The 57,339-nt window shown below is 59.0% G+C and carries 48 protein-coding genes and 1 riboswitch (1 of these 49 only partly in view); of the genes, 21 read left to right on the top strand and 27 right to left on the bottom strand.

Annotated elements, in window-relative coordinates; genetic code table 11:
* Positions 1 to 789 carry the 3' portion of a porphobilinogen synthase gene (gene hemB, locus G5171_RS18995; RefSeq protein ID WP_033112882.1) on the top strand. Its footprint begins 228 nt before the window's first position, so only the last 789 of its 1,017 coding nucleotides appear in the window; the start codon falls outside the window, past its left edge; it ends in the stop codon at positions 787 to 789.
* 65 nt (positions 790 to 854) lie between these two features.
* Here hemB and G5171_RS18990 read toward each other — a convergent pair whose 3' ends face one another.
* Positions 855 to 3,044 (bottom strand): immunoglobulin-like domain-containing protein, encoded by a 2,190-nt coding sequence (locus G5171_RS18990; RefSeq protein WP_421260595.1) that lies wholly within the window; start codon positions 3,042 to 3,044, stop codon positions 855 to 857.
* A gap of 55 nt (positions 3,045 to 3,099) precedes the next feature.
* Positions 3,100 to 3,185: riboswitch (cyclic di-GMP riboswitch) on the bottom strand.
* A gap of 437 nt (positions 3,186 to 3,622) precedes the next feature.
* On the opposite strand from G5171_RS18990, the gene prlC reads away from it, so the two are divergent.
* A complete protein-coding gene (gene prlC / locus G5171_RS18985; RefSeq protein ID WP_236348675.1) occupies positions 3,623 to 5,665 on the top strand; it encodes an oligopeptidase A in 2,043 nt (680 codons plus the stop codon).
* 204 nt (positions 5,666 to 5,869) lie between these two features.
* Positions 5,870 to 8,416, top strand: coding sequence for a putative bifunctional diguanylate cyclase/phosphodiesterase (locus tag G5171_RS18980; protein WP_421260594.1), 2,547 nt, complete (start codon positions 5,870 to 5,872; stop codon positions 8,414 to 8,416).
* 6 nt (positions 8,417 to 8,422) lie between these two features.
* Here G5171_RS18980 and G5171_RS18975 read toward each other — a convergent pair whose 3' ends face one another.
* On the bottom strand, positions 8,423 to 9,163 hold the full coding sequence (locus G5171_RS18975; protein WP_216979822.1) for a substrate-binding periplasmic protein: 741 nt from the start codon (positions 9,161 to 9,163) through the stop codon (positions 8,423 to 8,425).
* A 69-nt stretch (positions 9,164 to 9,232) separates the two neighbouring features.
* Between G5171_RS18975 and G5171_RS18970 the strand changes: the two genes are divergently transcribed.
* A complete protein-coding gene (locus G5171_RS18970; protein WP_337073712.1) occupies positions 9,233 to 9,982 on the top strand; it encodes a class I SAM-dependent methyltransferase in 750 nt (249 codons plus the stop codon).
* A gap of 71 nt (positions 9,983 to 10,053) precedes the next feature.
* On the opposite strand, the gene G5171_RS18965 is transcribed toward G5171_RS18970, so the two are convergent.
* Genes G5171_RS18965 through rhlB form a run of 3 tightly spaced genes read right to left on the bottom strand, consistent with a single transcriptional unit; the run spans position 10,054 to position 13,130 of the window.
* Positions 10,054 to 10,308, bottom strand: a complete 255-nt coding sequence (locus tag G5171_RS18965; protein WP_042054704.1) for a Rho-binding antiterminator — start codon at positions 10,306 to 10,308, stop codon at positions 10,054 to 10,056.
* 30 nt (positions 10,309 to 10,338) lie between these two features.
* Positions 10,339 to 11,829, bottom strand: coding sequence for a guanosine-5'-triphosphate,3'-diphosphate diphosphatase (gppA, locus tag G5171_RS18960; RefSeq protein WP_005355894.1), 1,491 nt, complete (start codon positions 11,827 to 11,829; stop codon positions 10,339 to 10,341).
* Positions 11,830 to 11,840: 11 nt separating this feature from the next.
* Positions 11,841 to 13,130 carry an ATP-dependent RNA helicase RhlB gene (gene rhlB, locus G5171_RS18955; protein ID WP_005339414.1) on the bottom strand — a complete coding sequence of 430 codons (1,290 nt, stop codon included), beginning with the start codon at positions 13,128 to 13,130 and terminating at the stop codon, positions 11,841 to 11,843.
* Positions 13,131 to 13,243: 113 nt separating this feature from the next.
* Between rhlB and trxA the strand changes: the two genes are divergently transcribed.
* The 6 genes from trxA (at position 13,244) to G5171_RS18925 (ending at position 19,734) form a co-directional block, all read left to right on the top strand.
* Positions 13,244 to 13,570 (top strand): thioredoxin TrxA, encoded by a 327-nt coding sequence (gene trxA / locus G5171_RS18950; protein ID WP_005339416.1) that lies wholly within the window; start codon positions 13,244 to 13,246, stop codon positions 13,568 to 13,570.
* Positions 13,571 to 13,777: 207 nt separating this feature from the next.
* Complete coding sequence (rho, locus tag G5171_RS18945) at positions 13,778 to 15,043, top strand: transcription termination factor Rho (RefSeq protein WP_005339417.1); 1,266 nt, start codon at positions 13,778 to 13,780, stop codon at positions 15,041 to 15,043.
* 108 nt (positions 15,044 to 15,151) lie between these two features.
* Positions 15,152 to 16,144, top strand: a complete 993-nt coding sequence (locus tag G5171_RS18940) for a hypothetical protein (RefSeq protein WP_421251520.1) — start codon at positions 15,152 to 15,154, stop codon at positions 16,142 to 16,144.
* Between the two features lie 33 nt (positions 16,145 to 16,177).
* On the top strand, positions 16,178 to 17,647 hold the full coding sequence (ubiD, locus tag G5171_RS18935) for a 4-hydroxy-3-polyprenylbenzoate decarboxylase (protein WP_158114355.1): 1,470 nt from the start codon (positions 16,178 to 16,180) through the stop codon (positions 17,645 to 17,647).
* Between the two features lie 146 nt (positions 17,648 to 17,793).
* Positions 17,794 to 18,492: an NAD(P)H-flavin reductase gene (fre, locus tag G5171_RS18930; protein ID WP_421251521.1), complete on the top strand. Its 699-nt coding sequence runs from the start codon at positions 17,794 to 17,796 to the stop codon at positions 18,490 to 18,492.
* Positions 18,493 to 18,762: 270 nt separating this feature from the next.
* On the top strand, positions 18,763 to 19,734 hold the full coding sequence (locus G5171_RS18925) for a GGDEF domain-containing protein (RefSeq protein WP_421251522.1): 972 nt from the start codon (positions 18,763 to 18,765) through the stop codon (positions 19,732 to 19,734).
* A 54-nt stretch (positions 19,735 to 19,788) separates the two neighbouring features.
* Here G5171_RS18925 and ubiK read toward each other — a convergent pair whose 3' ends face one another.
* Positions 19,789 to 20,046, bottom strand: a complete 258-nt coding sequence (gene ubiK / locus G5171_RS18920) for a ubiquinone biosynthesis accessory factor UbiK (RefSeq protein WP_005339429.1) — start codon at positions 20,044 to 20,046, stop codon at positions 19,789 to 19,791.
* A gap of 297 nt (positions 20,047 to 20,343) precedes the next feature.
* Here ubiK and G5171_RS18915 point away from each other — a divergent pair, with 297 nt between their 5' ends.
* Entirely contained in the window at positions 20,344 to 22,782 is a 2,439-nt protein-coding gene (locus tag G5171_RS18915; protein ID WP_421213374.1) for a VolA/Pla-1 family phospholipase, read from the top strand.
* A 66-nt stretch (positions 22,783 to 22,848) separates the two neighbouring features.
* Here the strand turns inward: G5171_RS18915 and glpG are convergent, their stop codons facing one another.
* The 7 genes from glpG to G5171_RS18880 all read right to left on the bottom strand — a co-directional run bounded on the left by glpG (position 22,849) and on the right by G5171_RS18880 (position 28,989).
* Complete coding sequence (gene glpG / locus G5171_RS18910; protein ID WP_421213372.1) at positions 22,849 to 23,682, bottom strand: rhomboid family intramembrane serine protease GlpG; 834 nt, start codon at positions 23,680 to 23,682, stop codon at positions 22,849 to 22,851.
* The gene (gene glpE, locus G5171_RS18905; RefSeq protein WP_335813133.1) at positions 23,679 to 24,002 is read right to left on the bottom strand and encodes a thiosulfate sulfurtransferase GlpE; all 324 of its coding nucleotides are present in this window, start codon (positions 24,000 to 24,002) and stop codon (positions 23,679 to 23,681) included. Before glpE ends, glpG begins: the two co-directional genes overlap by 4 nt.
* A 122-nt stretch (positions 24,003 to 24,124) precedes the next feature.
* The gene (locus G5171_RS18900; RefSeq protein ID WP_236297787.1) at positions 24,125 to 24,826 is read right to left on the bottom strand and encodes an ABC transporter ATP-binding protein; all 702 of its coding nucleotides are present in this window, start codon (positions 24,824 to 24,826) and stop codon (positions 24,125 to 24,127) included.
* A 10-nt stretch (positions 24,827 to 24,836) separates the two neighbouring features.
* Positions 24,837 to 25,610: a high-affinity branched-chain amino acid ABC transporter ATP-binding protein LivG gene (gene livG, locus G5171_RS18895; RefSeq protein ID WP_421260593.1), complete on the bottom strand. Its 774-nt coding sequence runs from the start codon at positions 25,608 to 25,610 to the stop codon at positions 24,837 to 24,839.
* On the bottom strand, positions 25,607 to 26,875 hold the full coding sequence (locus G5171_RS18890; protein ID WP_216952426.1) for a high-affinity branched-chain amino acid ABC transporter permease LivM: 1,269 nt from the start codon (positions 26,873 to 26,875) through the stop codon (positions 25,607 to 25,609). Before G5171_RS18890 ends, livG begins: the two co-directional genes overlap by 4 nt.
* On the bottom strand, positions 26,875 to 27,801 hold the full coding sequence (gene livH, locus G5171_RS18885) for a high-affinity branched-chain amino acid ABC transporter permease LivH (protein ID WP_005339439.1): 927 nt from the start codon (positions 27,799 to 27,801) through the stop codon (positions 26,875 to 26,877). Before livH ends, G5171_RS18890 begins: the two co-directional genes overlap by 1 nt.
* A 66-nt stretch (positions 27,802 to 27,867) precedes the next feature.
* Positions 27,868 to 28,989, bottom strand: a complete 1,122-nt coding sequence (locus tag G5171_RS18880) for a branched-chain amino acid ABC transporter substrate-binding protein (protein ID WP_005342436.1) — start codon at positions 28,987 to 28,989, stop codon at positions 27,868 to 27,870.
* A gap of 434 nt (positions 28,990 to 29,423) precedes the next feature.
* On the opposite strand from G5171_RS18880, the gene G5171_RS18875 reads away from it, so the two are divergent.
* Entirely contained in the window at positions 29,424 to 30,428 is a 1,005-nt protein-coding gene (locus G5171_RS18875) for a substrate-binding domain-containing protein (protein ID WP_005355925.1), read from the top strand.
* A 64-nt stretch (positions 30,429 to 30,492) separates the two neighbouring features.
* Here G5171_RS18875 and G5171_RS18870 read toward each other — a convergent pair whose 3' ends face one another.
* Both G5171_RS18870 and G5171_RS18865 read right to left on the bottom strand, forming a co-directional pair.
* Positions 30,493 to 31,818: a 6-phospho-alpha-glucosidase gene (locus G5171_RS18870; RefSeq protein ID WP_421260592.1), complete on the bottom strand. Its 1,326-nt coding sequence runs from the start codon at positions 31,816 to 31,818 to the stop codon at positions 30,493 to 30,495.
* Positions 31,815 to 33,404, bottom strand: coding sequence for an alpha-glucoside-specific PTS transporter subunit IIBC (locus tag G5171_RS18865; RefSeq protein ID WP_421260598.1), 1,590 nt, complete (start codon positions 33,402 to 33,404; stop codon positions 31,815 to 31,817). Before G5171_RS18865 ends, G5171_RS18870 begins: the two co-directional genes overlap by 4 nt.
* A 282-nt stretch (positions 33,405 to 33,686) precedes the next feature.
* On the opposite strand from G5171_RS18865, the gene G5171_RS18860 reads away from it, so the two are divergent.
* Positions 33,687 to 34,394, top strand: a complete 708-nt coding sequence (locus tag G5171_RS18860; protein WP_216979828.1) for a GntR family transcriptional regulator — start codon at positions 33,687 to 33,689, stop codon at positions 34,392 to 34,394.
* A gap of 155 nt (positions 34,395 to 34,549) precedes the next feature.
* A complete protein-coding gene (locus tag G5171_RS18855) occupies positions 34,550 to 35,767 on the top strand; it encodes a 4Fe-4S binding protein (protein ID WP_337073719.1) in 1,218 nt (405 codons plus the stop codon).
* A gap of 118 nt (positions 35,768 to 35,885) precedes the next feature.
* Here G5171_RS18855 and G5171_RS18850 read toward each other — a convergent pair whose 3' ends face one another.
* From G5171_RS18850 to glyQ, 4 genes are all read right to left on the bottom strand, one after another.
* On the bottom strand, positions 35,886 to 36,650 hold the full coding sequence (locus G5171_RS18850) for an EAL domain-containing protein (RefSeq protein WP_421251524.1): 765 nt from the start codon (positions 36,648 to 36,650) through the stop codon (positions 35,886 to 35,888).
* Between the two features lie 289 nt (positions 36,651 to 36,939).
* A complete protein-coding gene (locus G5171_RS18845; protein ID WP_421260591.1) occupies positions 36,940 to 37,788 on the bottom strand; it encodes a hypothetical protein in 849 nt (282 codons plus the stop codon).
* 85 nt (positions 37,789 to 37,873) lie between these two features.
* Positions 37,874 to 39,943: a glycine--tRNA ligase subunit beta gene (glyS, locus tag G5171_RS18840; RefSeq protein WP_421260590.1), complete on the bottom strand. Its 2,070-nt coding sequence runs from the start codon at positions 39,941 to 39,943 to the stop codon at positions 37,874 to 37,876.
* A gap of 9 nt (positions 39,944 to 39,952) precedes the next feature.
* Positions 39,953 to 40,876: a glycine--tRNA ligase subunit alpha gene (gene glyQ, locus G5171_RS18835; protein ID WP_005339464.1), complete on the bottom strand. Its 924-nt coding sequence runs from the start codon at positions 40,874 to 40,876 to the stop codon at positions 39,953 to 39,955.
* A 222-nt stretch (positions 40,877 to 41,098) separates the two neighbouring features.
* Between glyQ and G5171_RS18830 the strand changes: the two genes are divergently transcribed.
* On the top strand, positions 41,099 to 41,671 hold the full coding sequence (locus G5171_RS18830) for a DNA-3-methyladenine glycosylase I (protein ID WP_421260589.1): 573 nt from the start codon (positions 41,099 to 41,101) through the stop codon (positions 41,669 to 41,671).
* Positions 41,672 to 41,800: 129 nt separating this feature from the next.
* On the top strand, positions 41,801 to 42,457 hold the full coding sequence (locus tag G5171_RS18825) for an OmpA family lipoprotein (protein WP_005339468.1): 657 nt from the start codon (positions 41,801 to 41,803) through the stop codon (positions 42,455 to 42,457).
* Positions 42,458 to 42,601: 144 nt separating this feature from the next.
* Here G5171_RS18825 and G5171_RS18820 read toward each other — a convergent pair whose 3' ends face one another.
* Both G5171_RS18820 and tusA read right to left on the bottom strand, forming a co-directional pair.
* The gene (locus tag G5171_RS18820; RefSeq protein WP_021229265.1) at positions 42,602 to 42,949 is read right to left on the bottom strand and encodes a RidA family protein; all 348 of its coding nucleotides are present in this window, start codon (positions 42,947 to 42,949) and stop codon (positions 42,602 to 42,604) included.
* A 21-nt stretch (positions 42,950 to 42,970) separates the two neighbouring features.
* On the bottom strand, positions 42,971 to 43,216 hold the full coding sequence (tusA, locus tag G5171_RS18815; protein WP_216979834.1) for a sulfurtransferase TusA: 246 nt from the start codon (positions 43,214 to 43,216) through the stop codon (positions 42,971 to 42,973).
* A 169-nt stretch (positions 43,217 to 43,385) separates the two neighbouring features.
* Here tusA and G5171_RS18810 point away from each other — a divergent pair, with 169 nt between their 5' ends.
* Complete coding sequence (locus tag G5171_RS18810; RefSeq protein WP_005339471.1) at positions 43,386 to 43,577, top strand: hypothetical protein; 192 nt, start codon at positions 43,386 to 43,388, stop codon at positions 43,575 to 43,577.
* A gap of 75 nt (positions 43,578 to 43,652) precedes the next feature.
* On the opposite strand, the gene G5171_RS18805 is transcribed toward G5171_RS18810, so the two are convergent.
* From G5171_RS18805 to G5171_RS18780, 6 genes are all read right to left on the bottom strand, one after another.
* A complete protein-coding gene (locus G5171_RS18805; protein ID WP_421260588.1) occupies positions 43,653 to 44,891 on the bottom strand; it encodes an ABC transporter substrate-binding protein in 1,239 nt (412 codons plus the stop codon).
* Between the two features lie 4 nt (positions 44,892 to 44,895).
* Positions 44,896 to 46,341 carry an ATP-binding protein gene (locus G5171_RS18800; protein WP_005339474.1) on the bottom strand — a complete coding sequence of 482 codons (1,446 nt, stop codon included), beginning with the start codon at positions 46,339 to 46,341 and terminating at the stop codon, positions 44,896 to 44,898.
* Positions 46,338 to 47,060, bottom strand: coding sequence for a response regulator (locus G5171_RS18795; protein WP_005339475.1), 723 nt, complete (start codon positions 47,058 to 47,060; stop codon positions 46,338 to 46,340). Before G5171_RS18795 ends, G5171_RS18800 begins: the two co-directional genes overlap by 4 nt.
* Before the next feature lie 278 nt (positions 47,061 to 47,338).
* The gene (gene fadA / locus G5171_RS18790) at positions 47,339 to 48,502 is read right to left on the bottom strand and encodes an acetyl-CoA C-acyltransferase FadA (protein WP_005307433.1); all 1,164 of its coding nucleotides are present in this window, start codon (positions 48,500 to 48,502) and stop codon (positions 47,339 to 47,341) included.
* A 21-nt stretch (positions 48,503 to 48,523) separates the two neighbouring features.
* Entirely contained in the window at positions 48,524 to 50,671 is a 2,148-nt protein-coding gene (fadB, locus tag G5171_RS18785) for a fatty acid oxidation complex subunit alpha FadB (RefSeq protein ID WP_421260587.1), read from the bottom strand.
* 204 nt (positions 50,672 to 50,875) lie between these two features.
* Positions 50,876 to 52,813: an acetoacetate--CoA ligase gene (locus G5171_RS18780; protein ID WP_421251527.1), complete on the bottom strand. Its 1,938-nt coding sequence runs from the start codon at positions 52,811 to 52,813 to the stop codon at positions 50,876 to 50,878.
* 191 nt (positions 52,814 to 53,004) lie between these two features.
* On the opposite strand from G5171_RS18780, the gene pepQ reads away from it, so the two are divergent.
* The 4 genes from pepQ to hemG are packed head-to-tail and all read left to right on the top strand — an operon-like array spanning position 53,005 to position 56,970.
* The gene (gene pepQ / locus G5171_RS18775; RefSeq protein WP_421260586.1) at positions 53,005 to 54,327 is read left to right on the top strand and encodes a Xaa-Pro dipeptidase; all 1,323 of its coding nucleotides are present in this window, start codon (positions 53,005 to 53,007) and stop codon (positions 54,325 to 54,327) included.
* A complete protein-coding gene (locus tag G5171_RS18770) occupies positions 54,327 to 54,944 on the top strand; it encodes a YigZ family protein (protein WP_236348643.1) in 618 nt (205 codons plus the stop codon). Before pepQ ends, G5171_RS18770 begins: the two co-directional genes overlap by 1 nt.
* Before the next feature lie 36 nt (positions 54,945 to 54,980).
* Complete coding sequence (locus G5171_RS18765) at positions 54,981 to 56,438, top strand: TrkH family potassium uptake protein (RefSeq protein ID WP_421213358.1); 1,458 nt, start codon at positions 54,981 to 54,983, stop codon at positions 56,436 to 56,438.
* A gap of 7 nt (positions 56,439 to 56,445) precedes the next feature.
* On the top strand, positions 56,446 to 56,970 hold the full coding sequence (hemG, locus tag G5171_RS18760; protein ID WP_005339483.1) for a menaquinone-dependent protoporphyrinogen IX dehydrogenase: 525 nt from the start codon (positions 56,446 to 56,448) through the stop codon (positions 56,968 to 56,970).
* The last annotated feature ends 369 nt before the right edge of the window (positions 56,971 to 57,339 follow it).

Here is a 57,339-nt window from a genome sequence, read left to right as displayed (position 1 = left end):
CTGGGCGTACCTGCCATTGCCCTGTTCCCGGTCACCCCGCTGGAGAGCAAGAGCCTGATGGCGGAAGAGGCCTATAACCCGAACGGGCTGGCTCAGCGCACCGTGCGCGCCCTCAAGGCTCGCTTCCCGGAGCTCGGGGTGATCACCGACGTGGCACTCGATCCGTTCACCACCCACGGTCAGGACGGCATCATCGATGACGAAGGCTATGTGCTGAACGACATCACCACCGAGATCCTGATCAAGCAGGCGCTCTCCCATGCCGAGGCCGGGGTCGATATCGTCGCGCCGTCCGACATGATGGATGGTCGCATCGGCGCCATCCGCGCTGCGCTGGAAGAGAACGGCTTCATCAACACCCAGATCATGGCCTACTCCGCCAAGTACGCCTCCTGCTACTACGGCCCGTTCCGCGATGCGGTCGGCTCTGCTGGCAACCTCGGCAAGAGCAACAAGGCTACCTATCAGATGGATCCGGCCAACAGCAACGAAGCCCTGCACGAAGTGGCGCTGGATATTCAGGAAGGGGCCGACAGCGTGATGGTCAAGCCGGGCATGCCCTATCTGGACGTGATCCGTCAGGTGAAGGATCAGTTCGGGGTGCCGACTTTCGCCTATCAGGTGAGTGGCGAGTACGCCATGCACATGGCGGCGATCCAGAACGGCTGGCTCAAAGAGAAGGAGTGCATCATGGAGTCCCTGCTCTGCTTCAAGCGGGCTGGGGCCGACGGCATCCTCACCTACTTCGCCAAGCGTGTGGCGCAGTGGCTGAAGGAAGATGCCCGCTAAGCGGGATGAAGGGAATAAACGAGAGGGGGAGCCGATGGCTCCCCCTCTTTGTTATGGCTGGCTGATTACAACTGGATCCAGGCATCGCTCCAGGCTGTGCCGGTACCCGGCGCATAGTGGCTGCTCGAGCCGCCACACCAGCCGCTGTAGGGCCAGGGTTTGCACTCGTAGTTGCCACCGGTATTGCTGACCCGATCACCGGCCTGATAGCCGGTGTTGGGGGCATAGGCCGGGTAGTCACCTTCGCCACCCCCGCTGCTCTCTTCGGTCAGCGCAACCGGGAAGCGCTGCACCACCGGCTGCTGGCCGTTAGCCAGACCGGTGATCACAACGTCGTAGCTGCCATCGGTGACATTGCTGCCCTGCAGTACCAGGGTGCTGGTGCCATTCACCTGGCTGCTGGTGGTACCGTGGCTGTGGCCGCTCTGCTCTAGAGTCGCGGTGATTTGGACCGGGTTGGCGGTCGTCACGTTGAAACGGATGCTGACCTGACCGTTGACTATGGTGTACTCGCTCGCCATGGCGCTGACGGTGAAGTCGCTGCTGCCTTCGGCGGGTGGCGTTGTGCCGCCGCAGTCGCTGTCGCCCTGTACGCGCCAGACGCCCCAGTCACCCGTGGTGCCCGGCTCTTCGTTCTGGGTCCACCAGCCTGCCAGCCAGTTCTTGCCGTTGTGGCTGACGATGTCGCCGCCCACGTAGACCTTCTTGGCATCCCAGCTGTTTTCACAGACGGCGCCCTGCTCCCTGACGGTCACGTTGCGCTGCTGGGTTACCTGCTGACCGGCGCTGTCGCTCACCTGATAGGTGAGGGTGTAGCGGCCGACCTTGCTGCTGTCGACGTTGCCGCTGACCTTGATTTGGGCGGTCAGGTCGCCATCTTCTTCATCATGGGCGCTGACGCCAGCCATCGGATCGAAGGGGGTACCCAGCTCCAGCGTGGTATCGGTGACGCCACTGAATACCGGCTTCATGCTGTAGATCTCGATGGTGCGTACCTGCTCGGTGACGTTGTTGTCGCGATCGCTCACCTTGTAGGTGAGGGGGTAGAGGCCGATGCGCTGGCTGTCTACCGAGCCTTCTACCTGGATCTGACCAGTCAGATCGCCATCTTCCTTGTCACTGGCGCTGACGCCGGCCAGCGGATCAAAGGCGGTACCCTGCTTGATGCGGGTATCGCTCAAGCCGCTGAACACCGGCTTGCCGTTGTCGACCGGGGGCGTGATCTCCTGATCGTGGATGAAGGGGCCGTAGCTCTTGATGAAGGATTCGTTGTAGGACTGACCGGCGGCGTTGCGACCCATGTCCCAGTTGATGGACCAGGTCATCACGCCGCGCAGGGGCTGACCCTGGCTCTTCAGCTTGTTGAAAGCATCGAACAGATCCTGCGGATTCTTGACGTAACCGGTGGCGGCCGCATCGATATTGGTCGGAATGCCGAATACCAGCTTGTCGTGGGGGATCTTGTAGTAGCCGCGACTGCCGTTGATGAGGGAGTCCGCCATGTAGTAGATGAACTCTTCTTTCAGGGCATCGTTGTTCTGGGCGATCCAGCCTACCCCGTCGATCCAGATGCCGTCGCCACCCTGGTTGTAGAACTGGGGATTGATCCAGTCGTAGTACCCTTCCAGATTGCGGATATAGGGGATGTAGGCGCCAGTCTGGGTCAGATAGGGGAACTCGGGCGCCATGGTGATGAGGAAGTTTTTCCCCTGGGCGCGGTAGTGCTCCTTGACCAGCCGCAGGGCCGCCGGGATCACGGTCTGGTTGTTGGCGGCAGTGATGGCGGACTGCTCCAGATCGATGTCCAGACCGTCGAAGCCATAGGTCTCCACCAGACGGATGATCTCGTCGGCGAAGGCCTGCTCCTGACCGGTACGCAGCTCGATGTGTGCATCGGCGCCGCCCAGCGCCAGCAGCACGGAGCGGCCCTGGCTGTTCAGCAGGGCAATCTGCTCGATAAACTGGCTCTCGCTCATGCCGGTGGCTGGGTCTAGTTTGAAGGTGGGGATGGGATCGCTGCCGTACACCTTCATGAAGGAGACATCGACCACGTTGTATTGCGGATTGACCTGGTCGAGCTTGACGCAGGGGGCAGTACCGCCCTGATAGCCGGCGCCACCGCACCAGTTGTGCCAGTAACCCACCACGACACCGGACTGGGGATTGACCATGGCCTGGCCGGCTGAGGCAGCCTGCGCCATGGGGGCGCCCATGCCGAGCAGACAGCCCAGCAGGGATAACTTCAGTTTGTTCATCTTGATATCTCCATACAGTACAAAATGGAGCGGTCAGCTTTGGCCGAACGCTCCCGGGGGCAGCCCCGCTGTCATAGGAAATCTCCCTTAGACCGGTAGCTTTGCGTCGCGCCCTTTCGGGTCACTTTGCCTTTTTCACCCGATTTCTGTGCATCACAGAGAATCAAGTGACCTGCATGGCAGGTTGCCTATGATAGATGCTTGAAAATAAATTAATCAATAGTCGGTTGTGATTCTAATCAACTGAAAAATATTGATAATTTTTCTCATCACCTACTTCTTGCCGGGGATCCTGACTGAGCGGTTCGATGCCGGGTGAGCAGCTATTAAATCGGTAAATGGCGACTGGTTTGTTCCTTGGAAGTGCCGGTAAGAGCCAAAAAATCTCGTAGATTCATCCTGTTGCAGGTTGTTGATGGCAAAATTGCAGCAACGGCAGAGATCCGGGTCGCAATGGCTGGAAAAGTACAGGGTTGCGGCGGATTCCCGCTTGATTATTGCGTGGCTTGGCCACATGTTAGAAAGCCATACAGAGCTGCTAAAGCGGTCTGTTCAAGACCAAACAAGAGGTAACCGGGATGAATAACCCTTTGCTGACAATGGATTCTCTGCCCCCTTTCAGCCAGATCAAGCCGGAGCAGGTTCAGCCTGCCGTGATTCAGGCGATTGCTGACTGCAAGCAGAAGATCAGCGATGTGCTGGCCCAGCGTGATCCCCATACCTGGGATAGCCTGATTGCCCCGCTGGAAGAGGTAAATGACCGTCTGTCAAGGATCTGGTCACCGGTCAGCCACCTCAACTCCGTACTAAACAGCGAAGCGCTGCGCGAGGCCCATGATGCCTGCCTGCCGCTGCTCTCCGAATTCCAGACCTATGTCGGTCAGCATGAAGGGCTCTATCAGGCCTATCTGGCCCTCTCCCAGAGCGATGATTTCCCGCTGCTGAGCGGCGCCCAGCGCAAGGAGATCCAGAATACCCTGCGTGACTTCCGCCTCTCCGGTATCGGTCTGCCTGCCGAGGCGCAGCAGCGCTACGGTGAAATTCAGGCCCGCCTCTCCGAGCTGGCCTCCCGCTTCAGCAACAACGTGCTGGATGCGACCCAGGGCTGGCACAAGCTGGTGGCCGATGAAGCCGAACTGGCCGGCTTGCCCGACAGCGTGCGCGCCGCTGCCCGTCAGATGGCTGAACTTAAAGGCAAAGAGGGGTGGCTGTTCACTCTGGATATCCCTTCTTACCTGCCGGTGATGATGTATGCCGACAACCGCGAGCTGCGCGCCGAGATGTATGAGGCCTTCACCACCCGCGCCTCCGATCAGGGCCCCAATGCGGGCAAGTGGGACAACTCCGCCATCATGAGCGAGCTGCTCACCCTGCGCCGCGAACTGGCTCAGTTGCTGGGCTTTGCCAACTATGCCGAGCTCTCCCTGGCCACCAAGATGGCGGACAAGACCGAACAGGTGGTGAGCTTTCTCACCGATCTGGCGGCCAAATCCCTGCCGCAAGGCAAGGCTGAGCTAGAGGAGATCCGCACCTTCGCCGCCGAACAGCACGGTCAGAGCGAGCTGGCCGCCTGGGATCTCGCCTACTACGCCGAGAAGCTCAAGCAGCACAAGTTTTCCATCTCCGATGAGCAACTGCGCCCCTATTTCCCCGCCAACAAGGTGGTGAAAGGGTTGTTCGAAGTGGTGAAGCGGGTGTTCGGCATGAAGGTGCGCGAGCGCCTCGGCATCGACACCTGGCACCCTGACGTGCGCTTCTACGACATCTTCGATGCCGACGACGAGCTGCGCGGCAGCTTCTATCTCGACCTCTACGCCCGCGAGCACAAGCAGGGCGGGGCCTGGATGGATGTCTGTCTGGGTCGTCGCTACCGTCAGGATGGCTCGCTGCAAAAGCCGGTGGCCTACCTGACCTGCAACTTCAATGGTCCGGTGGATGGCAAACCGGCGCTGTTCACCCACAACGAAGTGGTCACCCTGTTCCATGAGTTTGGCCACGGCATTCACCACATGCTGACCCGTATCGACGTTGCCGGTGTCGCCGGTATCAACGGCGTGGCCTGGGATGCAGTGGAGCTGCCGAGTCAGTTCCTCGAGAACTGGTGCTGGGAGTCCGAGGCGCTGGCCTTTATCTCCGGCCACTACGAGACCGGCGAGCCGCTGCCTGCCGATCTGCTGGAGAAGATGCTGACCGCCCGCAACTTCCAGGCGGCGATGCAGATGCTGCGTCAGCTGGAGTTCGCCCTGTTCGACTTCCGCCTCCATCAGGAGTTTGACCCGGCTAATTCGGCACAAATCCCGGCGCTGCTGGACGAGGTTCGCAGCCAGGTGGCCGTGATGACGCCGCCAGCGTTTAACCGCTTCCAGCACAGCTTCTCCCACATCTTCGCGGGCGGCTATGCGGCGGGCTACTACAGCTACAAGTGGGCCGAGGTGCTCTCTGCCGATGCCTTCTCCCGCTTCGAGGAGGAGGGGATCTTCAACCCGGCCACCGGCCAATCCTTCCTGAAGAATATTCTGGAGAAGGGGGGCTCGAAGGAGCCGATGGAGCTGTTCCGAGCCTTCCGTGGTCGTGAGCCCAAGGTGGATGCACTGCTGCGACACAGCGGGATTGCCGCATGAGGCTGATGGCCACGACTGCACAGAGCCTCAAGCAGATACATTTTTGAGCCATAGTGAGATCAAGACGTGATTTCTGCGATAAAAAGGGACCTTTTGGTCCCTTTTTTCAAGGCTTTTTAATATCTTGCTGATTGCATATTTGCACAGTCCACTGCTCTTCAGTAGAGTCGTGTTCTAACCTTCAAGGAGAGAAAGCCACTTGCCATGAGGCGAGCACTCGATTCCGTCTGTCAAATCATCTCCAGTCTGGCTCACTCGAGCGGTCAGGGATATTTCGATACCTTTGTGAGTGAAATCGCCGCTGCTGTGATGGCTGATGTCGTCCTGATCGCCAGCAGGGGATCAAATGCTACCCACCTGACGGTTCAGACCGCTTATCCCTCCTCTCTTGACACCGATACCCTGACGCTGCCACTTGCTGACTCTCCCGATGCCATTACCTGGCAGGAGGGGGAAGCCTGGTTTAGCGATCGTCTGCTCCAGCTCTTTGCCAACGTTCCCCTTGCGCAGGAATGGCAACCTCAGGCTTATGCCGGGATCGCCCTCAGGAATGCAGATGGCGAGACCATAGGTATCTGCGCTCTGCTTTACCGTCAGCCACAGGCCAATATGGGCAAGGTGATGGGGCTGCTTCGGTTGCTGGCTCCGTTGGCGGGTCGTGAGCTGGCGCTGATGTTGCAACGACAGCTGCCCCCCCCTATGCCTGAACCGTCCCATGCATTGCAGAGCATGCTGTTCCAGGCTCCAGTGGGGATCGGCAAACTGGATCTGGCTGGCCGTATCCTCTGGGCCAACCCGGCCATCGAGCAGATGCTTGGCTATCCCCTCGACGAGTTGCTACAGCGATCCATCTCCGACATCAACCATCCTGAGGATTGGCAGGGCAGCCTCGTCTGCTACGAAGAGATCCGCCGTGGCGAGCGCAGCAGTTTTACCCGGGAGAAGCGCTACTTCTGCAAGGGGGGTCAGATCCTGTGGGGCCGGGTAACCGTCACCCTGATCCGTGACGAGCAGCAGCAACCTGACTACCTGATGGTTTTGCTGGAGAATATCGATCCTCTCAAGCGCCATGCGGAGCAGCTCAAACTCTCTCACCGTGTCTATGACAATCTCTCCGAGGCGATTCTGGTGTGCGATGCCGATAGCCGCATCATCTCGGTCAACCCGGCCTTCGAGCAGATCACCGGTTATAGCAGCGACGAGGTGCGGGGGCAGCGCCCCAGCCTGCTCAAGTCGGGGCTGCACGATCAGACCTTCTATGCCGATATGTACCACGCGCTGGAGCGGGTGGGGGTATGGCGTGGTGAGGTGTGGAACAAGCGCAAGAATGGCAAGCTCTATCCACAGCAGCTGATGATTAGCACCCTGCGGGAAGGAGGCAGGATCAGCCAGTACATCGCCATTTTCAGTGATCTTTCCCAGACCAAGCTGGCCGAGCAGAAGATCGCAGCCCAAGCCAACTATGACAACCTCACCAGCCTGCCCAACCGCTGGCTGTTCAGTCGCTGTCTCAGCCGCTTCTGCGAGCGGGGCGAGCGCTTCGCGCTGATGGTGCTCGACCTCAACAACTTCAAGGCGGTCAACAACAGCATGGATCACCATGCCGGAGACGCCCTGTTGCGGGAGGTATCTGACCGGCTGGTGAGCCGGGTGCGTACCGAGGACTTGGTGGCCCGCATCGGTGGTGATGAGTTCGCCTTTCTGGTGCCAGGCATCGTCACCCGTCGTCAGGCCGAGGTGTTTGCCAAGCAGGTTATTGGTAGCTTTACCCGTCCCTTCATGCTGGCCAACCAGCATCTCTATGTTACGGCAACCGTGGGGATGACCCTCTGCCCCGTCGATGGTAGCGAGAGTGACGAGCTGCTGCGCAACGCCGAACAAGCGCTGTTTGCCGCCAAGCGGCAGGGGCGGTTGATCGGTACCTACTGCTCCTCCATGCGGGAAGAGGTGCGTCAGCGCCACCAGATGCAGCAGGATCTGGCGGAGGCGATCAAGCTGGAGCAGTTAACCATGGCCTACCAGCCGATCTGGGACAACCGCAGCGGTCGGGTCGCCAAGCTGGAGGCGCTGGTGCGCTGGTATCACCCTCAGTGGGGACAGGTGTCGCCAGCCGAGTTTATCCCGCTGGCGGAAGAGGCGGGGTTGATTCAGGGGCTGGGGGCGCTGGTGTTGTGGCAATCATGCCGGGATCTGGCACGGTTGCAGCAGTCCGGCTTCCCTGATCTGCAGATGTCGATCAACCGCTCCACCATGGAGTTCCAGACTATCGACCCCGAGGCGAGCGAGTGGCTCAAGGTGATCCAGCACTTCGGGCTCGATCCTGCCGACATCATCATCGAAATCACAGAATCTCTGCTGATGGAGAGCAGTGATCAGCACCGGGTGCGGATCGATGCCCTGCGCGAGGCGGGTTGCAAGCTGGCTATCGATGATTTCGGTACCGGCTACTCTGCCCTCAACTATCTGCGCTCTTTCCCAGTGGATCTGGTCAAGATCGACCGCTCTTTTGTGCGCCATATCCCCTTCAACGAGCAGGATCGGATGCTGCTGGACGGCATCATCAACATAGTGCACAACCTCGGTATGCAGGTGGTGATTGAGGGGGTAGAGACCCGCGAGCAGCTCAATTTCCTCTGCCAGAAGGGATGTGCCTTCACCCAGGGTTATCTGCTCAGCCGCCCGCTGGCCTATGACGATCTCACCGAATATCTGCAGCTCAATGACAAGGGGATGTTTCTGCAGATCAGTTAGGTGTGCTTACTCCTTCGATGTCATCTGTTCCTGCTTTGCTTGCAGTGTCCGGTAATCCTCGCCGAGATAGCGCAGGTAGATGCGATCCAGGACTCCCTCGTCCAGCATCTGTTGCAATGCCTTGTTGTAGGCAGGCAACAGGTCTGCTTTCTGCTTGCCAAAACAGAGGTAGAGCGGTGTCGAGTCGATAAAGGGGGTGAGGGGGCGGATCTTTACGTCCTGCTCCCTGGAGAGGATGGGGGCCGAGAAGTAGTCGAGGATGATGAGGTCAACCCGGCTCTTCTCAAGCAACAGCAGCAACTGCTTGTCTGAATGGGCCTTGATGGGGTCCCATCCGGTGAAGTTCCTGATCTTGTCGGTATAGTCATAGCCCCTGACCATCCCTACTTTCAGTCCCTTGGCCATCTCCCACGAGAAGGTCTGTAACGGACTGTCGGTACGCACATAGGCGGCCAGCGGGTAGAAGGCTGTGGCAAGGTCAGAGTGATAGCAACCGGGGAGAGGGGCATTGTCGAGAATGCCATCCGCCAGCTGGGTGCTGACATACTGTTCGCAGCGGCCCCAGGGCAGTTCGAGCAGGGTCAGGGTCATACCGAGGCGTCTGGTTGCTTCCTGATGGATCTCCACTGATATCCCTTCCATCAGTTTGCCTTGTTCGGCGTAGGAGAAGGGAGGCCAGTCTACACCGCATACCTTGAGACTGGTGCTGCTCTGGGCGGCAAGCAACAGGGCTATCAGCAGCTGCATGGGATTCTCCGGGATATGAGGGGGTTGTGGTACACTCGCTTCACTGAACTTAGAACGCATCCAGAGACCATGCAAATCCTCCTCGAAGACCCCGCCAAGGCCGCGCAGGCAGACGCGCTGGCCAGCCAGCTTGGCCAAATCGACCTTCCCCTGTTTGCTCTGGTGTTTACTCCGGAGCGGCTGGAGTTGCGCAAGCTGGATGAACCCAAGCTGGGTGCCGTCTATGTGGATTTCGTGGCGGGGACGGTGGCGCATCGCCGCAAATTTGGTGGAGGTCGTGGCCAGTCCATCGCCAAGGCAGTGGGGCTCAAGGCCGGTGCCACACCGACCGTGGTGGATGCCACTGCCGGTCTGGGGCGCGATGCCTTCGTGCTCGCGTCCCTCGGTTGCAAGGTGACCCTGATCGAGCGCAGCCCTGTGGTGGCAGCTCTGTTGCAGGACGGGCTGGCACGGGCGGCGCAAGATCCCGAGATTGGCCCCTGGGTGCGCGAGCGGATGCAACTGCTGCACGGGCCTGCCGTGGACAATCTGCTGGCGCTGCCGGAGCGGCCCGAGGTGATCTACCTCGACCCCATGTTCCCTCACAAGCAGAAGTCGGCGTTGGTGAAAAAAGAGATGCGGGTATTCCAGTCGCTGGTGGGACCGGATCTCGATGCGGATGCCCTGTTGCCTGCCGCGCTCAAGATGGCTGAGAAGCGGGTAGTGGTGAAGCGGCCGGACTATGCGGGCTGGCTCAACGAACAGAAGCCCAGCATGGCCATCGAGACCAAGAGCAACCGCTTCGATGTCTATGTGATGGCGGCGCTGGCGGCGAGTTAACGGTCGGTGCGAGTCGCAGATGCAAAAAAGGAGGGCCAACGTCATGTTGGCCCTCCTTTTTCGTATTGGATTCAGTTGGTTGGCGCGAAGCGGATCAGCTTTTCTTCCCCTTGCCAGTTCAGGCGCAGGGTCGCCAGTTCTGCCAGACTGAGCCGCTCGCCACTGTGCAGCAGCAGATACTCGACCCCTTCGCTGGCTTCGATGGTGCGGATCTTGTCATCCCATTGGCGATCATCGCGGCTGGTGAGGGTCACCGGCAGTTGCCAGCTGGCAGCAATTTCGAGCCAGTCGTAGAGATCGCAGCTGATGGGTTGATAATCCGGCATGATCGGCTCCAAAACAGGCTAGTTGCTGAGTCAGGCTTCCTGTACGCGGGTCGGCCAGCCCATTTTCTGCTGGCGTTCCACTTCAAAGCGCAGCTCGCTGGCGCGCAGGTAGTGTTCATCCATCCAGCCCTTGGGCAGGGTCAGGGTCAATGACTCCTCTTCTGCCTGCAGGGTGAAGCTGGGCACTGTGCCCTGGGTGCGGCGCATGCAGAGGATCAGCGCGATGCGCAGGATACGGGCCAGCCGGATCGCCTGACGACCGGTGACGGCACCCTGTTTCTCCAGCGGTTCCAGCTTGAATTCGTCCCGCTGGTTGAACAGCAGGGCCGACAACAGCTTCTTTTGCGCAGGGGTAAAGCCCGGCATGTCGATGTTGTCGATGATGTAGGCGGCGTGTTGCGGCGCCTTCTTGTACTCGATACAGAGGCCGATCTCGTGCAGCAGGGCGGCATAACGCAAAATCGGGCGACCGTAGCGTTTGGAGAGTCGCCAGGCCGGTTGCAGCTGGTTGAACGCCTCGACGGCGGTATCGCGCACCCGTTCGGCGTGCTCTTTATCCAGCTGATAGCGGCTGATCAGGCTGTCGGCGGTACGATCCCGGGCATCACAGTCGTGATTGTTGCCAAGCAGACCGTAGATCAGTCCTTCACGCAGGGCGCCACCCGCGAGGGTCATGCTCTCGATATCGAGGGTTTCGAAGATGGCGATCAGGATGGCGAGGCCGGAGGGGAACACGGTCAGCCGCTCGGCCGCCAGCCCTTCCAGTTGCAGCCGGTCCAGCTTGCCGCAGGCGATGGCCTGACCCATCAGCTCCTGCAGTTTCGGCAGGGTGACCCGCTCGCTCTTCCCTTGCGCCAGCATGATCTCTTGCAGCGCCTGTACCGTGCCGGAGGCGCCGACGCAGGTGCGCCAGCCGAGGGCGCGATAATCTTCCGCCACCTTCTCCAGCACCGCCTTGGCGGCAGCAATCGCCTGCTCGAAACGGGCTTCAGAGAGCTCGCCATCACCAAAGTGATTGTTGAGCCAGGTGACGCAGCCCATGTGCAGGCTGTTGAGCAGTTTTGCCTCGCTATGCTCGCCTATCACCAGTTCGGTACTGGCACCGCCGATGTCGATCACCAGCCGGTTGCCTTCCCCGGCAGAGGTCCAGGAGACCCCTTCATAGATAGTCTTGGCCTCTTCCTCGCCCGAGATGATCTCGATGCTGTGGTTGAGAACCCGTTCCGCTTCGCTGAGGAACTCATCGACGTTGGTGGCAAGCCGCAAGGTGGCGGTGCCCACCACCCGGATGTTGTCGGCCGGAATGTCCTGCAACTGTTCGGAGAAGAGACGCAAACAGTCCCAGCCCCGCTCCATGGCGGCACGGCTGAGACGAAATTCCGGATCGAGCCCGGCTGCGAGGCGAACCTTGCGCTTGACCTTGGCGACGGTGCGCAGAGCACCGGCGACCTCGCGCACCACCAGCATATGAAAGCTGTTGGAGCCGAGGTCGATAGCGGCATAGAGAGGCGAGTTGTGCAACGGGCCTGTCCTTAGCTCTTGCGCGGCGGACGACGACGGTTGTTGCTGTTGCCACCGCCCTGACGATCTCGCATGTTGCGGTTCACCGGCTGACGGTTGCGGAATACCCGTTTCGGCGGGGTGACATCATCCAGCAGCGCTTCACGGTCGTACTTGCTGACCGGAATGGCGTGGTGGATGTACTCCTCGATGGCCGGCAGGTTGAAGGCATAGTCTTCACAGGCCAGGCTGATGGAGTGACCGCTCTTGCCGGCACGACCGGTACGACCGATACGGTGTACATAGTCTTCTGCGTCGTCGGGCAGATCATAGTTGAAGACGTGGGTCACGTCAGGGATGTGCAGACCGCGGGCGGCAACGTCGGTGGCGACCAGAATATCGAGCGCACCCTTGGTGAAATCCTCGAGGATCTTCATCCGCTTCTTCTGCGGCACGTCACCGGTCAGCAGACCGACGCGGTGGCCGTCGTTTTCCAGCCAGGCATGGACGTCTTCACAGACATGCTTGGTGTTGGCGAAGACGATGGCTTTTTCCGGCCACTCCTCTTCCATCAGGGAGAGCAGCAGCAACATCTTGTCTTCATTGGAGGGGTAGAACAGCTCCTCCTTGATCCGCACGCCGGTCATCTGCTCCGGCTCTACCTGCACATGTTCCGGGTGGTTCATATGTTCATAGGCCAACTCCTGCACACGCAGGGAGAGGGTGGCGGAGAACAGCATGCTCAGACGCTCGGTCGCGGGCGGCATGCGGCGGAATAGGAAGCGGATGTCCTTGATGAAGCCCAGATCGAACATGCGATCTGCTTCGTCCAGTACCACGACCTGAATGTTGCTCAGATCGATCACCTTGGACTTGAAGTAGTCGATGATGCGACCGGTGGTGCCGATCAGGATATCGACGCCCTGCTCCAGTACGGCCAGCTGCTTGTCGTAACCTTCGCCACCGTAGGCGAGGCCGAGTTTCAGGCCGGTAGAGGCGGCGATGCTGTCGGCATCGTTGTAGATCTGTACTGCCAGTTCCCGGGTGGGGGCCATGATGATGGCTCTGGGTTGGTTAACCAGACGGGGCTTGGTCAGCGGGTGAGTCAGCAAATAGTTGAAGGTGGCGGCTAGGAAGGCGATGGTCTTGCCGGTGCCGGTCTGGGCCTGTCCGGCGAGGTCATGGCCTTCTACCAGCAGTGGCAGAGAGAGTGCCTGGATGGGCGTACAATAGTGAAATCCCTTTGATTCCAGACCAGCCAGAACTTCGGGTTCGAGGCCCATTTGGGCGAATTTGTCGGTCGTTAAGTGTGTTTTGCTCATGGCGGTAGGTTATCAGGTTAGGCTTGCAATAATAAACAGGATCATTTCAAATAGGGCAACTATTGCCTTTATTGACGAGTCAATAAAGCCTTATTTACTGACTGGAGTTGGAGATGAGTGACAAGATTGTTCAGCTGAGCGATGCCAGCTTCGAGGCAGATGTAATCAAAGCCGATGGCGCCGTTCTGGTCGACTTCTGGGCCGAGTGGTGTGGTCCGTGCAAGATGATTGCCCCGATCCTGGAAGAAGTTGCCCAAGAGTACGAAGGTCGCGTAACCGTAGCCAAACTGAACATCGACCATAACTCTGATACTCCGCCGAAGTACGGCATTCGTGGTATTCCGACCCTCTTGCTGTTCAAGAATGGCGAAGTGGCAGCGACCAAGGTCGGTGCTCTGTCCAAGACTCAGCTGAAAGAGTTCCTGGACGGCAACCTGTAATAATCGAAGAGGAGCGCATTGCAATAATGCGCTCCTTGTGTTTTATCACCTAGACGCTCACCCCGATTGGTGCTAATTTATCGCTCGTTTGCTAACCTTTTTGCCTGACTCTTTGCTCACACATCAGCCTGGCAAATCAAATCCGATCAGCATCAATCCAGCAGACTGTCTCCTCATTTCAATCCTTGCTTACAGACTTTCACCACTATGAATCTGACTGAATTAAAGAACACTCCTGTGTCCGAGCTGGTCAAGCTTGGCGAATCCATGGGGTTGGAAAATCTGGCTCGGGCGCACAAGAAAGATATTATTTTTGCCATCCTCAAGGCACACGCCAAGGGTGGTGAAGATATCTTTGGCGACGGTGTGCTGGAAATCCTGACCGATGGTTTCGGCTTCCTGCGCAGTGCAGACGGCTCCTATCTGGCAGGCCCTGACGATATCTACGTCTCCCCGAGCCAGATCCGCCGCTTCAACCTGCGTACCGGCGATACCATCTCCGGCAAGATTCGGCCACCGAAAGAGGGCGAACGTTACTTCGCGCTGCTCAAGGTCAACGAGGTCAACTACGACCGTCCGGAAAACTCCCGCAACAAGATCCTGTTTGAAAACCTTACCCCCCTGCATGCCAACGAACGTCTGCGTATGGAACGGGGTAACGGCTCTACCGAAGATATCACCGCCCGTGTACTTGACCTGGCTTCCCCCATCGGTAAAGGCCAGCGTGGCCTGATCGTGGCGCCGCCCAAGGCCGGTAAGACCATGCTGCTGCAGAACATCGCCCAGAGCATCGCCTACAACCACCCGGACTGTGAACTGATCGTTCTGCTGATCGACGAGCGTCCGGAAGAAGTGACCGAGATGCAGCGGATGGTGAAAGGTGAAGTGATCGCTTCCACCTTTGACGAACCTGCTTCCCGTCACGTTCAGGTTGCCGAGATGGTGATCGAGAAGGCCAAGCGTCTGGTCGAGCACAAGAAAGATGTGGTGATCCTGCTGGACTCCATCACCCGTCTGGCACGTGCCTACAACACCGTCATCCCGTCATCCGGCAAGGTACTGACCGGTGGTGTGGATGCCAACGCCCTGCACCGTCCCAAGCGCTTCTTCGGCGCCGCGCGTAATGTTGAAGAGGGCGGCAGCCTGACCATCATCGCCACCGCGCTGATTGATACCGGCTCCAAGATGGACGAGGTTATCTACGAAGAGTTCAAGGGGACCGGCAACATGGAACTGCACCTCTCGCGCAAAATTGCCGAGAAGCGTGTCTACCCGGCCATCGACATCACCCGCTCAGGCACCCGTAAAGAAGAGCTGCTCACCTCAGGTGACGAGCTGCAGAAGATGTGGATCCTGCGCAAGATTGTCCACCCGATGGGCGAGATCGACGGTATCGAATTCCTCATCGACAAGCTGGCGATGACCAAGACCAACGACGAGTTCTTCGACGCCATGCGGCGCCAGCAGAAGTAAGTCCGGTCAGAAAATGACGAAACCGCGGCCCTGGTCGCGGTTTTTGTTTATCTGTTTTCCGGTCGCCCTAGTAGTATGAGATCCCGATGTCACATGGATGGAGACGTCATGAAGCCTGTTTTCTGGTTATTGCTGGGGTTGCTGAGTGCAATGTCAGCCTGCGCGCAGAGTGCTCCGGTCGCGGTGACAGCCGAGACGTTGCAGACGCACCAACGCTATCTGGCGGGCCGTCTGCAGGAGGGGCAATTTGCAGCCATCGACTCTCTGCTGGCGACCCTGAGTCGCGAGCGGCGGGAGTTCCTGCTGTTGCAACTGCTGCGGGATATTCCCGCGACCACCCCTGCATCTCCTGCGTTGCAACAGTGGGTCGAGGCTCAGGCCGACAAGGCCCCCGAGTGGCTCATGGAGCAGCAGGTCGACGGTTTTCTGGTGCAGCAACCTGTCTATGATTTTGCCGCGCAGGCCCGTCAGTTGCTGGGGGAGTGGCAATTGCAATCACTGGTGCAGCACTATCGGCATCAGCTTGCCCAGGGCAGCTTCCAGCTAAAGTCCATCTACTACAGCAGTAACCCCGATCTCGCCATGCAGCAGCAAGCCCTGTTGTTGGCCCTCGACAGCTTGCCGCAACCGATCTGGATGCGGGAGGCGCAAGTGCTGGCCAGCCAGAATATCTATCTGCCCGACAATCATCTGTTGTTCCATCTGTTGCAGCGCACCGGGGAACCGGCGCTCTATAGCATGCTGTGGCGGCGGCCGGCAGATCAGGATGCGCTGCGCGCACTCTCCACCATCAGCCGCTTTCATCACGGCAGTGCTGCCAGCGATCTGCTGATTGCCGCCAGTGGCAATGAGGGATTGAAGGGGGCCGCACTGCGTCAGCTGAGCGCACTCTCCCCCTTGCCACCGCAAGCCCAGAAATACCTGCTGGCGGAGCTCTCCAACCGCCAATACGGGGCGCTGGTTGCCGGTTTGTTGATGGAGGTGGACGAGCCCCAGCTGCTCTCTGCGCTGGCCAGACGCCTCGGCCAGCGTGACATGCCACCCATTGCACCGAGTCTGCTGCCCGATTCGGGTACACCCGATGGGCAGCCAGGGTTATAATGCGTGACCTCCTGAACCCGGTTGGGAACTTGCATGAAATACAAGGATTTGCGTGATTTCATCGCGCAGCTGGAACAAAACGGACAACTCAAGCGCATCACCCGCGAGATAGATCCCTATCTGGAGATGACCGAGATCAGCGATCGCACCCTGCGTGCGGGTGGCCCGGCTCTGCTGTTCGAAAATCCCAAAGGCTACACCATGCCGGTGCTGACCAACCTGTTCGGTACCCCGGATCGGGTTGCCATGGGCATGGGGCAGCCCGATGTGGGCGCCCTGCGTCAGGTCGGGGTCTGGCTCTCCTATCTCAAGGAGCCCGAGCCGCCCAAGGGATTCAAGGAGCTGATGGAGAAGCTGCCGATCTTCAAGCAGGTGCTCAACATGCCGACCAAGCGCCTCTCTTCCGCCCCCTGCCAGCAGGTGGTGCAGGAGGGAGATGCGGTCGATCTCGACCAGATCCCGATCCAGCACTGCTGGCCCGGCGATGTGGCGCCGCTGGTCACCTGGGGCCTCACCATCACCCGTGGCCCCTACAAGAAGCGCCAGAACCTCGGTATCTATCGCCAGCAGAAGATCGGCAAGAACAAGCTGATCATGCGCTGGCTCGATCATCGTGGCGGTGCCATCGATTTTCGCGAGTGGCAGGAGGCCCATCCGGGCGAGCGCTTCCCGGTGGTGGTAGCGCTTGGCGCCGATCCGGCGACCATCCTTGGTGCCGTGACGCCAGTGCCGGATACCCTCTCCGAATATGCTTTTGCCGGTCTGCTGCGCGGCAGCCGTACCGAGGTGATCAAGGCCATCAGCTGCGATTTGGAGGTGCCCGCCAGCGCCGAGATCGTGCTGGAAGGCTATCTTGAGCCGGGTGAGATGGCGCCGGAAGGCCCTTATGGCGACCACACCGGCTACTACAACGAGGTAGACGAGTTCCCGGTCTTTACCATCACCCACATCACCAAGCGGCGCGATGCCATCTATCACAGCACCTACACCGGCCGTCCGCCCGATGAACCGGCGGTACTGGGTCTGGCGCTGAACGAGGTGTTCGTGCCACTGCTGCAGAAGCAGTTCCCCGAGATTGTGGACTTCTATCTGCCGCCGGAGGGGTGCTCCTACCGGATGGCGGTGGTGACCATCAAGAAGCGTTACCCGGGCCACGCCAAGCGGGTGATGCTGGGAGTCTGGTCATTCCTGCGCCAGTTCATGTACACCAAGTTCGTGGTGGTGTGTGACGATGACGTCAACGCTCGCGACTGGAAGGATGTGATCTGGGCTATCACCACCCGGATGGACCCGGCACGGGACACCACCTTGATCGAGCACACCCCGATCGACTATCTGGACTTCGCCTCGCCGGTCTCCGGCCTCGGCTCCAAAATGGGGCTGGATGCCACCAACAAGTGGCCGGGCGAGACCAATCGGGAGTGGGGTCAGCCCATAGTTCAGGATGAGGCGGTGAAGCAGAAGGTCGATGCCATCTGGGATGAGCTCAATATCCTCGGATGAGGCAAACATGACAGCTTTGCTGCAAAAAGTGATGCGATCCGCAGTTATTTGAGTATTCTCGACTGACGGGGCCAGGGCTGCTGGTCGTCACTCCATAGTGAAACAATGAGCGAAGCGGGCCGAGCGAGCCCGCCACAAGGACAAGAATGCAACGTATCAAATGCCGCGTAGAGGAACTGCGCGAATATGTCGACACCATCTGGCATGTGGCTCTGACGCCGCAGCAAGCGATCAGCTTCAAGCCGGGCCAGTATCTGCTGGTGGTGATGAGCGATTCGGACAAGCGCCCCTTCTCCATCGCCAACTCGCCGACCCGCCCGGGCGTGCTGGAGCTGCAAATTGGTGCCACTCCCGAGAACGCCTACGCCGGTCAGGTGCTGGCCCGCATGCGCGAGCAGGGGGAGATCGAGGTCGAATTGCCGGCTGGCAAGGCGTTCCTGCGCGATGAATCCCCCCGTCCGCTGATCCTGATGGCGGGCGGCACCGGTTTCTCTTACGCCCGCGCCATTCTGGAGTACCTGATCGACACGGGCAGCAAGCGCCCGGTGTTCTTCTACTGGGGAGTGCGTCAGGCTCACTGGCTCTACGAGCTGGAGCAGATGCAGCAGTGGGAGCGTGACTATGCACCGCTCACCTTTATCCCGGTGGTACAGGAGCCTGATACTGACTGGACCGGCAAGAGCGGGCTGGTGCACAAGGCGATCATGGATGACTTCGTCAGCCTCCACGACTACGACATCTATGTCGCCGGCCGTTTCGAGATGGCGGGGGCCGCGCGTGAGGAGTTCAAGATCCTCGGCGCCGAGCCGGAGCGCATCTTTGGTGACGCCTACGAATTTATTTGACGGGATCCCCGTCTGGATGACACAGCCCCCGGTTTTGCCGGGGGCTTTTTTTGGGCCTTCCACCGTGCACAATGATGCACCTTGGTATGGCAATCGCAGCTTTACCCCATGACCTTCCACCATTTTTAACATGGGTGGCTACTAATTAACCGTGGCTGGTGGCATCTTGGTCGGGGATTCTCAGCGGACTGGATAAGGATATCCATAGTGATAGCACGAGGTGGAACAGTGTTGAGTGAAGAGGGCAGGGCATCTGCGGAGGATAACCGGTTGGAGTCCGGCTCTGTCGAGCTGATCTCAACCTTGATCCCGTCCCTTCATGGTAGTGAAATGGCCCGTTTGCAGGCTGAAATCGCCGCACTGAAGCATGAAAATGCCCTGTTGCAGGAGAAGCTCAATGCCGCCCTCGATGGCACCGGCATCTGTCTCTGGCAGGGCACCATTCCCACCGGCGAGCTGCGGGTCTTCAATCTGCAAAACTTCCAGGCTGGCGATATGGCTCCCAGTTTTGAGCTCTGGAACGCCAAGCTCCATCCCGACGATCGCGCTCATGCCATGGGTAGCTACTTTGCCCATCTTGAGGGTCAAACGCCCTTCTACGAGGCTGAATATCGTACGGTCAGTCCGGATGGTTCTGTCACCTGGCTATGGGATCGGGGGCGTGTCGTGGAGCGGGATGGTGATGGCAAGCCGCTGCGGATCATGGGCTCCCATATCGATATCACCCAGCGCAAGGCCTATGAACAGCGGCTGGCGGAGCGGGCCAACTGCGATGCGCTCACCGGGCTGCTCAACCGGCAGGGATTTGGCAAGGCGTTCGCTCTGCAGCCGCCGCAAGGAGCGGGGGCGCTGCTCTTTATCGATCTGGATGATTTCAAGGGGATCAATGACCAGTTGGGGCATGCCTGCGGTGATCAGGTTCTGCAGCAGATGGCGGAGTGGTTGCGTCTCATCATGCCGGGCTCGGCCCTGTGCGGCCGTTATGGCGGTGACGAGTTTGTGGTTTATCTGCATCGTGATGTATCAAACCATGCACTGGCTCATCTGGCCGATGCCCTGATCAGCCGGATGTATGGTTATGTACCCAAACCCGGTTGCCCGCAACGGGTCGGGCTCAGTATCGGTATCGCCCTGTGGGAGGAGGGGCCATTGACCTTCCGGCAGGCGCTGGAGGTGGCTGACAGGGCCATGTACGAGGCCAAGGCTCGCGGCAAGCGGGCCTGGTATCTGCTTCAGGTGTGATGTTTTTTACAGGTTCAATTTAAAGCAAAAACCCCAGCCGAGCCGGGGTTTTCGTTATTCGCCTTTGGCGCCGAGCTGCTGCTCGAGCTGAGCCAGCTTACTTTCGAGGGCGGCCAGTTTTTCACGGGTACGCAGCAGTACCTTGGTCTGCACGTCGAACTCTTCGCGGCTGACCAGATCCAGCTTGCCCAGCTGGGCCTGCAGCACCTGACGCATCTTCTTCTCGGCCTCTTCACCCATGCTGCGAATGCCGGGTGGCAGGGAGTTGTGCACCTGCTTGGCGATCTCTTCCAGTTTCTTCGGGTCGATCATGATGTCCTCCTTAAGCGTTGGTGGACATTCTACCGACAATTCCCTCACTTTGCCGAGATCGCGACGGCTTTTTAGTCGTGATGGTGCCTGCTGGCTGGTCGGGTCTGGTTAATCCTCCACTGTTGCTACCCTTGCGCCCCTTTGTTGCCGTAAAACCTTGATTCTCTCCACAAACCTGAGCAGAAGATGACCAACATGAGTCTCGTTGGTTGTTGGTTTTATGTTAACTTTGAGCGGTCGAAGTGGTGAATGCTTCGTTGGCTTGTGATGGACAACAACCTATAAAGAGAACAAAAAATGAAGAAGAAGCTAATTTATGCAGCTGTGGTCAGCGCCCTGCTGGCCGGATGTGGTGGAGATAACAACAAGGGAGACACCACCAGCTCCCTGGACTATGCCCTGAGTGGTGGCAGTGGTCTTCGCCCGAGTGTGCTGGCCCCCCGTGCCAGCGACGGTACCCTGAAGTTTTCCACCGAGACTGCCGATCTGTCGAACCCGGTATCTGCCCTCTCCACCCTGGATGGCTGGTCAACCACCCAACCTGTCCAGCTGGTGCCGGCGACCGTGACCGGCGTCTCTGTGCCGGCACCGGCCGCCGGCGAGTATGCCTCGGCCATTGCACCCCTCTATCTGCTGGAGCTGGTGCTGGATCCGGTGACTCAGCGTCCTGTCGGAGTGAAGAACAACAAGCCTCTGACCTATGGCACCGATTTTGTGGTAAGCGATGGTGGTGGCAAACTCAATCTGGTGCCGCTCAAGCCGCTTAATCCCTCTTCCTACTACATGATCGTGGCGACCGACGCCCTCAAGGACAGCCGTGGTGTGCCACTCAAGGCCGGTGGTGATTACAGCAACTTCAAATCGACGGCTGGTGCAACCGTGCAGGAGCAGACCATCAGCAGCCTGATTGCGCTGCAGGAAGGGCTGTTCAAGGCAGCTACCGGGATCACCAGCGATCGGGTGATCTTCTCCGACTGGTTTGCCACCCAGTCCGGTGCCGATGTGCTGCTGGCAGTGAAGGGCGCTGCGGCCACCGTGTTGCAGAGCCCGACCCTGGATGCTGCATCGCTGTGGAAGCAGGACGCCAAAGGCAACACCAGTCTGCCGGGAACATATACGATTGATGCGCTCAATGGCGGGGTGCCCTTCCTGACACAGCTGGCGAACGAGCCATTCTTGCCTCAAGATGATCGGGATGCGATTGCTGCAGCTGTGGCTGCTAATGCCACATTGAACGGCGTCGCGGCGGCGACCAAGGTGTATACCGGTACCGTCAAGCTCCCTTATTTCCTCTCTACTCCAGCGATAGCCGGTTCCTGGGACAAGGCCAAGACCCAATCCTGGCACGGCGCCATTCCCAGCCTCTATGCCATCGCCAACGCGCTGAAAGCGGGTGATAGCGAGGTGATCGGTGGGCTGGTAGGCGCCGGAGTGAATCCGGAGCTGCTGGGTGAGCTGATTGCCGATCCGAGCCGTCAGGCCGATCTGCTGAGGGAGGCGAGCAAGCTGATCGGGGTGACTCTCACCTCAGGTGGCAAGCCGCTGGATGCCGAGCGCAATATTGGCCGTTTCAACCCGCTGCCGACCCTGACCGAAGTACAATCTGTACCGCTGCGGATCTTTGCCCCCACCACTGACCTTAGCACTGTCACTGATGTGATCATCTATCAGCACGGGGTCACTTCTATCAAGGAGAACGCCTATGCGCTGGCGCTGAGCCAGATAGGTGCCGGGTTAGACCCCTCAGTGAACAAGGTGGTTGCTGTCGTGGTGATCGATCACCCGCTGCACGGCGAGCGTGGCTATGCCCTGAGCGGCAGCATGGATACTGTCACCACCTCCGAGAATCCGACTCCCTACCTGAATCTGGGTTATCTGACGGTGGCGCGGGATAACCTGAAGCAGAGCGTGGCCGATCTGCTGGGTCTGCGCCTGGCTGTCGGTCTGGCTAATGCCAAGGGGCTGGGCGGTCAGTTGGGCGGTGCCGGTCTGAAAGTTCACTTCCTTGGGCACTCGCTCGGCGCCATTACCGGGGCCAATCTGCTGGCGGTGGCCAACCAGAAAATGGGTAACGCCGCTGATAGCATGTTCGAGTTTTCAACCGGTGGTCTGTCGATGCCGGGTGGCGGCATCGCCCCGTTGCTGCTCAACTCGCCGAGCTTCGGGCCGACCATCAAGATGAGCGTGCTTACCTCGGGCAGTCCCGAGTTGAAGGCCGGGTTTGAGGCTTATGCTCCCGGTTGCCAGACGGCGGTGCCGACCTGTTTCGTGAACGAGTTCCTGCCCAGTCTGGATGCGGCTACTCAGGCGGGGGCTGCGAGCACCTTGCAGAGCTATACCTTTGCCGCCCAGTCAGTGCTGGACTCTGCCGACCCGATCAATCTGGGCAGTGGCGTCGCCAAGAGCTTCCCGCTATTCGCCACCGAAATTGTTGGTGATGGTGCGCTCAGCTTGCCGGATCAGGTGATCCCCAACAGCATTGCCTCTGCGCCGCTGGGTGGTACCGAGCCGCTGTTCCGGGTGATGGGATTAAAACCGTTGACCGATAGTTACCTTGGCCCCGTCCATCATGCTGCGCGCTTCCTGAAAGGGGGCCATAGCTCGCTGCTGGCCCCTGATGCGAACTTCGATCAGGTTGGTGCGGTCACTTCAGAGATCCAGACCCAGTTTGCCAGCTTCTTTATGAGTGGCGGTGCGGCGGTCAAGGTAACCGATGACACCCTGATCAAGCAGTAACTGCCTATCGCGTAAAAAAACGCCGCCCTTCGGGGCGGCGTTCTCGTTTCTGCAACTGCTGAAAAATCAGGTCGGCTGGTGGTTGCGATCCAGCCAGCCTTGCAGCAGGCCGACCAGCAGACCGGTCAGGTGGGCGATGTTGGCGGTGCTGGTGCCGAGCATGTCGAAGAAGCCGAGCACCATCCAGAACAGCATAAAGCCCATCAGCGCCGGTGGCAGTGTGAGGCCGCAGGCCGGTTGCAGCTTGCTGCGCAGCCAGCAGTAGCCGAGCAGGGCATAGACCACGCCGGAGAGGCCGCCAAACAGCGGGCCGCTGGCAAAGAACTCGGCGATATTGGGCAGGGCAGCGCCCACCAGCAGCAGGATCAGCAGCTTGCCGCTGCCGAGGCGCTGCTCGATCTGGCCCCCCAGATACCACCACCAGAGCAAGTTGAACACCAGATGGAGCACCGAGAAGTGGATCAGAGCGGGGGTGAAATAGCGCCACGCCTGCCAGTCGGTGAACTGGGCCAGCGTCGGGTGGAATGCCAGTTCATCGTAGATGGGCAGGCCGATGGCCTCGATCCCGTAGATGGCGAGACAGGCGATGATCACCACCAGCGTCAGCGGCCCTGCCTGATGGAGGAAGTCGGTGATGGGATCCGTCATCCCCTTGCTGTAGTCGATGCGGGCATCGGCGCGGCCGGATTGCCAGGAGGCCTCCATGTAGCGCGGGTGGGCCGGCTCGGCCAGAAAGCGCTTCACCTCCAGCTGGGCCTGAGCAAGGCGCTGCTCGTCCGCCAACCAGATGGTGACCCCCAGCTCGGACTGGGTCAGCTCGCAGGAGATGCCCAGGGTCGCCAGATAGTCCACCAGCGCCTGCGCCATGCGGGCGTTGTCGAGCACCAGCAGCTGGATCATGCCTCGCTAGCCTCGATGGGAAACTCCCGGCGCCACGCCTCGAAACCGCCATCCAGACTGTAGACCTCGTCATAACCCTGTTGCAGCAGGTATTGGGCGGCCCCTTGACTGCTGTTGCCGTGATAGCACATCACGATGACCGGGGTATCGAAATCCACTTCGTTCATAAAGCGCACCAGGGTGCCGTTGGTGAGGTGGAAGGCGCCGACCGCGTGGGCCGCTTCAAAGGATTGCGGGTCGCGAATATCCACCAGACGGGCTTCACCCGCGCTCAGTTTCTGGTGGGCATCATGGGCATTGATATGGGCAAACTGGTCCATCGGGATGTCCTGCGAATAGGTTGATTACGGGCCAGTGTACCGCAAGCTTGGGCGCAAACTAACCCCACAAAAGATAAGGGAGCCAGCGGCTCCCTTGTTGATATGGCATGCGGCTCAGTGGGTTAACCGCCCAGATAGGCCTGCCGCACGGCCGGGTTGGCCAGCAGGGCGGCGCCCGTGTCTTGCAGCACCACGTGGCCGTTCTCCAGCACATAACCGCGGTCGGCCAGCTTGAGCGCCTGGTTGGCGTTCTGCTCCACCAGAAAGATGGTCATCCCCTTCTGGCGCAACTGCTCAATGGTGTCGAAGATCTGCTGGATGACGATGGGGGCCAGCCCCAGCGAGGGTTCATCCAGCAGCAGCAGGCGTGGTTTGCTCATCAGGGCACGGCCGATGGCCAGCATCTGCTGCTCGCCGCCGGACATGGTGCCCGCCCGTTGTTGCAAGCGTTCGTGCAGGCGCGGGAACAGGGTGAACACCTGATCCAGCAGGCCATGCTGCTCGGCCTTGTCGACGAAGAAGGCGCCCATCAGCAGGTTCTCCTCCACCGTCAGGCGGGCGAAGATGCGGCGCCCCTCCGGCACCACGGCGATATCCTTGCGCATAATGCGGGCGGTGGTGAGGGAGCTGATCTGTTCCCCCTCAAACCAGATGGAGCCGCTGCTGGGCTTGGGTTCACCGCAGAGGGTCATCAGCAGGGTGGTCTTGCCCGCGCCGTTGGCGCCGATCAGGGTGACGATTTCACCCTCTTTCACCTCGACGCTGATATCGTGCAGCGCCTGAATTTTGCCGTAGTGGGTCGATACGTTGCGAAGTTCTAACATCTTTTTGTCCTTACGACTCGCCCAGATAGGCCTTGATCACTGCCGGGTTGTTGCGGATCTCATCCGGCTTGCCGTGGGCCAGCGGGGTGCCCTGACTGACCACGAAGATGCGGTTGGAGATACCCATCACCAGCTTCATATCGTGTTCGATCAGCAGCACCGAGACCTCGAATTCGTCCCGCAGGCTCATGATGAGCTCGTCCAACTCGTCGGTCTCCTTCGGGTTGAGACCGGCGGCCGGTTCGTCCAGCATCAGCAGCTCGGGACGAGTCGCCATGCAGCGGGCGATCTCGAGGCGGCGCTGCTGACCGTAGGCCAGGTTGCCGGCGGCGCGGTTGGCAAGATCCTTGAGGCCCACTTTATCCAGCCAGAAGGCGGCCCGCTCCAGCCCCTCCTGCTCCGCCCGGCGGAAGGCTGGGGTCTTGAACAGACCGGCGATAAAGCTGGTGTTGAGGTGCTGGTGCTGGGCAACCAGCAGGTTCTCCACCGCTGTCATCTCCTTGAACAGCCGCACGTGCTGGAAGGTACGCACAATCCCCTTGCGGGCGATGAGGTGGCCGGGCAGCCCCTGGATCTCCTCACCCTTGTAACGGATGATGCCGCCGCTCGGGCAGTAGAAGCCGGTCAGGCAGTTGAAGATGGTGGTCTTGCCCGCACCGTTGGGGCCGATGATGGAGATCACCTCGCCCTTGTCGATATCCAGCTTGACCCCGTTGACGGCCAGCAGGCCGCCAAAGCGCATCGACAGATCAGAGACTTCCAATAACTTCTGATGAGTGCTCATTTCTTCAACTCCAGATGCGGACGGGTCATCGGCAGCAATCCCTGTGGCCGCCAGATCATCATGAACACCATCAAGAGGCCGAACATCAGCATGCGGTACTCGTTGAATTCGCGGGCCAGCTCCGGCAGCACCGTCATCACGATGGCGGCCAGCACCACCCCGATCTGCGAGCCCATGCCGCCCAGCACTACAATCGCCAGCACTATGGCCGACTCGATAAAGACGAAGGATTCCGGGCTGATAAAGCCCTGCCGCGAGGCAAAGAAGCTGCCGGCAAAGCCCGCGAAGGTGGCGCCTATGGTGAAGGCGGTCAGCTTGATGATGGTGGGGTTGAGCCCCAGCGATTTGCAGGCGATCTCGTCTTCCCGCAGCGCTTCCCAGGCGCGGCCAAGGGGCATGCGCAGCAGGCGGTTGATGACGAACAGGGTCACCACCACCAGCACCAGCGCCATCAGGTAGAGGAAGATCACCTTGTGGTTGGCGTTGTAGGTAATGCCGAAGAAGTTGTGGAAGGTATCAAAGCCCCCATCCTTGACGGTGCGGTTGAACTCCAGCCCCCCCAGGGTCGGTTTGGGAATGCCGGAGATCCCGTTCGGGCCGCCGGTCAGGGTGGTCATGTTGTTGAGCAGGATGCGGATGATCTCGCCAAAACCCAGGGTGACGATGGCCAGATAGTCCCCCCGCAGCCGCAGCACCGGGAAACCGAGCAGGAAGCCGAAGGTAGCGGCCATCAGCCCGGCGATGGGCAGGCACTCCCAGAAGCTCAGTCCGAAGTAGGTGTTGAGCAGGGCATAGCTGTAGGCACCGACCGCGTAGAAGCCGACATAGCCGAGATCGAGCAGACCGGCGAGGCCGACCACCACGTTCAGCCCCAGCCCCAGCATGATGTAAATCAGGGTGAGGGTGGCGAGATCGATGGCGCCGCGAGAAGCCATAAAGGGCCAGCTCACCGCAAACAGCAGCACCAGCACGGCGGTGAGGTTATAGAGCTTGGGCGCCTCTTCCGGGCTCGGCAGCACCAGCTTGGTGAAGCCGACCGAGAAGCCGCTGATGGAGGCCTGAAACAGCTTGGCAATCTGGCCGCGCAGCATCTGGAACCAGAAAACAATGGTGGCGCCCCCCAGTAGCCAGGCCAGCGACACATCGAGGCGGCTCACTACCTGCAGGCTGGAGCCATCGGTCTCCAGCTTGAAGCCGAGCAGCCAGAAAGAGAGCACCAGCAGCACCAGGCTGGCGATACAGGCGTGGATCAATTGATGTTTCATCACACTTTCTCCACTTCCGGACGACCCAGGATGCCAGTAGGCATAAAGAGCAGCACAAAGATGAGCAGGGCAAACGCCATCACATCTTTGTACTCGGTGCTGAGATAACCGGCGGTGAGCGCTTCAACCACCCCCAGCAGCAGGCCGCCCAGTACGGCGCCCGGAATGCTGCCGATACCGCCCAATACTGCGGCAGTGAAGGCCTTCAGACCGGCCATAAAGCCGAGGTAGGGGTTGATGACGCCGTAATACATGCCGAGCAGCACCCCGGCCACGGCGGCCAGTGCAGCCCCCAGCACGAAGGTGATGGAGATGACCACGTGGGTGTCGATGCCCAGCAGATTGGCCATCTTGATATCTTCCGAACAGGCGCGGCAGGCGCGGCCCATGCGGGAGCGGCCGATGAACTGGGTCAGCGCCAGCATGGTGATGAAAGTCACTACGAAGATAATCAGCTGCATATAGGAGAGGCTGGCCTGAAAACCATCCTCACCCCCCAGGGTCCAGCCACCTGAGATCAGGCTGGGCATGGCGATATCCCGTGAGCCCTGAGCCATGCGCATCATGTTCTGAAGGAAGATCGACATGCCGATGGCGGAGATGAGGGGGATCAGCCGGTTGCCACCGCGCAGTGGCCGGTAGGCGACCCGCTCGATGCTCCAGCCATAGGTGCCGGTGATGATGATACTGACCAGGAAGGCGCCCCCCAGCAGTAGAAAGGTGCTGTCGATGCCCATCATCATGAGCCCCGCCATCACCATAAAAGCGACATAGGAGCCGATCATGTAAACCTCGCCGTGGGCGAAGTTGATCATGCCTATGATGCCATAGACCATGGTGTAGCCAATGGCGATCAACGCATAGGTGCTGCCTATGGTTAATCCGTTCAGCAGTTGCTGAACGAGATAAAGGAGGTGTTCGGACATACTGCGTTCCCTGTACTTGCCCGCAAAGAGAGGAGGGGGTGAGCGTACTCACCCCCGATCGGCAGATTATTTGACTTGGCTGGAAGTACCGTCAGCGTGCCACTGGAACACACCGAATTCGAAGCCTTTCAGGTCACCGTTAGGTGCCCAGGTCAGGGGGCCCATCACGGTATCGATCGGTGCGGCCTTGATGGCGGCGGCAACAGCGGCCGGGTCATCTTCACCCGCCTTGGCGATACCGGCAGCCAGGCTCTGCACCGCGGCATAGGTGGTCCAGACGAACGGGCCGGAGGAGTCCTGACCCTTGGCCTTGAACGCAGCGACCAGCGGGGCGTTGGCAGGCACCAGATCGTATTTGTTCGGCAGGGTCACCAGCAGGCCTTCGGAAGCCGGGCCGCCGATGGCGGAGATATCCTTGTTACCCACCCCTTCCGGGCCCATGAACTTGGCTTTCAGCCCCTTCTCGCCAGCCTGACGCAGGATCAGGCCCAGCTCAGGGTGATAGCCGCCGTAGTAGACGAAATCGACGTTCTCTTTCTGCAGCTTGGCGATCAGGGCGGAGAAGTCCTTGTCACCGGCGGTGATCCCTTCATAGGCCACCACCTTCACGCCAGCCTTGTCGAGTGCGGCTTTGACGCTGGAGGCGATACCTTCACCGTACTGCTTCTTGTCGTGGATAACGGCCACGCGCTGGGGTTTGACCTGCTCGATGATGTACTTGGCGGCAGTCGGGCCCTGATCGCTATCCAGGCCGATGGTGCGCAGGGTCAGCTGGTAACCGCGCTCGGTGATCTTGGGGTTGGTGGAGGCGGGGGTGACCATCAGGATCCCCTCGTCTTCATAGATGTCGGAGGCGGGCAGGGTGTTGTCGGAGCAGAGGTGACCGACCACGAACTTGACGCCATCATTTACCACCTTGTTGGCGATGGCTACCGCCTGCTTGGGATCACAGGCGTCGTCATAGATGACGGCTTCGATCTGCTTGCCATTGATGCCGCCAGCCTTGTTGATCTGCTCGACCGCCATCTTGCCGCCGGTGAACTGCATGTCCCCGTACTGGGCAACCGGGCCGGTGAGCGGGCCTGCGATACCTATCTTGATGGTGTCTGCCGCGTGTGCGATGGAGATCGATCCAAACAGAGCCAAAGAAACCGCTGCGCTTACTGTAATTTTGCTCAACTTATGCATTGATTCGTCCCTTAATCAGTGGATTGTTTCATTTACGAGTGCCATTCCGGATCGACATCCCGTGCATCCGGCTATAGGTATGGTTCTATCATTCCTCACGGGGCAATAACAAGCTGTTAAAGATACTAACCAGAGGGGGTGGGGTGGGCTTATTTTGAAATAAATGACCTGTCATTTGTGTTTAATTGGAATTTAGTATCGATTCTTCGCCTTAACATCTTGGTAACCAGAGGTGATTATGATGAAGCACAGAGGATTAGTCTGGTGATATTTTACTCTGATGGTGCTCCCATTTTGACCATTAATCGTTTGCGCAAACAGAAATGAGCGCCTAAATTAGCCGGCATTGACAATTCCGTGGCAGAGCCCGTTAAAACCAAGCCTTTATTCGGGAAATCTGCTAATGTTCCGCCTTTGACAGTCAGGAGACAGAGATGGCCACTATCAAGGATGTCGCCTCGCGCGCAGGCGTATCCATCTCCACCGTCTCACATGTGCTCAACCACACTCGGCGGGTCAGCGAAGACGCGACCCAGAAAGTGATTGAGGCGGTGGCAGAACTCAACTACGCGCCCAACTCGGTAGCGCGCAGTCTTAAGATAAATTCGACCAAGACCATTGGCATGCTGGTCACCACCAGCGTAAACCCCTTCTTCGCGGAAGTGGTGCAAGGGGTTGAAGCGTACTGCTTCGAACAGGGCTACAGCCTGATCCTCTGCAACACCGAAAACCAGCCGCCTCGCCAACAGCATTACCTGAGAATGCTGATGGAAAAACGGGTGGATGGTCTGCTGGTATTGGGGACCGATATCGACACCCCGTTGCGCGACATGCTGCGCATCCACAAGAACGTGCCGCAGGTGGTACTGGATTGGGGCACGGAGTGCGATTTCGCCAACGTCATCAACGACAACGCCCGCATCGGCGCCCGCATGGCCGTACGCCATCTGCTGGAGCTGGGGCACCGTGACATCGTCTGCATCACTGGCCAGCTCTCCAAGCCGACCACCCAGCAGCGACTGGACGGGGTGCGTGATGCGCTGGGCGAGCACGGTCTGACCCTTAAAGATGAACAGGTCTTTGAAGGGGACTACGAGAGCCAGAGCGGCTTCGATGCCATGCAGCGCATCCTGGCCCTGCAGCCTCGTCCGACCGCGGTCTTTGCCTTCGACGATCCCATGGCGATCGGCGCGATTTGCGCTGCCTGGGAAGCGGGAGTCAAGGTGCCGGACGATATCTCCATCATCGGCTACGACGATGTGGAGATGGCGCGCTTCTCCAGCCCGCCGCTGACCACCATCCGTCACCCGAAGGCCGAACTGGGCCAGCTGGCGGTGAAGCATCTGGTCAGCCGGATCCGCAACAAGGAGCTGGAAGTGGAATCGATGACGGTACAGCCCGAGCTGATTGTCCGTCGCTCGGTCAAACCGCTGCGTTAATCCACACCCGTTGCCAACACGAAAAACCCCCTCTGTCACGAGGGGGTTTTTGTTTATGGGCGGTTTATTTCAGTTCCGGCCAGTAGGCTTTGTTGGCCTCTATCAAGTCATCGAGAATGGACTTGGCCACCGATGCACTGGGTACTGTCTTGGAGAGGGTGATGGCTTGCCACAGTTTCTGGTAAGAGTGCTCGACCCAGGCTTCGACCACCAGTTTCTCGACCGCGACCTGCTGGCCCATCATACCCTGCTGGAACAGCGGAATGCTGCCCACCAGCAACGGCTCTGGCCCGCTGCTGCCGACCAGGCAGGGGATCTCGACCATGGCTTCCGGGTCAAAGTTGGGGATGGCGCCGCGATTGGGAACGATCAGCAGCATCCGCTCCTGGGTGTTGAAGGCAATGGCGGTTGCCAAGTCAACGATATAGGAGGCGTGTTCATCGATCTCCAGCTCGCCCGCTGCTGAATTGCCTGCCTTGACGATGTCGTTACAGGCGGTGAAGACCTGCTTCTCGCGGTGCTCCATCACCTCGTTGGCGCGGGTGTGTTCCGGGTTGGAGTGGGCCACCACATAGTCCGGGTAGAGGTAGTACTTCAGATAGGTGTTGGGCAGGGTATCCGGGTCGAGCGCCCACACATCCTTTGCCTTGGCGAAGGTATCGTTCCAGCTTGCTTCGGCATGGCTGGCGCTATTGGGCACATAGCCGTGGCGGGCGACGTGCTCCTTGATCTTCGGCATCAGGTCGTTGCCTTCCAGATCTTCGATGCGGGTCCACCAGCCAAAGTGGTTGAGGCCGTAGTAGCGTACCCGCATCTCTTTGCGGGATTTGAGACCGGCAATCTGGGCCATGCGCCCCTCGATCCCGATCGGCATGTCGCAGATGTTGAGGATTTTGGCGTTGGGACGCAGGCGACGGGTCGCTTCGGCCACAATGGCGGCCGGGTTGGAGTAGTTGAGCATCCAGGCATTGGGTGAGTACTGCTCCATATAGTCGACCAGCTCCAGCACCCCGCCGATGGAGCGCATGCCATAGGCGATACCGCCCGGGCCGCAGGTCTCCTGACCGACCACGCCATGACGCAGCGGGATCTTCTCGTCCAGCTCGCGCATCGGATATTTGCCAACCCGGATATGGGCCATGACGAAATCAACATCGCTAAACGCTGCTTTGGGGTCGGTGCCATAGCTGAAGGCGATCTCGGGAGCCTTCTCTTTCAGCAAGATTTTGCAGGCTTCGGCGATGATCTCCTGACGGGCACCATCGTTGTCGTAGAATTTGATCTCCTTGAGCGGGAAGCGATGTTGATTTTCCAGCAACATCAGAACGATACCAGGAGTAAAAGTGCTGCCACCACCGGCAATGACTACAGAGAATTTTTTCATGATCATGACTCCATTACTAAAGACGATTGTTGATGACTGTTGTTCATAATCGATTCCATATTTTCACGTACCTGAGGTACATGCAGACCGATAATTACCTGGATACTATCGCCATGGCGGACGACACCATGGGCCCCTAATTTAATAAACGCCTCATCTGCAGCGGCTAGCTTGCTGTTAACCAGCGATATTCTTAAGCGCGTGGCACAATTATTCAGACTGCGTATATTTTTGACTCCACCAAGCGCTTCGATAATTTGTGTTGCACTATCACTGCCACGCTGGTTTTTGGCTGCCTGATAATCTGATTTTGAATAAAGCTTTATTTCACTGTCTTCCCGGCCCGGTGTTTTAAGATTGAGCCTGATAATCAGCGCGCGGAATATCAGGAACCAGATGCCGGTAAAGACCAACCCTATAGCGATCTGGGTGAACATCATTCCCGCATGGTTGTGGAACATGGGTATCCAGTTCTGCGGCAGGAACTGGTCGAGCAGACCTCCACCCATGTTGCCGACCACTCCAAACAGGTACATCACAGTCGACATGGTGGCTGCCAGCAGGGCGTGGATGGCAAACAGCAGCGGCGAGATGAAGAGGAAGGTGAACTCCAGCGGCTCGGTGATGCCGACCAGAATGGCGGTCAGGGTGGCCGGGATCAGCAGGCCTGCAACCTTGGCCTTGTTCTCTTTGGCTGCCGTGGCATAGATGGCCAGGGCAATCCCCATGGCACCGAAAATCTTCGAGTTGCCATGCAGGGCAAAGCCACCCTGAGGGAACTGTTCAATCAGCGGGCGAGTGCTCTGGCTGAACTCCAGCATGTGCTGCGCCCAGTAGAGTTGAATGCCCCCCTCTACTGCCGCTGGGCCGAAGATGAAGGGGCCGTAGATAAAGTGATGCAGGCCGGTCGGGATCAAAATCCGCTCGAGGAAGGTGTATACCCACACCCCGACCGGACCCGAGATCAGCATGAAATTCTGCAGGGAGGCGATGCCCATCTGTACTTTTGGCCAGCCAAGCAGGGTCAGCCAGGCACAGGGGATCATCACGAAGAAGGCGACAATGGTGACAAAGGAGCTGCCCTGAAATATGCCGAGAAAGACCGGCAGTTGGCGATCAAACAGGCGGTTGTGCAGTGCCGTCACGATGCCGGAGATGACGATGGCCCCTATGATGCTGGTATCCAGGGTCTTGATCCCCGCTACCATGGCGAGGCCACTTTCACCCCCTACATCCTGACTGAAGTCGACCCCGAAATAACTGCCCCAGGTCATGCCCATGGCGTTGATAAAATAGTTCCAGGTCATGAAACTGACCAATACAGCCAGACAGGCTCTGGCTTGTGCCTTATTTGCCAGACCGATTGGCAGGCCAATCGCAAATATAAGCGGCATATTCCTGAATACTGTCCAGCCACCTTCTTCAATAATATGGATGATCTGGAAGAATAATCCTTGTGGGTTTGCCAGTGATTCACCGACAAACATCGGGTTTTTCAGCATAATTGCAATGCCTACTACCATACCTGCAAAAGGAAAAAGCAGTACAGGAGTGAACATTGCTCCGCCAAAACGTTGAATTTGACTGAGCATATATTGTCCCTTGGTTGAAATAGCTAATCGAATCCTTGCCGGTGTTGCCAGATGCAAATTAGCAACGATAAAAAGAGACCTCATGAAATATCTTGAAATAATGTGATCTGACGCATGCAGTTATTTAGACAAAGATGTCTAACTTTTGCGATATTGTTGTACCTCTTGGTTTTGTGATGTTCTTGCAGCTTTAGTTTAAATTTAAGTTATTGTTTTTATGCAATTTATCCACTTACTTAAGAATAAGATGGTTGGCGTTGTGACCACAGGAGATGTCTAGCAGTGATCTATAAATCGGTGGCTGACCGACTCAGGATCAGGGTAAACGGTGCCGAGTGCCGGGTGGGAGATGTGTTGCCGGGCGAAAAAGCGCTGGCAGAACAGTATGGCGTCTCCCGCATGACCATTCGCAGAGCGGTAGATATGTTGATCGAGTGGGGATTGGTCGAGCGGCGCCACGGCAGCGGCACCTATGTGACAAAAAAGGATGTCCAGCATGAGACCAAAGGTCTGAGCGGGTTTACCGAACTGATGCGCGAGCAGGGGCGCACATTGACCAGCCAGGTACTGGAGTTTCGTACCATGCCCGCGCCACCGGCCATCGCCAGTCAGCTGAGGGTTAAGGTGAATGAACCCGTCTATTACTCAAGCCGGATCCGCTCGGTGGATGGTCGGGCACTGCTGCTGGAAGAGAGCTATATGCCGGTCAGACTGTTTCGCAATCTGTCGGTAGCCCATCTGGAAGGGTCCAAATTCGACTACATCGAACGGGAGTGCGGCATCGCGATTGCGGGCAACTATGAGTGCTTCAGTGCCGTGCTGGCGGATCGGGTTACTGCCGAGCAGCTCCATATCGAGCAGGGAGCCCCTATCCTGCGGCTCACCTCACTCTCATACAGCGAGAGCGGAGAGTTCCTCAACTACTCCATCATGTTCCGTAATGCCAACGACTATCACGTTGACTACCACCTCCACCGTGCCCGCGGCTAGTTCCTGGCTGGTGAGGCGGCGTGTCGTTGAAGAGGGGAGAGCCTGCGAGGGAGGCATTGGCCATAACTCCTCCCTCGGCCCATGCAGATCAAAATAATCAACTCAAATGTTAGTTATCCTTGCTGCCGGATCCGGATGTAGGTAGTGGGGGATGCATGAGCGTGATTGAAGCGATAACCATGGTGGCCGGTATGGTTTATCTGGTGCGGTTGGCGTGGCAGGTGCGCACCGGCTGGCCGGGGCGTCTTGCGCTCGGCCTGCTGGGGCTGGTCTGGTTGCTGGTGGCGGACAGTCTGCTCTGGCTCGCACTGGGGACGGTCACCGCCGTGCTTGCCCTCCGGCATCAGAGGCGGCCGCTGCCCGCCCTGGAAGCGCTCGACAGCCAGTGGCTGCGGGCGCGCACTCGCCATCTGCTGCTGCTCTGCTGGGGGCTGGTCACAGTGCAATACAGCCTGCATATCTGGCAGTTGGGACAGGGGATGAGCCCCTGGCTGGTGCGCCCGGACGTGGTGGATGCCTTCCTGCCCATCGCCGGTGGCCTCGGGCTGCGGGCCTGGTTCGCGCAGGGGCTGGTGGATCCCCACCATCCGGCGGCCACCGTCACCGTACTGGTGCTCTCCCTGTCGGCCCTGCTGCTGGGGCGGGCGTTCTGTGCCTGGTTCTGTCCGCTCGGGCTGGTGGGGGAATGGCTACATGGCCTGCGCCACCGGTTGCTGCCGGGGGAGTGGAGCCCGCCGCGCTGGCTGGATCTTGCCCTGCGCACCCAGAAATTTCTGGTGCTCGGCTTTCTGCTCTTCATCATCCTGCTGGCGGTGCCGGCTGCTGCTCTGCCCGGCTACTTCACCAGCCCCTACCATCAGGCGGCGGATATGAAGATGGGAGCCTTCTTCTTCAACATGACCCTGATCTCGGGTCTGTGCCTCGGCTGGGTGTTGCTGCTTACCGCGACCTTTCGTCAGGGATTCTGCCGCTACCTCTGCCCTTATGGCGCCTGGCTCGCCCTACTGGGGCTACTGACGCCGCTGCGCATTCGCCGTGACCCGGCCCGCTGCCTGCGAAGCCAGGGTCATGACTGCGACAAGTGCAGCCGGGCCTGTCCATCGCGCATTGCGGTGCACCAGCTTATCGCAGTTCGCAGCCTGGAGTGCACCGGCTGCCTGAGCTGCGTGGCAGCCTGCCCCAAGCGGGTCGAGGCCCTGCACCTTGGCAGCAAGGTGCTCCGGCTCGCACCGAGCCGTTTGCTGGGGCTGCTCTGCTTGTTGCTGCTGGTGCTGCCGTTGCTTACGCATGGCCTGTTGGATATCTGGGCCAGCCAGACGCCGCTGGCGATACGGGCTCACCTGTTGCAACTGTTGCCACAGCTGACCCATTAACTGGGGAAGGTGACAGTGTGACCATGGTGCAAGATCACAGGGTACGCACACGGACACCCTCGGGTGTCCGTTTTCTTATTCAGGCGGGGGTGGGTTGAGGGGGCAAGGCCGATATGGCTTACCAGTTGGCGAAATCCACCTCGGGCAGGGTTTCAAAGCCGGGGCGGGCAAACAGATAGCCCTGCATCAGGCTGACGCCCATCTCCCGCAGGCAGGCCATCTCTTCGCGGGTCTCGATCCCCTCCGCCAGCGGGGTGATCTTCAGCTCCGCAAACAGTGCCAGACAGTGGCGCACTATGGCTTGTCGGGTCGGGTCATGGTCGATGCCGCGCAGCAGGTGCATATCGAGTTTGACGATGTTGGGATGAAAATCGGCCAGCAGGTTGAGGCCCGAGTAACCGGCGCCAAAGTCATCGATTGCCGTCTTGAAGCCGAGGGCCTGATAGTGATCGACGATACTGCGGAGATGCTGGCTATCCTGCACCTGCTCCACCTCGGTCAGCTCGAACATGATCTGCTCGATGGGAAAGAGATGCTCGCGGGCCGCCTGCAGGGTGGTGCGGATGCAGCGCTCCGGGCGGTAGACCGCGTTGGGCAGAAAGTTGATGCTCAGCATGCCCCGCATATCGAGGCGGGCGGCCAGCGCGATGGCCTTGATGCGGCACAGCTGATCGAAGCGGTAGCGGTTGTCGTCGTTGACCCGGGCAATCACGCTCTGCGCGGGTTCGTTGTTGATCCCCCGCACCAGCGCCTCATAGCCGAATATGGTGCGCTGGCTGCAATCGACGATGGGCTGGAAGGCCATGGTGAAATCGAAGTCGAGATCCACCTGCTCCTGACACTGCTGGCAGATTGACGGGGCGGGGGCGGTTGGTATGTTCATGACGTTCCTCTGATTGGCCGTGGCGGCACTGGGCACTGTCTCAAATGATAACAGCTCATTACCCCGCTGTAGGTTCGATTAGCGCAGCGTAATCGGACGATCGAGAGGTTTTGATTACGGTTGTTGTCGTGAAGCAGGATCGGCCAGCTGGAGGGGGAAATTCTACTGGCCGTGATGGCGGGATAATCCATTTACGCGAACGTCCGATTACGCCTGACGGCTAATCGAACCTACCCGCTAGGTGGGTGTCCCAGCGTAGTCATATTCAACTTTTTTTAAGCCCTTTTTTTCATCTACGACAAAGAAAATTGCATTCATCCATGTTTTTTTCCATTAAACGTGAATATATGGTCATGTCGTGTTCGTTCTTTTTCAGTAGAAGACGTCTTACATGGTTTAAATTATTCAAACCATTTCTTATTTGTGAATCACAAAATTTTATTATAATTACAGCTGGTAATGAACCTCCTGCTCGGAAAATAATAAATCCATTATCTTCCATTCCCATATGGTTGTAAAATTTGGGGTCGCCCGGAGTTCCATCTATATCCATCATGACTGCTCTGAGTCGAGTAAATAGTTCTACCCCAAGATTAAACTTACTATGATCAGAGAAACGCTGATTGACTTTATTTAGGTCTTCGCAATATTCAGCTGGCGAATAAGACTTTAGTGGATACCTCGCTTCTTCAACAATGAATTTTTCTAACTCTACTAAAAGCGATCGCTCATCTCTAGATAAGCTTAGCCTTAAGTCATTGGTAATGTTGATTAACCCATGACTATAACTTTTCATCTTCTTATCAAGGATTTTTTTGGGTGCTGAAATAAGCAAAGATACAATACTAGACTTCAGCAGAAGTTCAATTGCATAACCAAGTAATAAAAAACTTGCCTTATTAGCCGCAGCTTTTTCATCAAGAAGTTCAAAAGTCTCTTGTGAGCTGGCTCTAATGATGTTGCCATTACTATCTCTTGTGAGATTTTCGAATTTAAGTTGTGCGTTTTTGGCGCAATTCCGTAGAAGCTTGGCACTAATTATTTTCCCATCTGCTTCTTTTATCCAATCCTGTTTTTTGAAAATTCCATTTTCACCAGTAGATTTTATAGGCTGCTCCCATAAGTCCAGTTTACTCATGTTAACTCCTTGTTGAAGAGAATTAGTTTATATAAAAACGGCGCCTTTACGGCGCCGTTTTTAATATCACTCAACCCAACCAACATCACTGCAGCAGGGAGATATCCGCGACTTGCAGGAACAGGTTACGCAGGTTGTTCAGCAGTGCCAGACGGTTGGCCTTGAGGGCTTCGTCGTCGGCCATCACCATCACTTCGTTGAAGAAGGTGTCGACCGGCTCGCGCAGGGCGGCCAGACGGGTGAGGGCTGCCTGATAGTCACCGGCAGCGAACAGCGGGGCCAGTTCGGCTTGCAGTTCGGCAACCTGGGTGGCCAGCGCCTTCTCGGCGGCATCGACCAGCAGTTCCGGTTTGACGGCAGTCGGCAACTCGCCTTCGACCTTGGCCAGAATGTTGCTCACGCGCTTGTTGGCGGCAGCCAGTGCCAGTGCGGCATCCAGCGTGCGGAAGTGGCTGACGGCCTTGACGCGACGATCGAAGTCGAGCGGACGGGTCGGGCGGCGTGCCAGTACGGCCAGCACCACGTCGGCACCGATGCCTTCGTCCTGATAGGCGGCGCGGAAGCGGCCCAGCATAAAGTCGACCACGTCGGTGACGACGGTTTTGTTGGTCAGCTTGTCGCCGTAGACGCGTACCGCTTCTTCAACCAGTTCAACCAGATCCAGATCCAGCTGCTTCTCGGTCATGATACGCAGGGCACCGATGGCGGCGCGACGCAGGGCGAACGGGTCTTTGTCACCCTTCGGCAGCATGCCGATGCCGAAGATACCGGCCAGGGTGTCGAACTTGTCGGCCAGCGCAACGGCGCAGGCAACCAGACCGGACGGCAGGGCATCACCGGCAAAGCGCGGCATGTACTGCTCGTTGAGGGCCACGGCCACCGCTTCGTCTTCGCCATCGTGACGGGCGTAGTGCATCCCCATGACACCCTGGGTGTCGGTGAACTCGCCGACCATGTTGGTCATCAGGTCACACTTGGAGAGCAGACCGGCACGCTTGGCCTGAGCCACGTCGGCGCCAATACGTTCGGCGATAAAGCCAGCGACGGTCTCGATGCGCTCGACCTTGGCCTTGACGGTGCCCAGCTGTTGTTGGAACAGCACGGTTTCAAGGCGCGGCAGGCGGGAGGCCAGGGTCTGCTTGAGGTCAGTCTTGAAGAAGAACTCGGCGTCAGAGAGACGGGGGCGAACCACCTTCTCGTTGCCGCTGATGATCTGGCTCGGGTCTTTGGACTCGATGTTGGTGACGAAGATGAACTTCGGCAGCAGCTTGCCATTCTTGTCGTAGACCGGGAAGTACTTCTGGTCACCCTTCATGGTGTGCACCAGCGCTTCAGCCGGAACGGCCAGGAACTTCTCTTCGAAGTTGGCGGTCAGCACCACAGGCCACTCGACCAGTGCGGTCACTTCTTCCAGCAGGTCGTCGTCCAGATCGGCCACGCCACCGAAGGCGGCGGCAGCCGCTTCGACGTCAGCCTTGATCTTGGCCTTGCGCGCCATAAAGTCGGCAATCACCATGCCGCGCTCCTGCAGGATCTGCGGGTACTGGCTGGCGTTGTTGATGGTGAACTCGCTCTCGCCCATAAAGCGGTGACCGCGGATGGTGCGGGCAGAGTCGATACCCAGAATGTGAGCAGGAACCAGCTCGCCATCCAGCAGCAGGGTCACGGTGAAGACCGGACGCACGAACTGGATGGTCTTGTCGCCCCAGCGCATCATTTTCGGGATGGGCAGCTTGGCCAGCGCTTGGCTAACAAGCTCACCCAGCAGATCGACGGCCGGACGGCCTTCAACCTTGGCGGTGTGAACCAGCCACTCGCCCTTGTCGGTGACCAGACGCTCGGCCTGCTCAACGGTGATGCCGTTGCCACGGGCCCAGCCTTCGGCAGCCTTGGTTGGCTTGCCTTCGGCATCGAACGCCTGCGCCACGGCCGGGCCGCGCTTCTCGACGCTCTTGCTCGGCTGTTCGCCAGCCAGCTCGCTTACCTTCAGCGCCAGACGGCGCGGTGAGGCAAACCACTCGACGTCGCCGAAGGCCAGATCGGCCTTGGTCAGTTCGGCTTTGAAGTTGTCGGCAAAGGCTTCGGCCAGGGAGCGCAGGGCTTTGGGCGGCAGCTCAGCAGTACCGATCTCTACCAGAAATGTATGTTGTGCCATGTCCGTTCCTTAACCTTGCTTGTTCTCACTGCGCTGACACATCGGGAAGCCCAGCGCTTCGCGGGAGGCGTAGTATGCCTCTGCCACGGCCTTGGTCAGGGTGCGAATGCGCAGGATGTAGCGCTGACGCTCGGTGACCGAGATGGCCTTGCGGGCATCCAGCAGGTTGAAGGAGTGAGCGGCTTTGAGGATGCGCTCGTAGGCAGGCAGCGGCAGCGGTTTTTCCAGTGCCAGCAGATTCTGGGCTTCCTTCTCGTACTGCTCGAAGCAGTGGAACAGGAACTCCACATCGGCGTGTTCGAAGTTGTAGGTGGATTGCTCCACTTCGTTCTGGTGGAACACGTCGCCGTAGGTGGTCTTGCCCAGCGGGCCGTCAGACCAGACCAGATCGTAGACGCTGTCTACGCCCTGAATGTACATGGCCAGACGCTCGAGACCGTAGGTGATCTCGCCGGTGACCGGCTTGCACTCGAGGCCGCCGACCTGCTGGAAGTAGGTGAACTGGGTCACTTCCATGCCGTTCAGCCACACTTCCCAACCCAGACCCCAGGCACCCAGAGTCGGGTTTTCCCAGTTGTCTTCCACGAAGCGGATGTCATGGATTTCAGGATCCATGCCCAGCTCTTTCAGGGAGCCCAGATAGAGTTCCTGAATGTTGTCGGGGGAAGGCTTGATGATCACCTGGAACTGGTAGTAGTGCTGCAGGCGGTTCGGGTTTTCACCGTAGCGGCCGTCGGTCGGACGGCGGGACGGTTGCACGTAAGCGCAGGCGATGGGCTCCGGGCCCAGGGCACGCAGACAGGTCATGGGGTGGGAAGTACCGGCACCCACTTCCATATCCAGCGGCTGAATGATGGTACAGCCCTGGCGGGACCAATAGTCCTGCAGCTGCAGGATCAGGCCCTGAAAGGTTTTGACATCGAATTTTTGCATAATTTTTTTCGCGCGAAGTGAAAATCAGAGCAAGATTTGCTGAATGTGAACCGAGGGAGTATACCGTCTGGCATGGTCGGATAATAGGCGAAATTGCAGCGGATTCGCGGGATGGTGCTGCGCTCTGGCTGGTCGGGCGGGATGTCCGGTATATGATGTGAGCAGTGCCGCCTGCAGAGTGGGCAGGGTCGGGCAAACCGCTGAAATGACGAGGGAGAGGAAATGGAACTGCGTTGCGCCTGGGTGACCAAAGACCCGGAATACATTGAATACCATGACAAACAGTGGGGCAGGCCGGTCTATGACTCGCGTGAGCTGTTTGCCAAGCTTTGCCTCGACGGCCAGCAGGCGGGACTGTCGTGGATCACCATCCTCAAGCGCACCGAGAGCTACTACCGCGCCTATGCCGACTTTGATCCGGTGCAGATTGCCCGGTTCGACGAGCAGGATGTAGAGCGGCTGATGCAGGACACCGGCATCATTCGCAACCGGCTCAAGGTGCAGTCGATCATCAGAAATGCCCGCGCTTATCTGGCGTTGCAGGGGCAGGGGATCGACTTCGCCGACTACCTGTGGGGCTTTGTTGGCGGTGCCCCCATCGTCAACCAGCGGCAGGGCAACGGCGATATTCCGGCGACCTCGCCGGAGTCGGATGCCATGTCGAAAGCGCTCAAGAAGCTTGGCTTCAACTTCGTCGGCAGCACCATCTGTTACGCCTTTATGCAGGCGGTGGGGATGGTGAACGATCATCTGGTCAGCTGTCCTTGCCACGCCGAGTGTCAGTTACCGCGCTGACGGCCCGCCGATTGGCCAAAAAAACATCACTCTCGCCGTCGATTCAGGCTTGCGTCAGACAATGGCGTGCCAGCGCGTTACAATCCGGCCCCCGGCATGGTGCCGGATTGTTTTCACAGAGGTTTTTTCATGCGAGCCAAGATCCTGGTGCCTGCTCTGGCACTGACCGTTGCCCTGAGCGGCTGTACCACCAACCCCTACACAGGTGAATCTCAGACCTCCAAAGGTGCCTGGGGCGCGCTGGCTGGCGCCGCTGCCGGTGCGGCCGTAGGTGCGCTCTCTTCCAGCAAGGGTGACCGCAAGAAGGGCATCCTGACCGGCGTTGCTGCTGGCGCGGCGCTGGGTGGCGGTATCGGCTATTACATGGACGTGCAGGAAGCCAAGCTGCGCGAGAAGCTGCAGGGCACCGGCGTCAGCGTGACCCGTAATGGCAATGAGCTGATCCTCAACATGCCGAACAACGTGACCTTCGACAGCTCCAGCTCCCAGCTGAAAGCGGCCGGAGCCAACACCCTCTCCGGCGTGGCCATGGTCGTTGCCGAGTTCGACAAGACCCGCCTGAACGTGGTCGGTCACACCGACAGTACCGGTTCCCGCGACCTGAACATGAAGCTTTCCCGCGATCGTGCCGATGCCGTTGCCGCCCAGCTGATTGGTCAGGGCGTAGCAGGAAGCCGCATCTCCACCACTGGCGTGGGCCCGGATCAGCCGGTTGCTACCAACAGCACCGCCGCTGGCAAAGCCCAGAACCGCCGCGTGACCATTACCCTGACCCCGACCGCCTAAGTCGCTCAGGTTTCGGTAACGAAAAGGCCCCGCCAGTGATGGCGGGGCCTTTCTATTGGCGCAGTTGCGAGCAATGGCGCCTTGTTGTTTGCTCCCTTCTCACCTCGTGGGAGAAGGGGCGGGGATGAGGGGGATAAGCGCCTCTTAGACCGCCGCTGTCAGCTGCACTTCCACCTTGTAGCCTTCGTGGGCGAGGCGGGCTTGTACGCAGGCGCGCACGGGTGCGGTGCCAGCCGGGATCCAGGCATCCCACTGCTCGTTGAAGGCAGCGATGTCACCAATGTCTTTGAGATAGATATTGGCCATCAGAATTTTGTCTACGCCGGAGCCGTTGGCTTCCAGCAGGCGTTGCAGGCTCGCCAGCACTTCGCGGGTCTGCTGGTGGATGTCGGCCTCTTCGCTGACGGGCACTTCCACCACGTAGAGGGTGCCATTGTGGATGACGACGTCTGACCAACGCTGGGTGGTGCCGATTCGGGTAATGGTTGTCATGGAGTGCTCCGGTACGGGGGCTTAGTGACCCTTGCGGATCAGATAGCGGTAGGGGGCCTGCTCTGTCTCGCTGGCGACCAGGGTGTGATCCATAAAGCGGCAGAAACTGGGGATGTCGCGGGTGGTTGAAGGATCGTCGGCGCTGACCAGCAGGGTCTCGCCATCCGCCATCAGCCGCACTTTCTTGCGAACCATCATAACGGGTTCCGGGCAACGAAGCCCGATTGCGTCCAACTCGTGGGTCGCATCGCAGAATAAATCACTCATCTATTATCAACCTTCAACCTATTCGGCTGCCAATGATACTCAGGGCTAAAAAATAATCAAACAAACGCCCCATCAACCAGCATATGTAACCGAAATGTTATTCGACCCTATCCAGCTTGCGCCGGACGAGTAATATAAAAATTGAACCATATTCAACAAGGAGGTGAATATGCAGGTCTCCTACGGCAGATTACAAGCCTATGCAGGCATGGGGTTCTTGTCCTTCGCCATGATAGTGATGGGCAGCCCGATCGGGAATACCGGTACCTGGTTCGGCTCCATGGTGATGGTCGGGTTGGGGCTCTGGATCGAGCTCAGCGATTACTATGACGAGGATGAGGACGAGAACGATCAATCCTGAATCGGATGACGATTCAACAACAAAGGCGGAGCAATTCCGCCTTTGTCATTTCTGCCGTTTGGCAATGTACCCGGATCAGCGGGTCGAGCGCATGGCCCGCTCCAGATGCAGCGCCGTCTGCTCCGGGTTGGCCTTGGGGTCGTTGAAGAAGTTGCTCAGCACATCGAGGATCGCCTGCCGCATATTGGTCGGCGTTGCCATCCCTTCCGCCATGCTGGGCAGCAGGTTGTCCTGCTTTTCCGCCAGCAGGAAATCCTGATAGGAACGGACGGCGCAGCGGTCGAACTTGCTCATGTCGGGGTTGGTCAGCGCCGGGATCGACCCCTTCACCCGATTGAACTCTTCCTGGAATTGCGGCGTCATCAGCAGCTGGGCCAGATCCCCCTGCGCCTGCAGCTGGGCCGGATCCCGCTGTTTGAACATGGCGATGGAGTCGAGGTTGTAGCTGAACAGTCCGGAGCTGCCCGGGCTCGGCAGGCAGGCGATATCCTCACCCGGCCGGTAGTTGCCGGCGCTCAGTTCACCCTTCACCCAATCGCCCATCACCTGCATGGCGGCGCCACCGCTCTCCAGCAGGTTGGTGGCCTGATGCCACTTCAGACCGGCGTATTTTTGCGGCACATAGGCGCGCAGCTGCTGGAAGCGGGTCAGCACCCGCACCATGTCGGGGCCGGTCAGGGTGGCGCTATCCTGCTCGAGGAATGCCTTGCGATAGAATTCTTTTCCTCCCTCACCGAGCGCCACTGTTTCAAACAACACCGCCAGCTGCCAGGGTTCGTTGCCGATGGCGAGCGGGGTGATGCCCCGTTTTTTAAGCTGGTCGGCGACGGTGACAAACTGGGCCCAGCTGGTGGGCGGAGTCAGCTTGTTGCGCTCGAACACCTTGCGGTTGAGCCACAGCCAGTTGACCCGGTGGATGCCGGTGGGCACCGCCATCAGGGCGCCATTCTGGCTGAGGGTGGCACGCACCATGGGCGGCATCTGACTGTACCAGCCGAGGTGTTCGGCCATCGGGCTGAGATCGCGCAGGAAGCCGAGCCCGGCCCACTCCTTGAGCTCGTAACCCTTGAGGTGGGCCGCTTCGGGCGGGTTTGCCGCCAGCGCCCGGCTCTTCAATACCGTCATGGCACTCTTGCCGCCACCGCCCTGTACCGCGAAGTCGTTCCACTGGTTGCCCTGTTTGGTCCACTCGGATTTGAGCACTTCGACCGCTTTCGCTTCGCCGCCGGATGTCCACCAGTGCAGTACCTCCACCTGGGAGGCGGCAACGGGAGCAGAGAGCAGGGCGATGACAGAAAAAGACAACCACTTCATAAGGTTACTGCCTTGGTAGGGAGAGCGTGGCCTGCAGGCCACCTTGCGGACGGTTTTCCAGCACCAGATCGCCGCCGTGGGCGTGGGCAATGTTGCGGGCGATGCCAAGGCCGAGGCCGGTGCCGGCCTGATCGGTACTGAGCCGGTAATAGGGCTCGAAAATGCGCTCGAACTGATCGTCCGGCAGGCCGGGGCCCTCATCCATGATGAAGAGGATCAGCATCTCCTCGTCATCCATGATGATGATGCGCACGCGCTGGCCGTACTTGATGCCGTTGTCCACCAGATTGCCGATGCAGCGTTTGAGCGCCAGCAGCTTGCCGCGGTAGGGCCACTTGCAGTGGCCTTCGATGGTCAGCCGCTCGTCGTGCAGGTTCATCGACTCCGCCATCTGCTCAAGCAGGGCATTGATGTCGATCTCCTCGATATTCTCGTGAATGTCGGTCTCTTTGACCGTCTGCAGCGCCCCCTTCACCATCAGCTCCAGCTCGTCGAGATCCTTGTTGAACTTGGCGATTTGCACCTCGTCGTCGAGCAGTTCGACCCGAAGTCGCAGTCGGGTGATGGGGGTCTTGAGGTCGTGGGAAATCGAGCTGAACAGCCGCTCTCTATCATCGATATAACGGCGGATGCGGTGCTGCATGATGTTGAAGGCGCGGGTCGCCGCCACGATTTCCGATGCTCCTTCCTCCTTGAGTGAAGGCTGGTCGATATCCTTGCCCAGATTGACCGCCGCCTTGGCGAGACGGCGCAGCGGGCGGGTCTGCCAGCGCACCAGCATAAAGGTGAAGAAGCAGAGGAACACCGTCATCAGGGCGATGAAACGCACCTGGTTGCTTGGCATGACGGTGTCATCCAGCGTCATGTAGGGAGCGGGCAGCAGGGCCGCCAGATAGAGCCACTCCCCCTTTTCAATCTCGATCTGGGTCACCAGTACCGGTGGATTGAGCGGCTCCAGCGACAGGGTGTAGCGGGCCCAGGAGGAGGGGAGATCCGCCAGCAAGGTGTCATTGTTGAAGACGTGGAGGTCGTCGGGCCGGGAGAAGTCCACCTTGATCGCCATGGCATCGGAGAGCTTGCGGGTCAGCACTCCCTGCACCTCCTCCAGCACCTGCGTCTTGCGTTCGCTGTCGGGGATGGCGTTGATGTGGATCTCTTCCTCGTTGAGCGAGACGAAGAAGCGGCTGCCCCCCATGTTGCGCAGCTGGTCCAGCGCGATATGGCGATACTGCAGCGGCAGGGATTTGAAGAAGTTGACGGTGGAAGCGGCAGACATGGCGAGGTTGCGGGTGGTGCTGAGCATCCCCTCCAGTTCCCGCTTCTGGATCTGCTGCATCCAGATGCCGGTCAGAATGGTCTGGGAGAGCAGGATGGCCAGCAACAGCAGCAGGATCATCCGTGACAACAGGGAGCGGGGTACCAGCGCCCCCCAGGACCACTTGTTGCTCATGGCAGCTCGTGCACCTCGGCAATCAGCATGTAGCCACTGCCGCGAATGGTCTTGATGATGCGCGGGCTCTTGCCGTTGTCGCCCAGCTTCTGGCGCAGACGGCTGATCTGCACGTCGATACCGCGCTCCATCGGCAGACTTTCGCGACCGCGGGTGGCATCCGAGATGGTGTCGCGATCCAGCACCACGCCGGGCTGTTGCAGGAACATGCCGAGCAGCATGGCATCGCTGCCGGAGAGATCCAGCAGGCTGCCATCGTCATGGGTCAGCTGGTGGCTCAGGGTGTCGAGGGTCCACTCGGCAAAACGCAGGCGGCGGCTTGGCTCTTTCTCTTTTTCCGGCTGGCGGAATTCGGCGCGGCGTAGCAGTGCCTTGATGCGGGCCTGCAGTTCACGGGGGCTGAACGGCTTGGCGATATAGTCGTCAGCACCCAGTTCCAGACCGATCACCCGATCCGCTTCGTCGGAGGCGGCGGTCAGCATGATGATGGGCACCTGGGAGTCACGACGGATCTGCTGGCAGAGGGTAAAACCGTCCTCGCCGGGCATCATGATGTCCAGAATAATCAGGTCCGGGCTGTGCTGGGCGAGTTGCTGACGCATCTCGTTGCCCTCCGCCGCCGTCAATACCTGAAAGCCCGCCCGGGTCAGGTACTCATTGAGCAGCTCGCGGATCTCTTGGTCGTCATCGACGATCAGCAGTTGTTTGCTCATTGACATATGTATGTGCATCCACCCATTTTTTTGTGCAGATTGAACCTGTCGGGGGAGTAAAAAGCAAGCAAGCCCCCTATCTAATGTGAGGTTTAAGGCAATAACAGCCTATTGATAAGATTAAAACGAAAAAAGGCCGACCCAAACGGGACGGCCAACAGACAGCTTCTGACCACTGACGAGCACCCCGTGTGGCGCTCGTCACAGACTTGAAAAGGGGCCAGTCAGACTGGCCCCGAAAAGGGACAACTCTCAGTAGTGCATCCCGTCGATCCGGTTGGTTATCACACCCGTTCAAACACGGTGGCGATACCCTGACCCAGACCGATACACATGGTGGCAACCCCCAGGGTGGCATCCTTCTCCTCCATCAGATTGATGAGGGTGGTGGAGATGCGGGCACCGGAGCAGCCGAGCGGGTGACCCAGGGCAATGGCGCCGCCGTTGAGGTTTACCTTCTCGTCCACCAGATCCTGCAGACCCAAATCCTTCACGCAGGGCAGGGACTGGGCGGCAAACGCCTCGTTCAGTTCGAACAGGTCGATATCACCGACGGTCAGACCGGCACGTTTGAGCGCCTTCTGGGTGGCTGGCACCGGGCCGTAACCCATGATGGCGGCGTCACAGCCGGCGATGGCCATGGCACGTACCTTGGCGCGCGGGGTGAGGCCGAGCGCCTTGGCGCGGTCCGCACTCATCACCAGCATGGCGGCGGCGCCATCGGACAGGGCCGAGGAGGTGCCGGCGGTGACGGTGCCGTTGACCGGGTCGAACACCGGGCGCAGCTGGCTCAGGGTGTCGACCGTGGTCTCGGGGCGAATCACCTCGTCATAGTCGTAGAAGAAGCGGGCGCCGCTGGCGTCATGGCCTTCCAGCCCGACGATCTCCTTGGCGAAACGGCCTTCCACGGTGGCGGCGTGAGCGCGGCGGTGGGAGCGGGCGGCAAACTCGTCCTGCTGTTGACGGCTGATGCCGTGCAGCTTGCCGAGCATCTCGGCGGTCAGCCCCATCATGCCGGAGGCTTTCGCCACCGATTTGGCCATGCCGGGGTGGAAGTCCACCCCGTGGCTCATGGGCACGTGGCCCATGTGCTCGACGCCGCCGATGATGAAGATGTCGCCGTCACCCACCTGGATGGCGCGGGAGGCATCGTGCAGCGCCTGCATGGAGGATCCGCACAGGCGGTTGACGGTGACCGCCCCCACCTGTTTCGGGATGCCGGCCAGCAGAGCGGCGTTGCGGGCGATGTTGAAGCCCTGCTCCAGGGTCTGCTGCACGCAGCCCCAGTAGATGTCCTCGATCTCGTTCGGGTCGAGGTTGGGGTTGCGCAGCAGGATGGATTTCATCAGGTGCGCGGACAAGTCTTCTGCACGTACGTTGCGGAAGGCGCCGCCCTTGGACCGGCCCATCGGGGTCCGGATACAGTCGACAATGACTACGTCTTTCATGAATGGATCTCCTTTCCGCAATCAGTAGAAGGTTTTGCCCTGGGCGGCCATCTCACGCAGCTTGTCGCTGACGCGATAGAGCGGGCCAAGGTCGGCATACTGGTCGGCCATGGCCACATAGCGATCCAGACCGATAGTGTCCAGATAGCGGAACACGCCGCCGCGGAAGGGAGGGAAGCCCAGACCGTAGACCAGCGCGATGTCGGCTTCGGCTGGGGTGGCGACTATGCCCTCTTCCAGACAGAGCACCACCTCGTTGATCATCGGGATCATCATGCGGGCGATGATGGCGTCCTTGTCGAAATCCTGTTTCGGCTTGGCAATCGGGGCCAGCAGCTCGTAGCTGGCGACATCGGCCACCTTCTTCGGTTTGCCCTTCTTGTCAGCCTCGTAGGCGTAGAAGCCCTTGCCGTTCTTCTGACCGAAGCGGCTCGCCTCGTACATTACGTCGATGGCGGTGCGGCCTTCCTTGCTCATGCGCGCCGGGAAGCCTTGCGCCATCACATCACCGGCATGGTGGCCGGTGTCGATGCCGACTACGTCCAGCAGGTAGGCGGGGCCCATGGGCCAGCCGAACTCCTTCTCCATCACCTTGTCGACGGCGGCGAAGTCGGCGCCATCGGCGACCAGCTTGTTGAAGCCGAAGAAGTAGGGGAACAGCACGCGGTTGACGAAGAAGCCCGGGCAGTCGTTGACCACCACAGGGGACTTGCCCATGGCGGCGGCGTAGGCCACCACGCGGTTGATGGTGTCGTCCGAGGTTTGTTCGCCGCGGATGATCTCCACCAGCGGCATGCGGTGCACCGGGTTGAAGAAGTGCATGCCGCAGAAGTTCTCGGGGCGCTTCAGGCTCTTGGCCAGCAGGGAGATGGGGATGGTGGAGGTGTTGCTGGCGAGCACGGCGTCTTCGCCAATGATCCCTTCCACTTCGCCCAGTACGGCGGCTTTCACCTTGGGATTCTCGACCACGGCTTCGACTACGACGTCCACGCCTTTGACGTTGTCATAGCTGAGGGTCGGGGTAATGGCGGAGAGCACCTGGCCCATCTTGATGCCGTCGATGCGGCCCTTCTCGAGCTGGCCATTGAGCAGCTTGGTGGCCTCATTCATGCCAAGTGCCAGCGCCTTCTCGTTGATATCCTTCATCACCGCCGGAATGCCCTTGCTGGCAGACTGGTAGGCGATGCCGCCACCCATGATGCCGGCACCCAGTACGGCGGCGTGGCCAGTGGCCTTAGCAGCCTGCTTGGCCGCCTTCTTGGCCAGCGCCTTGATGTGTTGATCGTTCAGGAAGATGCCGACCAGCGCCTTGGCTACATCGGTCTTGGCCAGCTTGATAAAGCCCTGTGCCTCAACGACCAGCGCTTCGTCACGGCTCATACCTGCGGCGGCCTCGACGGTTTTCACCGCCGTCATCGGTGCCGGATAGTGTTTGCCCGCCACGGCGGCAACCATGCCGGCGGCGGTGGTGAAGCTCATCATGGCTTCCAGTTTGGAGAGGCGCAGCGGCGCTTTTTTGGCGGCGCGACGGCTCTGCCAGTCCAGCTTGCCCGCAATGGCGTCCTGGATCATCTGCAGCGCAGCGCTCTGCAGCGCGTCAGGGGCGACTACGGCGTCGATAGCGCCCACCTTGAGGGCGTCATCGGCACGGTAATCCTTACCGGTGGTGATCCACTCGAGCGCGTTGTCGGCGCCGATCACTCGCGGCAGACGGACTGTGCCGCCAAAGCCCGGCATGATGCCGAGTTTGGTCTCGGGCAGGCCGATTTTGGCGGTGGTGTCGGCCAGACGGAAGTCGGTGGAGAGAATGGTCTCGCAGCCGCCGCCCAGAGCGTGACCCTTGATGGCGGAGAGGGTAGGCACCGGCAGATCTTCGATGGCATTGAAGATGTCGTTGGCCTTTTTCAGCCAGCCGAGCAGATCTTCTTGCGGCAGATCGAACAGTTCCAGGAATTCGGTAATGTCGGCACCGACGATAAAGGCGTCTTTGCCGGAGGTGAGGATCAGACCTTTTAGTTCACGTTCTTGTTGTAATGCGGCGATCGCTTCGCTCAGGGAGAGCAGGGTAGCGCGATCCAGCTTGTTGACTGAACCCGGGGCATCAAACCTCAGCTCGGCGATGCCGTTTTCGAGGTAGCTGACCGACAGGGTTTCGCCTTGGTAGATCATGAGAGTGTCTCCTTGTTCCCACTCAGTGGGGAGTGGTGCTCCTTTATCCCCAGCAGGGGGCGAGGCTCACTATTGATCCAAAAGGAGACATTTTCAACACCTATTTAAAACATTTGTTTAACAGTTATCGAGTAAAAGCTCCTCATCACAAAATGAGCAAAAGAGAGGCGCCTTGCGGCGCCCCGGATAGATGTGAGTTTGTTATCAACTGGCCAGTTCCGGCCGGTTGCGATACTGGTTCAGCACCTCGGGATCGGCGAGGGCATGGGTGTTGTTAACCGGCCGGTTGTGTACCACTTCACGCACCGCCAGTTCGACGATCTTGCCGGACTTGGTGCGGGGGATGGCATCCACCTGCAGGATGCGGGCGGGCACGTGGCGGGCGGTGCAATGTTGCTTTATTTGCTGGCGGATCCGCTCGCGCAGCGGCTCATCCAGCTTGCAGCCAGCCTTGAGCTTGACGAACAGCACCACCCGCTCGTCCTGCTGCCACTGCTGGCCGATGACTATGCTCTCTTCTACTTCCTCCAACTGCTCGACATAGCGGTAGATCTCGCTGGTGCCGATACGCACGCCGCCCGGGTTGAGGGTGGCGTCGGAGCGGCCGTAGAACAGAATGCCACCGGTCGGGGTTAGCTCAATCCAGTCGCCGTGGCACCAGATGTTGTCGAACCGTTCGAAGTAGGCGGCGTGGTACTTGTCGCCATTTTCGTCACCCCAGAAGTAAATGGGCTGGGCCGGGAACGGCTTGGTACAGACCAGTTCGCCCTTCTCCCCCTGCACCGGCTGGCCCGCTTCGTTGAATACCTGCACCGCGAGACCGAGGCCGCGCCCCTGACTCTCGCCGCGATAGACAGGGCTGAGCGGGTTGCCGATGACGAAGCAGGAGCAGATATCGGTGCCGCCTGAGATGGAGCTGAGCTGCACATTCTGCTTTATCTGCTGATAGACGTAGTCGAATCCCTCCGGCGACAGCACAGAGCCGGTGCTGCAGATCAGCCGCAAGTACGGCAAGTCGTGGCTCTTGATGGGGGCATAACCCTGCTTGTGCAGCGCATCAAGATATTTGGCCGAGGTACCGAACAAGCTGACCTGCTCGTCGCGGGCCAGATCCCACAGCACGTTGCCATCCGGGTAAAATGGCGAGCCGTCATAGAGCACCAGGGTGGCGCCGGAGGCGAGGGCGCTCACCAGCCAGTTCCACATCATCCAGCCGCAGGTGGTGAAGTAGAAGATCCGCTCCCCCGGTTTGATGTCGCAGTGCAGCTGGTGCTCTTTCAGGTGTTGCAGCAGGGTGCCGCCAATCCCGTGCACGATGCACTTGGGTTTGCCGGTGGTGCCGGAAGAGTAGAGGATGTAGAGCGCGTCATTGAAAGCCATCGGCTCGAACTGGAGGCTGGCGTCCGGCTGGCTCGCCAGCAGTTGCTGCCAGTCGTGGCCAAGCTGCAGCGGGTTGCCGAGCAGGGGGATCATCACCGTTTGCTCTATGCTGCCGATCTGGCTCACCACGCTGGCGACCTTCTGTTGAATGTCGATAGCTTTGCCGTTGTAGCGATAGCCATCCACCGCAAACAGCACTCGTGGTCGGGTCTGGCCGAAGCGCTCCACCACGCTGGCTTCACCGAAGTCGGGGCTGGTGGAGGTCCAGATCGCCCCAATGCTGGTGGTTGCCAGCATGGCAACCACGGTTTCCGGAATATTGGGCAGGTAGGCGGCGACCACATCGCCACGACCAATCCCCTGATTGCGCAGCCACTGAGCCAGCCGGGCAACCTGATCACTCAGTTCACCCCAGCTCAGAGTACGGCTTGGACCCCCTTCGATGCGGGATATGATGGCCGGGCTCTCGTCTTGACGGCGCAGCAGGTTTTCGGCGAAGTTGAGGCAGCTATCGGGGAACCAGCGAGTGCGCTGCATATCCTGACGGTTCTCCGCCACTATGTTGCCGAGCTCGCCCTTGACGCCACAGTGCTGCCATACCAGTGGCCAGAAACGGGTAGTCTTCTCCACCGACCATTGGTAAAGCTGCGGGTAATTCTGCAACTGCAAGCCGTGGAAACGGTTCACCTCCGCCATAAAACGGTAGAGGTTGGATTGCTGCATCCCGAGCGGATCTGGTTGCCACAGGCAGAGGTTGTCCATGAGTAATCCCTGACTTCATGTATCTACCGGCAGTGTATTGAATTGTTTTTGATTTGTTAATGATTGGTTTTCTGTTGATAACAAACACGTTTGTAACGTATGCGTTACCTCACGAAGCGGCAGCTTGACGGGTCGAGCCGCCAAGCTCTTGATGTTATGCTGCAATTACATTCACCTCGGAGCAGGACGCCATGAGCAGCTACAGCCAACTTTTTGCCCAGCACCTCGATACCTTGCAGCAGCGCAGCCGCGACATTCTGCAACAACAGGGGCTCAGCGGACTGGCCATCCACTCCGGCCAGACTCACCGTATCTTCCTCGATGATCAGGATTACCCGTTCAAGGTAAACCCGCACTTCAAGGCCTGGTTGCCGGTACTGGACAATCCCCATTGCTGGCTGCTGGTGGACGGGGTGAACAAACCGGTATTGCTGTTCTACCGCCCGGTGGATTTTTGGCACAAGGTGGCGGATCTGCCCAATGCCTTCTGGGTCGAGTTCTTCGATATCCGTTTCCTGACCCGGCCGGAACAGGTGGCTGATCACCTGCCAGCCAACAAACAGGAGTGGGCCTATCTGGGGGGCCATCTGGAAGTAGCCGAACTGCTTGGTCTGACCCAGCCCAATCCCGAGGCGGTGCTCAATTACCTGCACTATCACCGCGCCTACAAGACCCCCTACGAGCTGGAGTGCCTGCGTGAGGCGAACCGGATCGGGGTACGCGGCCATATCGCCGCCAAGGACTCCTTTATGGCGGGGGCGAGCGAGTTCGAGATCAATCTGGCCTACATGAAAGCGGTCGGGCAGGGAGCCAATGAGGCGCCCTACGGCAATATCGTCGCCATCAACCGCAATGCGGCCATCCTTCACTACACTCATTTGTCTGCCGTGCGGGTGCCGGATGCGGAGCGCCACTCCTTCCTGATCGATGCCGGCGTCGATTTCCACGGTTATGCCTCCGATATCACCCGTACCTGGGCGTGGCGGCGAGGCGAGTTTGCCGATCTGATTGCAGCCCTCGACGAGCAGCAGCAGGAGATCATCAAGGAGATCAAACCGGGTCGCCGCTACAGCGAGCTGCATCTGCAGATGCACCACAAGCTGGCGCGCCTGCTGCAAGCGACCGAGCTGGTGGACATGTCGGTTGACGAGATGATCAACACCGGGGTGACCAACGTCTTCTTCCCTCACGGCCTCGGCCACTTCCTCGGTCTGCAGGTACACGATGCGGGTGGTTTCATGCAGGATGAGCGCGGCACCCATCTGGCGGCGCCCGAGCTGTTCCCCTATCTGCGCTGCACCCGGGTGATGGAGGTGGATCAGGTGTTCACCATCGAGCCGGGACTCTACTTCATCGACAGCCTGTTGGAGCCGCTGCGTCAGGGCGAACAGGGCAAACGGGTCAACTGGAACAAGGTCGAGGCACTGCGGCCGTTTGGCGGCATCCGCATCGAAGATAACGTGGTGCTGCACGCCAACGGGGTGGAGAACATGACGAGACAAGCAGGGCTCTGATGGCGGCTGCTTACTCCATTCCGGCTGCCTCGCTGGAACTGACCGAAGAGATAAAGAAGAGCCGCTTCATTACCCTGATCGCCCACACCCCGACCGTCGAGGTGGCCAAGGGGTGGGTCAACGAGATCAAGCGCCAACATCCGACCGCTCGCCACCACTGCTGGGCTTTTGTAGCGGGCGCACCGCAAGATAGCCAGGTCTATGGCTTCAGCGATGATGGCGAACCGTCCGGTACGGCGGGCAAGCCGATCCTGGCCCAGTTGATGGGCTCGGGGCTCGGTGAAATCTGCGCCGTGGTGGTGCGTTACTACGGCGGCATCCAGCTTGGCACGGGTGGACTGGTCAAAGCTTATGGGGGCGGCGTGGGGGCAGCTCTCAAGCAGCTGCCAACCCTGCTCAAGGTGCCGCGTACTCCTTCCTCCATTCATTGCGACTATGGCGACATGGGCGTGGTCGAGTCACTGATAAGCAGTCACAACGGCGAGCTGCTGGCAGCCGATTACGGCCAGCAGGTCACCCTGCAGGTGGCGTGGGAGTCTGAAGTATGGGAGAGGGTTGACCGCGAATTGACCGATCGTACTCATGGGCGGGTATCCCTCCGTCCCTTAGATGGCTAGAATCCATCGCTCTTTACTTGGGGAAAGGGAGCTGTAATGCACATCCTGAGCATTATTCGCATTGTTGGCTTGCTGGTTGCGCTGTTCAGCTCGACCATGCTGTTGCCTGCGTTGGTGGCTTTTGGCTATCGGGATGGTGGTGGTGCCGAGTTCGTCAGCTCTTTTCTGATCGCCTTGCTACTCGGCGTGGTGCTCTGGTTTCCCAACCGCTATCACAAGAAGGAGCTCAGATCGAAAGAGGGTTTCCTCATTGTGGTGTTGTTCTGGGTGGTGCTGGGCAGTGTCGGTGCGGTTCCTTTCATCATCAGCGATGTACCTGGCATGTCAGTTTCGGAAGCCTTCTTCGAGTCGTTTTCCGGTCTGACCACCACGGGGGCTACGGTGTTGACCGGGTTGGATGATCTGCCCAAGGCATTCCTGTTCTACCGCCAGTTGTTGCAGTGGCTGGGAGGGATGGGGATCATCGTGCTGGCGGTAGCCGTATTACCGTTGCTTGGGATCGGGGGGATGCAGCTCTATCGCGCCGAGATCCCCGGGCCTGTCAAGGATACCAAGGTGACGCCGCGCATCGCCGAAACCGCCAAGGCACTCTGGTTCATCTATCTGTTGCTGACCTCGCTCTGCACCCTGGCTTACTGGATGGCGGGCATGACCTTGTTCGATGCCATCTGCCACTCCTTTTCCACCCTCTCCATCGGTGGTTTTTCTACCCACGATGCCAGCATAGGTTTCTTCAACAGCCCGGTTATCAACCTGATTACCGTGTTGTTCCTGTTGATCGGCAGTATCAACTTCGGCCTTCACTTCATGGTCTTCGCCCACAGGCCGGTACGGTTGTTCAGTTATCTGAGAGATCCTGAGGTGAAGGTGTTTCTCGGCATTCAGTTGTTCCTATTTCTGTTCTGTGCTGCAGTATTACTGCAACACAATCATTACGAACACTGGCAAGAGACCCTCAATCACGCTCTGTTCCAGTCAGTTTCGCTGGGTACGACAACTGGTTATAGCACCGCCAGCTATGCAGACTGGCCCTCTTTCCTGCCCATCATGCTGATGTTCTCCTCCTTTATCGGCTGCTGTGCCGGCAGTACCGGCGGTGGTATCAAGGTGATGCGCTTCATGATTCTCTTTATGCAGGGGATGCGGGAACTGAAACGGTTGGTACATCCAAGGGCCGTCTACACCCTGAAGCTGGGACGCAAGGCGGTGCCGGAACGGGTGGTTGAAGCGGTCTGGGGATTCTTCGCAACCTACATCATCCTCTTTGTGCTCTTTATGCTGGCGTTGATCGCGACGGGTATGAATGAGGTAACCGCCTTCTCGGCAGTGGCGGCAACTTTGACCAACGTTGGGCCTGGACTGGGAGATGTGGCTGCCAATTTCTCCGGTACCAGCGCACCGGCAAAGTGGATTCTGGTGTTGGCCATGCTGTTTGGCCGATTGGAAATCTTCACGCTTCTGGTACTGTTTACTCCTGCATTCTGGCGTAGTTGAGGTAGTTATGGACAAGATTCTGGTGCTTTATTCCTCTCGGGATGGCCAAACCCGCAAAATAGTCGATGTCATGCTGGAGCAGATGCCGGGATGCGAAGTGGTGATGCACGACCTGCACACCTTGCCGATGTGCAACCTCAGCAAGTATGCCAAGGTCTTGATCGGCGCCTCCATTCGTTATGGCAACTTCCATCCCAGCCTGTTCAGCTTTATTCATGCCCATCAGGAGCAGCTGGAGGTGGCCAATGCGGCCTTCTTCTGTGTCAACCTGACGGCCCGCAAGCCAGAGAAGCAGACGCCGCAAACCAATGCCTATATGAAGAAGTTCCTGCGCCTCTCGCCCTGGAAGCCGAAAACTCTGGGTGTGTTTGCTGGAGCGTTGCAGTACTCCCGCTACAACTGGTGGCAGACTCGCATCATCCAGCTGATCATGAAGATTACCGGTGGCAGTACCGACACCAGCAAGGACATTGAGTTTACCGATTGGGAAAAGGTGCGCAGCTTTGCACGCGAATTCTGGTCAAAAAGGTAGCAGTGTGATGTGAATTCAGGGCTTTTTGCCCGAAACAGCCCCGCCGACGCGGGGCTTTTGTTTAATAAAGCAACGGTTGAACCGGAAAACTGTAAAAAGTGCCATTTTTTGCATTTTCCCTCTTGTCATCCCGGCGCGGCTCCCTATAATGCGCCCCTACCAGCACGGCGGAACACGCCGAACTGATGAGCCAGCTTCCTAGCGAAGTGGGCGCCGAAAGAAAAGCGAAAACAATCGCTTGACTTTCGAAGCGAGAAGCGTAATATGCGCCTCCTCAACGCGACAAGTGTCACGCTCTTTAACAATTTGAATCAAGCAATCTGTGTGGGCACTCACAGCATCGAGCATCAAAAACAATTTTTGATTTTC

Source organism: Aeromonas sp. 600774, assembly GCF_049175075.1.
GTDB classification, from domain to species: Bacteria; Pseudomonadota; Gammaproteobacteria; order Enterobacterales; family Aeromonadaceae; genus Aeromonas; species Aeromonas veronii_A.
This window is presented reverse-complemented; position numbering and strand designations above follow the sequence as displayed.

What these genes read in the sequence shown, in the direction of transcription:
- G5171_RS18875 (WP_005355925.1), top strand. Translation starts at nt 29,424, where the DNA reads ATGGCCACTATCAAGGATGTCGCCTCGCGCGCAGGCGTATCCATCTCC.
- trxA (WP_005339416.1), top strand. Translation starts at nt 13,244, where the DNA reads ATGAGTGACAAGATTGTTCAGCTGAGCGATGCCAGCTTCGAGGCAGAT.
- G5171_RS18780 (WP_421251527.1), bottom strand. Translation starts at nt 52,813, where the DNA reads ATGGACAACCTCTGCCTGTGGCAACCAGATCCGCTCGGGATGCAGCAA.
- G5171_RS18940 (WP_421251520.1), top strand. Translation starts at nt 15,152, where the DNA reads ATGAAGCCTGTTTTCTGGTTATTGCTGGGGTTGCTGAGTGCAATGTCA.
- G5171_RS18890 (WP_216952426.1), bottom strand. Translation starts at nt 26,875, where the DNA reads ATGAAACATCAATTGATCCACGCCTGTATCGCCAGCCTGGTGCTGCTG.
- glpE (WP_335813133.1), bottom strand. Translation starts at nt 24,002, where the DNA reads ATGGACCAGTTTGCCCATATCAATGCCCATGATGCCCACCAGAAACTG.
- fadA (WP_005307433.1), bottom strand. Translation starts at nt 48,502, where the DNA reads ATGAAAGACGTAGTCATTGTCGACTGTATCCGGACCCCGATGGGCCGG.
- pepQ (WP_421260586.1), top strand. Translation starts at nt 53,005, where the DNA reads ATGAGCAGCTACAGCCAACTTTTTGCCCAGCACCTCGATACCTTGCAG.
- G5171_RS18765 (WP_421213358.1), top strand. Translation starts at nt 54,981, where the DNA reads ATGCACATCCTGAGCATTATTCGCATTGTTGGCTTGCTGGTTGCGCTG.
- tusA (WP_216979834.1), bottom strand. Translation starts at nt 43,216, where the DNA reads ATGAGTGATTTATTCTGCGATGCGACCCACGAGTTGGACGCAATCGGG.
- livH (WP_005339439.1), bottom strand. Translation starts at nt 27,801, where the DNA reads ATGTCCGAACACCTCCTTTATCTCGTTCAGCAACTGCTGAACGGATTA.
- G5171_RS18900 (WP_236297787.1), bottom strand. Translation starts at nt 24,826, where the DNA reads ATGTTAGAACTTCGCAACGTATCGACCCACTACGGCAAAATTCAGGCG.
- prlC (WP_236348675.1), top strand. Translation starts at nt 3,623, where the DNA reads ATGAATAACCCTTTGCTGACAATGGATTCTCTGCCCCCTTTCAGCCAG.
- G5171_RS18965 (WP_042054704.1), bottom strand. Translation starts at nt 10,308, where the DNA reads ATGCCGGATTATCAACCCATCAGCTGCGATCTCTACGACTGGCTCGAA.
- glpG (WP_421213372.1), bottom strand. Translation starts at nt 23,682, where the DNA reads ATGATCCAGCTGCTGGTGCTCGACAACGCCCGCATGGCGCAGGCGCTG.
- G5171_RS18810 (WP_005339471.1), top strand. Translation starts at nt 43,386, where the DNA reads ATGCAGGTCTCCTACGGCAGATTACAAGCCTATGCAGGCATGGGGTTC.
- G5171_RS18865 (WP_421260598.1), bottom strand. Translation starts at nt 33,404, where the DNA reads ATGCTCAGTCAAATTCAACGTTTTGGCGGAGCAATGTTCACTCCTGTA.
- G5171_RS18820 (WP_021229265.1), bottom strand. Translation starts at nt 42,949, where the DNA reads ATGACAACCATTACCCGAATCGGCACCACCCAGCGTTGGTCAGACGTC.
- fadB (WP_421260587.1), bottom strand. Translation starts at nt 50,671, where the DNA reads ATGATCTACCAAGGCGAAACCCTGTCGGTCAGCTACCTCGAAAACGGC.
- ubiK (WP_005339429.1), bottom strand. Translation starts at nt 20,046, where the DNA reads ATGATCGACCCGAAGAAACTGGAAGAGATCGCCAAGCAGGTGCACAAC.
- G5171_RS18870 (WP_421260592.1), bottom strand. Translation starts at nt 31,818, where the DNA reads ATGATCATGAAAAAATTCTCTGTAGTCATTGCCGGTGGTGGCAGCACT.
- G5171_RS18795 (WP_005339475.1), bottom strand. Translation starts at nt 47,060, where the DNA reads ATGTCAATGAGCAAACAACTGCTGATCGTCGATGACGACCAAGAGATC.
- G5171_RS18855 (WP_337073719.1), top strand. Translation starts at nt 34,550, where the DNA reads ATGAGCGTGATTGAAGCGATAACCATGGTGGCCGGTATGGTTTATCTG.
- G5171_RS18800 (WP_005339474.1), bottom strand. Translation starts at nt 46,341, where the DNA reads ATGAGCAACAAGTGGTCCTGGGGGGCGCTGGTACCCCGCTCCCTGTTG.
- livG (WP_421260593.1), bottom strand. Translation starts at nt 25,610, where the DNA reads ATGAGCACTCATCAGAAGTTATTGGAAGTCTCTGATCTGTCGATGCGC.
- ubiD (WP_158114355.1), top strand. Translation starts at nt 16,178, where the DNA reads ATGAAATACAAGGATTTGCGTGATTTCATCGCGCAGCTGGAACAAAAC.
- G5171_RS18915 (WP_421213374.1), top strand. Translation starts at nt 20,344, where the DNA reads ATGAAGAAGAAGCTAATTTATGCAGCTGTGGTCAGCGCCCTGCTGGCC.
- G5171_RS18805 (WP_421260588.1), bottom strand. Translation starts at nt 44,891, where the DNA reads ATGAAGTGGTTGTCTTTTTCTGTCATCGCCCTGCTCTCTGCTCCCGTT.
- glyQ (WP_005339464.1), bottom strand. Translation starts at nt 40,876, where the DNA reads ATGCAAAAATTCGATGTCAAAACCTTTCAGGGCCTGATCCTGCAGCTG.
- G5171_RS18970 (WP_337073712.1), top strand. Translation starts at nt 9,233, where the DNA reads ATGCAAATCCTCCTCGAAGACCCCGCCAAGGCCGCGCAGGCAGACGCG.
- G5171_RS18845 (WP_421260591.1), bottom strand. Translation starts at nt 37,788, where the DNA reads ATGAGTAAACTGGACTTATGGGAGCAGCCTATAAAATCTACTGGTGAA.
- G5171_RS18880 (WP_005342436.1), bottom strand. Translation starts at nt 28,989, where the DNA reads ATGCATAAGTTGAGCAAAATTACAGTAAGCGCAGCGGTTTCTTTGGCT.
- G5171_RS18830 (WP_421260589.1), top strand. Translation starts at nt 41,099, where the DNA reads ATGGAACTGCGTTGCGCCTGGGTGACCAAAGACCCGGAATACATTGAA.
- fre (WP_421251521.1), top strand. Translation starts at nt 17,794, where the DNA reads ATGCAACGTATCAAATGCCGCGTAGAGGAACTGCGCGAATATGTCGAC.
- hemG (WP_005339483.1), top strand. Translation starts at nt 56,446, where the DNA reads ATGGACAAGATTCTGGTGCTTTATTCCTCTCGGGATGGCCAAACCCGC.
- G5171_RS18980 (WP_421260594.1), top strand. Translation starts at nt 5,870, where the DNA reads ATGAGGCGAGCACTCGATTCCGTCTGTCAAATCATCTCCAGTCTGGCT.
- G5171_RS18990 (WP_421260595.1), bottom strand. Translation starts at nt 3,044, where the DNA reads ATGAACAAACTGAAGTTATCCCTGCTGGGCTGTCTGCTCGGCATGGGC.
- rhlB (WP_005339414.1), bottom strand. Translation starts at nt 13,130, where the DNA reads ATGAGCAAAACACACTTAACGACCGACAAATTCGCCCAAATGGGCCTC.
- rho (WP_005339417.1), top strand. Translation starts at nt 13,778, where the DNA reads ATGAATCTGACTGAATTAAAGAACACTCCTGTGTCCGAGCTGGTCAAG.
- G5171_RS18975 (WP_216979822.1), bottom strand. Translation starts at nt 9,163, where the DNA reads ATGCAGCTGCTGATAGCCCTGTTGCTTGCCGCCCAGAGCAGCACCAGT.
- G5171_RS18770 (WP_236348643.1), top strand. Translation starts at nt 54,327, where the DNA reads ATGGCGGCTGCTTACTCCATTCCGGCTGCCTCGCTGGAACTGACCGAA.
- G5171_RS18850 (WP_421251524.1), bottom strand. Translation starts at nt 36,650, where the DNA reads ATGAACATACCAACCGCCCCCGCCCCGTCAATCTGCCAGCAGTGTCAG.
- G5171_RS18825 (WP_005339468.1), top strand. Translation starts at nt 41,801, where the DNA reads ATGCGAGCCAAGATCCTGGTGCCTGCTCTGGCACTGACCGTTGCCCTG.
- glyS (WP_421260590.1), bottom strand. Translation starts at nt 39,943, where the DNA reads ATGGCACAACATACATTTCTGGTAGAGATCGGTACTGCTGAGCTGCCG.